The organism is Thiomonas sp. FB-6 (assembly GCF_000377645.1).
Classification (GTDB): domain Bacteria; phylum Pseudomonadota; class Gammaproteobacteria; order Burkholderiales; family Burkholderiaceae_C; genus Thiomonas_A.
Genome location: NZ_KB898472.1, coordinates 112,872 through 168,950 on the forward strand (window position 1 = coordinate 112,872; position 56,079 = coordinate 168,950).

The window sequence follows — 56,079 nt, forward strand, 5'->3', positions numbered from 1 at the left end:
ACCACGCCGCAGGGCGCGCTGGCCTTCGACCAGCGCCTGCGCAACCGCCTGGGGCTGGATGCGGACGCGCCGCCGCTGCCCTATCAGGCCGAGCTCAAGTTCGACGGCCTGGCGCTGAGCGTGCGCTACGAGCGCGGCGTGCTGGTGCAGGGCGCCACGCGCGGCGACGGCGAGACCGGCGAGGACGTGACCCTCAACGTGCGCACCATCCGCAATCTGCCGCTGCGCCTGGACGGCGGCGGTCGGGCGCTGCCCGAGGTGTTGGAGGTGCGCGGCGAGGTGCTGATGAAGCGCGCCGACTTCCTGCGCTACAACGAGTCGCAGCGCGCGAAGGGGCTGGCGGCTCTGGTCAATCCGCGCAACGGCGCGGCCGGCAGCATCCGCCAGCTCGATCCGCGCCTGGCCGCGCAGCGCCCGCTGTCCTTCTACGCCTACGGCTGGGGGGAGATCGCGGGCTGGCCGGAGCGCCCCGATTCGCAACACGCGATGCTCGACGCCTTCGCCGCGATGGGCCTGCCGGTGGCCTCGCAGCGGGTGCACGGGGCGGGGGCGCAACTGCTGGTGGACTTCCACGCGCGCGTGCTCGGCGAGCGGGATTCGCTTCCCTTCGACATCGACGGCGTGGTGTACAAGGTCGACAGCCTGGCCCTGCAGGCCGAACTGGGCTTCCGCAACCGCGAGCCGGTGTGGGCGGTGGCGCACAAGTACCCCGCGCAGGAGCGCAGCACGCGCCTGCTGGCCATCGAGGTGCAGGTGGGGCGCACGGGCAAGCTCACGCCGGTGGCCCGCCTGGAGCCGGTGTTCGTCGGCGGCGTGACCGTGACCAACGCCACGCTGCACAACGAGGACGAGGCGCGGCGCAAGGACGTGCGGGTGGGCGACACGGTGATCGTGCGCCGCGCCGGCGACGTGATTCCCGAGATCGTCGGCGTGGTGGCCGAGCGGCGACCGCCCGGCACCGAGGCCTTCGACCTGCAGGCCTTGCTGCACGGCGCCTGCCCGGTGTGCGGCTCGCAGATCGTGCGCGAGCCGGACGAGGTGGACTGGCGCTGCAGCGGCGGGCTGTACTGCTCGGCGCAGCGCAAGCAGGCGCTGCTGCATTTCGCCAGCCGCCTGGCCATGGACATCGAGGGCCTGGGCGACAAGCTGGTGGAGCAACTGGTGGACGGCGGCCTGGTGCGCGCGCTGCCCGACGTGTACGCGCTGCGCGCCGAACAGCTGGCCGAGCTGCCGCGCATGGCCGACAAGAGCGCCGACAACCTGGTGCGCGCCATCCGCGCCAGCCTGCGCACCACGCTGGCGCGCTTCATCTACGCGCTGGGCATCCGCCACGTGGGCGAGGCCACGGCGAAGGAACTGGCGCGGCATTTCGGGGGTCTGCAGGCGCTGCTGGACGCCGACGTCGAGCGCCTGGAGCAGGTCAGCGACATCGGCCCCGTGGTGGCGGCCAGCATCCACACCTTTTTCGCGCAGCAGCACAACCGCGAGGTCGTGCAGCAACTGCTGGCTGCCGGCGTGCACTGGGACGAGAGCGCCGGCCAGCCGGTGTCGCGCCACCTTGCCGGCAGCACCTTCGTGCTCACCGGCACGCTGCCCACGCTCAGCCGCGAGCAGGCGCGCCAGCGCATCGAGGCCGCCGGCGGCAAGGTCAGCGGCTCGGTGTCGCGCAAGACCCGCTACGTGGTGGTCGGCGAGGAGGCCGGCAGCAAGCTGGAACAGGCCCGCCAGCTGGGCGTGGAACTGCTGGACGAGCAGGCGCTGCTGCGCCTGCTGGAGCCGCCGCCCGCGCAGGGGGATCCGGCATGAGCTCCAGGCTGCGCCTGGGGGTGGACCTGGGCGGCACCAAGATCGAGTGCGCCGCGCTGCGCGGCGACGGCACCATCGAGCTGCGCCGGCGCCGCGCCACGCCGCAGGGCGACTACGCCGGCACGCTGCGCACCATCGCCGAGTGCGTGGCCGACGTGGAGCGCGAGCTCGGTCCGGCGCGGCCCTGCGAGCGGGCGCTGGGCGTGGCCATTCCCGGCTCGGAGTCGCCGGTGGACCGGCGCATCCGCAACGCCAACTCGGTGGTGCTCAACGGGCGCGCGCTGCACGCCGATCTCGAGGCCTTGCTGCAGCGCCCGGTGCGCTTGCGCAACGACGCCAACGCGCTGGCGCTGAGCGAGATCGCCCCCGACGGCGCGGCGGCCGGCTGCGAGGTGGTGTTCGCGGTGATCCTGGGCACCGGCGTGGGCGGCGCGGTGGCCTGCGGTTCGCGGGTGCTGGACGGCCACAACGGCCTGGCCGGTGAATGGAGCCACAACTCGCTGCCCTGGCCGCGCATGGCGCCGGCCTGGGGCGAACTGCCGGGGCCGCGCTGCTGGTGCGGCCAGCGCGGCTGCATCGAGACCCTGCTGTGCGGGCCGGCGCTGGCCGCCGACGCCGGCGCGCCCGACGCCGCCGCGGCACTGCACGCCATGCGCGCGGGCGAGCCCGCCGCGCGCGCTGCCTTCGTGCGCTACTGCGACCGCCTGGCGCGCGCGCTGGCGCAGGTGATCAACCTGCTCGATCCCGACGCCATCGTGCTGGGCGGAGGACTGAGCAACGTGGAGGAGCTCTACACCGAGGTTCCGGCGCGCTGGGGGGGCTGGGTGTTCAGCCCGCAGGCGCCGCGCACGCGCCTGCTGCGCGCGCGCCACGGCGATTCCTCCGGGGTGCGGGGCGCCGCCTGGCTGTGGGGGCGCGAGTAGCGGGCGCCGGGCTCAGACCGCGCCCAGGCGCTCCACGTAGCTGCGCACGCCCCGCGCCACGTCGGCGAAGGCGTGCTCGCAGCCCACCGAGCGCAGGCTGTGCAGTTCGGCCTGGGTGAAGCACTGGTACTTGCCGTGCAGCGCGGTGGGGAAGTCGATGTAGGCCACCAGTTTCTCGTCGACCATCTGGCGCAGCGTGAGCGCGTCCTGGCCTGCGCGCGCGCGCAGGGAGTTGACCACCGCGTGGGCGATGTCGTTGAAGGGTTGCGCGCGTCCGCTGCCCAGGTTGAACACGCCGCTATGCCGCGGGTTGTCGAAGAACCACAGATTCACCGCCACCACGTCGTCGACGAACACGAAGTCGCGCATCTGCTCGCCGGGCCCGTAGCCGCCGTAGGCGCCGAACAGTTCCACGCGCCCGTGCTCGCGGAACTGGTTGTAGTGGTGCCAGGCCACCGAGGCCATGCGGCCCTTGTGCTGCTCGCCGGGGCCGTAGACGTTGAAATAGCGGAAGCCCGCGACCTGGCTGCGCGCGCCGTGCAGGCGACGGCGCACCAGCTGGTCGAACAGCAGCTTGGAGTAGCCGTACACGTTCAGCGGCCGCTCGTATTCCGGCAGTTCCACGAAGCGCTCGCTGGCGCCGTAGGTGGCGGCGCTGGAGGCGTAGAGCAGGCGTGCGCCGCGCTCCAGGCAGGCTTCCAGCAGCATGCGGCTGGCGGCGTAGTTGTTGTCCATCATGTAGCGGCCGTCGTGCTGCATGGTGTCGGAGCACGCGCCTTCGTGGAACACCGCCTCGACGGTGCCGAAGCGGCCTTGCGCGAAGGCCTCGTAGAAGGCCGTCTTGTCCAGGTAGTCGCTGATGCGCAGATCCACCAGGTTGCGGAACTTGTCGGCCTGGGTCAGGTTGTCCACCGCGATGATGTCGGTGATGCCGCGGGCGTTGAGCCCGCGCACGATGTTGCTGCCGATGAAGCCGGCCGCGCCGGTGACGATGATGCGATGCGACATGATGGAATGCTTCCTCGATGCTTCGCGCGCCTGGCGCGCCTCAGGCCCCTTCGGGCCATAGTTCGGCCGGGCTGACCGCGGCGGTGCCCAGCTTGCCGACCACGATTCCCGCGGCGCGGTTGGCGGTGCGCACGGCCTCGTCGAGCCCGGCGCCGGCGCCGAGCATCACGGCCAGCGTGGCGATCACCGTGTCGCCCGCGCCGGACACGTCGTACACCTCCTTGGCCTGCGCCGGCACGTGCAGGTGACCGTGCTCGCCGAACAGGCTCATGCCCTCGTCGGCGCGGGTGACCAGCAGGGCTTCGAGATTCAGTTTCGCGCGCAGGGCCTGCGCTCGTTGTTCCAGCTCGGCCTCGTCGCGCCATTCGCCGCCGGTGGCCAGCGCGAATTCGGCGCGGTTGGGGGTGATCAGCGTGGCGCCGGCGTAGCGCGAATAGTCTCGCCCCTTGGGGTCGATCAGCACGCGGCGCCCCTGCGCGCGGGCGAGCTGCACCATGCGCTCGACGTGGCTGAGCCCGCCCTTGCCGTAGTCGGACAGCAGCACCACGTCGTGGAAGGCCAGTTCCTGCGCGTAGCGGTCCATCAGGTCCAGCAGCACCTCATGGTCGGGCGTGGACTCGAAGTCCAGGCGCAGCAGCTGTTGCTGGCGCGAGACCACGCGCAGTTTCATGGTGGTGCGCAGGCCGGGCACCTGGCGCAGCGCGCTGCGGATCGGGGTATCGGCCACGAGGTGGGCCAGCCTGCGCCCGGCGTCGTCGCTGCCCACCACGCTGAGCAGGGTGGTCTGCGCGCCCAGCATGGCGGCGTTCAGCGCCACGTTGGCGGCGCCGCCCAGGCGGTCCTGCTCGCGCTGCACCAGCGCCACCGGCACCGGGGCCTCGGGGGAAATGCGCTCCACGCTGCTGAACCAGTAGCGGTCCAGCATCACGTCGCCGACCACCAGCACGCGCGCCTGGCGCAGTCGTTCGGGACTCATCGATGGCATGCTCAAGCGCCTGTGAGGGAAAGTTCTTCGCTGCGCCGCGGCGGATAGGTGTCCCAGCCCATGCAGGCCGGGCAATGCCAGGCGTAGCTGCGCGCCTCGAAGCCGCAGGCGGCGCAGCGGTAGCGCTGGCGGTTGGCCAGCGCGCGGTCCAGCGCCTGTTCGAGGGCGCCGCGCAGGGTCTCGTTGTCGGGCGAGGCCTGTGCCTGCTCGACCGCGCGGCGCGCCGCCAGCAGGCTGCCGTGCGCCTGCAGGTACTGCAGGCTGACGCGGCGCCGCTGCTCGGCGTCCGGCTCCAGCGAAAGCAGCGCGTCCAGCAGCTCGATGGCGGGGCTCTCCTGCAATTGCGTACGCAGCCACTCCAGGCCGGCCTGATGCTGTTGCGTGTCGCGAAACAGGCGTGCCACGTCGGCCGCCAGCACCGAGGCGAATTCCGGGCGCAACGTGGCGGCGCGGCGCAGGTGGGCCAAGGCCTGCGCGGAGTCGCCCTGCTGCTCGGCGATGACCGCGCGCAACTGCCAGGGGCGTACGGCCTGCGGGTCGGCGGCTCCGGCCCTGTCCAGCGAATCCTGCGCCGCCGAGTAGTCGGCGTCGCGGCGCTGGCGCAATGCGATCTCGCACCAGTAATGGGCGATCTGGCGCCCCCAGCTGCCGCCGCCCAGGCGCTCCAGGCGCTGCGCGATGTCGATGGCCGAGTTCCATTCGCGCGTGCGCTCGTGGATCTGCAGCAGCGCCGCCAGGGCTTCGGACTGGTAGGCCGTGCCGGTCAGCGCCGTGTACACCGCCTCGGCGCGATCGAGCAGGCCAGCCTTGAAAAAGTCCTGCGCCAGGGCGATCTGCGCGCGCTGGCGCTCCGCCGCCGGCAGGTCGGCGCGCGACAAGAGGTTCTGGTGCACGCGCACCGCGCGCTCGTATTCGCCGCGGCGGCGGAACAGGTTGCCCAGCGCGAAATGCAGGTCGACGGTGTCGGGGTCGGCGGTCACCGCCTCGATGAAGGCGTCGATCGCCTTGTCCTGCTGTTCGCTCAGCAGGAAGTTCAGGCCGCGGAAATAGGCCAGCGAGGCGTCGCGCCGGTGCTTGCCGTCATGGCGCAGCTGCAGCAGGTCCAGCCGCGAGGCGAGCCAGCCCAGGCCGAAGGTGGCCGGCAGCGCGAGCAGCCACCACAGTTCAAACTCCATCGGGTGTCCCATCGATCACCCCCGCGGCCAGCGGACTCGGCGCCGCGGCTTGCGCGGGGCGCGCGGGCTCGGCCTGCGGCAGCGGCGAGCTCGCGGCCAGATGGCGCTGCAGGCGCCGCGCGCGCAGCCAGCCGGGCAGCATGACCGCGATGCCCAGCAGCACGCCCAGCGCGAAGGCGGCCAGCAGCAGCACGAACAGAGGCGCGCGCCACTGCGTGCCGAACAACAAGTGGAGCACGGTGGGCTCCAGGTTGTTCAGCGCCAGGCCGAACAGCAGCAGGAACAGGATCAGGCGGACGAACCAGTTGAAGGCGCGCATCGGATGAGGGACGTCGAACGGCGATCGACCCGGAGGCTCCGGGACATGCTGGAGGATTCTAGGCCCCTCGGTGGGGGCAGGACGCGCTTGGCGCAGCCCTCAATCTTGCGAATTCTCGTGGTCGACGAGCTGGCGCAGGGTCTTGCCGGGCTTGAAGTGGGGCATGCGCTTCTCGGGCACGACCACACGCTCGCCGGAACGCGGATTGCGGCCGATGCGGGCCGGACGGTGGCTCACGGAAAAACTGCCGAAACCCCGGATTTCCACCCGGTGGCTGTTCTCCAGCGCATCCGACAGGGCGTCGAGGATGGTCTTGACCGCCAGTTCGGCATCGCGATGGGTGAGCTGGGCGAAACGCGCCGCGAGCTGGTCGACGAGGTCGGATCGGGTCATGGTCGCTGGGACAATGGGGCTGGCGCCCGGGCGGGCCGGGCAGAAAATCGGCGCCGCGGGCTCGAGGCCCCGGCGCCGTGTCGCTGCACCGCGGGAGCGGCCGCCTGCGCGGCCGCTCCCGCGGGTCCTGCTTACTCCTGGCCCTGGTTGTCCAGCTTGGCGCGCAGCAGGGCACCCAGGCTGGTGGTGCCGGTGGCCTCACGCTGTTCGCCGGCCAGACGGGTCAGCGCTTCCTGCTGGTCCACGTTGTCCTTCGCCTTCACCGACAGCTGGATGCTGCGGTTCTTGCGATCGATGTTGATCACCAGCGCGGAGACCTCATCGCCGTCCTTCAGCAGGTTGCGGGCGTCTTCCACGCGGTCGCGCGAGATCTCCGAGGCGCGCAGGTAGCCCTCGACGTCGTTGCCCAGATCGATCACCGCACCCTTGGCATCGACCGACTTGACCGTGCCGCTGACGATCTTGCCCTTGTCGTTGATGGCGGCGAAGTTCATGAACGGATCGCCTTCCATCTGCTTGATGCCCAGGGAGATGCGCTCGCGCTCGATGTCGATGCCCAGCACCACGGCCTCGACTTCCTGGCCCTTCTTGTAGTTGCGTACCGAGGCTTCACCGGCTTCGTTCCACGACAGGTCGGACATGTGCACCAGGCCGTCGATGCCGCCGGGCAGGCCGATGAACACGCCGAAGTCGGTGATCGACTTCACCGGGCCGCTGACGCGGTCGCCGCGGTTGTGGTTCGACGCGAACTCCTCCCAGGGGTTCGGACGGCACTGCTTCATGCCCAGGCTGATGCGGCGGCGATCCTCGTCGATCTCCAGCACCTGCACCTCGACCTCGTCGCCCAGCTGCACGACCTTGCTCGGGGCCACGTTCTTGTTGGTCCAGTCCATCTCGGACACGTGGACCAGGCCCTCGATGCCCGGCTCGATCTCGACGAAGGCGCCGTAGTCGGTGAGGTTGGTGACCTTGCCGAACAGGCGGGTGCCCGAGGGGTAGCGGCGCGACACGCCGACCCAGGGATCGTCGCCCATCTGCTTCAGGCCCAGGGAGACGCGGTTCTTCTCGGCGTCGTACTTGAGCACCTTGGCGTCGAGCTCCTGGCCCGGGGTGACCACCTCGCTGGGGTGGCGCACGCGGCGCCAGGCCAGGTCGGTGATGTGCAGCAGGCCGTCGATGCCGCCCAGGTCCACGAAGGCGCCGTAGTCGGTGATGTTCTTGACCACGCCGTGCACGATCTGGCCTTCCTTCAGGCTCTCGAGCAGCTTGGCGCGTTCCTCGCCCTGGCTGGCCTCGACCACCGCGCGGCGCGACAGCACCACGTTGTTGCGCTTGCGGTCGAGCTTGATGACCTTGAATTCCAGGGTCTTGCCCTCGAAGGGCGTGGTGTCCTTGACCGGACGCGTGTCGAGCAGCGAACCGGGCAGGAAGGCGCGGATGCCGTTGATCATCACGGTCAGGCCGCCCTTGACCTTGCCGGTCACGGTGCCGGTGGCGAACTCGCCGGACTCCAGGGCCTTCTCCAGGGACATCCACGACGCCAGGCGCTTGGCCTTGTCGCGCGACAGCATGGTGTCGCCGTAGCCGTTTTCCAGCGCGTCGATGGCCACCGAGACGAAGTCGCCCACCTGGACCTCGACCTCGCCGTGGTCGTTCTTGAATTCCTCGATCGGGATGTACGCGTCGGACTTCAGTCCGGCGTTGACGATCACGAAATTGGGGTCGACACCGACGACCTCGGCGGTGATCACCTCACCGGTGCGCATGTCGCGCGTCTTGAGCGATTCCTCGAACAGGGCGGCGAAGGATTCGCCAGACGTGCTGGCGCTGGGGTTGACAGACATGGATGACTTTCTCGTCCGCGGGAGGCCCCGCGGGGTTCGTGGCAAGGCCTGGGCACGCGCCTTGCGCGCCGTGCTCAGGTACGTTCGCGCCACCACTGCAACACGCGGGCCACCGTCGCATCGACGTCCAGCTCCGCGTTGTCCAGCGGCAACGCGTCCTGCGCGGCCGCCATCGCCGCGACGCTGCGCGAGGCATCGCGCGCGTCGCGCGACTCAAGATCGCGCAAAACATCCTGTAGTCTAGTCGAAATGCCCTGGGAAATCAATTGCTTAACCCGGCGCTCAGCGCGCGTGCGCGCGCTGGCCACCAGGAACACCTTCAGGCGGGCGTCCGGAAACACCACCGTGCCCATGTCCCGGCCGTCGGCAACCAGGCCCGGGGCGCGGCGCTGCGCGCGCTGCAGGCCCAGCAGGGCCTCGCGCAGCCGGGGCAGGGGGGCGATGGCCGAGGCGGCGTTGCCCACCTGCTCGCTGCGCAGTTCGCGGCTGACGTCGGCGCCGTCGAGCAGCACGGCGCCGTCGCGCCAGGCCACCGGCAGGCGTCGCGCCAGTTCGGTCAGGCGCGGCTCGTCGTCCAGCGCCACGCCCAGCCGCAGGGCACGCAGCGCGGTGGCGCGGTACAGGCTGCCGGAATCCAGCACGTGCCAGCCCAGGCGCTCGGCCAGCCGCGCCGCCAGCGTGCCCTTGCCGGAGGCGGTGGGGCCGTCGATGGCCAGCACCGGCACCGGGCGGGCCACCCGCGCGAAGGCCTCGAAATAGCCGGGGAAGGTCTTGCCCACGCAGCCGGGGTCCTCGATGCGCACGTCGGCGGGGCCGAAGCTGGCCAGCGAGAAGCACATGGCCATGCGGTGGTCGTCGTAGGTGGCGATGCTGGCGCCGTGCCAATCGGCCTCGGCCAGCGGCCACACGCGCATCCAGTCCTCGCCCGCCTCGACGCGCGCGCCCAGCTTGCCCAGTTCCGTGCGCATGGCGTGGATACGGTCGGTTTCCTTCACCCGCCAGCTGCCGATGCCCCGCAACAAGGTGGGGGAGTCGGCGAACAGCGCGGTCACCGCCAGGGTCATCGCCGCGTCCGGAATGGCCACGCAGTCGATGTCGCCGCCGGCCAGGCGTTCGCGTCCGGCGCGCAGGCCGCGGGCCTCGATCCAGCCCTCGCCCCAGGCGATGTCGGCGCCCAGGCTGTCGAGCACGCGGGCGAATTGCACGTCGCCCTGCAGGCTGGTGGCGTCCACGCCCAGCACTCGCACCGGCCCGCCCTGGCCGTGCAGGCCGCCGAGGGCGCCGGCAGCCAGGAAATAGGAGGCGGAGGAGGCATCGCCCTCGACCTGCAGGCGGCGCGGGCTGCGCAGCCGGCTGCCGGCGGGCACCACGAAGCGCTGCCAGTCGTGATTGCGCACCTGCACCCCGAAGCGCTCGAGCAGCGCCAGCGTGAGCGCCACGTAGGGGCGCGAGATCAGCGTGCCCTCGACCTGCACCTCGATGTCGGCCTCGGCCGACAGCAGCGGCAGCGCCAGCAGCAGCGCGGTGAGGAACTGGCTGGACACGTCGCCGCGCACGCGCAGCGGTGCATCGATGCGCGGGTGCCCGCTGCCGATGCGCAGCGGCGGATAGCCCGCCTGAGCCAGATAGTCGACGGCGCAGCCCATGGCGCGCAGCGCGTCCACCAGGTCGCCGATCGGGCGCTCGTGCATGCGCGGCACGCCGCGCAGCACGTAGTCGCCGCCCAGCACGGCCAGCGCCGCGGTCAGCGGGCGCACCGCGGTGCCCGCGTTGCCGAGGAACAACTCGGCGGGGCCGCGAGCCAGGCGCGCGCCGCAGCCATGAACCACCACGGGCGCGTCGGCCGAGCCCGCGCGGCCCTCCACGCGCACGCCCAGCAGGCGCAGCGCGTCCAGCATCACCCGGGTGTCGTCCGAATCCAGCAGGCCGGGCAATTCGACCGGGCCTTCGGCCAGCGCGGCCAGCAGCAGCACGCGGTTGGAAATGCTCTTCGAGCCGGGCAGTTGCACGCTGCCGGCGGCGCCGATCAGCGGCGGGAGGTCGAGGTGTTCAGGTCGCGTCATCGGCGGGAGAGGGGGAGGCCCAGTCCCGGCGCGACTGACTGGCCTGTCGGATGAGGGATTCGAGCACGGTCCAGTTGCCCTGGCGCAATTGCGCCTCGAAGCCGGCGACGGCCTGCTTGAACATTTGCAGTTGCTGCAGCACTTCGGCCGAGTTGGCCTGGAATACGTCCCGCCACATCGTCGGGTCGCTGCCGGCGATGCGGGTGAAGTCCCGGAATCCGGGGCCCGCCAGTTGCAGGAAGCTCGAGCCCTGCGGCTGGCGCGCGATGGCGTAGACGAAGGCGAAGGCCAACAGGTGGGGCAGGTGGCTGACCGCGGCGAAGGCCGCGTCGTGCTCGCGCGGGTCCATCACCGAGACCACGCCGCCCAGCGCCTCCCAGACCTGCGTGGCGGCGTCCACGAAGCGCGCGGGGTTGGCCTCCAGCGGCGTGACCACCACCCGTCGGCCGTCGAACAGATCGACCTGGGCGTGCTGCACGCCGCTGCGATCGCTGCCGGCGATGGGGTGGCAGGGCACGAACTGGCGCGCCGCCTCGCCCAGCGCCTGTTGCGCCGCCTCGGCCACGTCGGCCTTGGTGCTGCCCACGTCCAGCAGCAGCGCGCTGTCGTTCAGGCCGAGCCGGATCTGGCGCAGCAGCGGCCCGATCGCCGCCACCGGTACGGCCAGCAGCACCAGGTCGGCACCGGTCGCGGCCTGCAGCGCCGAGTCGGCCCCGCGGTCGATGACGCCGGCCTTGATCGCCGCCTGGATGGTCGACGGCGACTTGCTGTAGCCCACCACCTCCTGCGCCAGCGCGGCTCGCTTGGCCGCCAGCGCGAAGGAGCCGCCGAGCAGGCCCACGCCGAGCACCGCCAGGCGGCGGAACTGCGGCCGCAGCGCGCCCGGCGCGGGCGGCGCCGGGCGCTGGGCGGGGGTTCGCGAAACCACGGCCGGGCTCAGGCCAGCGCCTTGCGCAGCGCGGCGAGGCAGCGCTGGTTCTCCGCCTCGGTGCCCACGGAGATGCGCAGCCAGGGGCCGAGCCCGTAGTTGTCCACCGGGCGTGCGATCACGCCCTGCGCCAGCATGGCGCGTGCCACGCGGGCGCCGGCCTTGTCGTCGTCGCCGACCCGCACGAGCAGGAAATTGCCATGCGACGGCACGCGCTGCAGGCCCAGTTCGTCGATGCCCGCTTCGAGCTGGCGCATGCCGGCCTGGTTGAGTTCGGAGGAACGGCGCACGAATTCCTGGTCGCGCAGCGCGGCCAGCGCCGCGGCCTGCGCCAGGTTGCTGGTGTTGAAGGCCGAGCGCACGCGGTTGAGCACGTCGCCCAGCGCCGGCTGCACGGCGCAGTAGCCGATGCGCAGCCCGGCCAGGCCGTAGGCCTTGGAGAAGGTGCGCGAGACCACCAGGTTGGGGTGGCGGCGCAGCAACTCCAGGCTGGCGCCGTGCAGCGAGGGATCCAGGTACTCGACATAGGCCTCGTCCAGCACGATCACCACGCGCTCGGGCACGCTGCGCACGAAGGCCTCGATCTGCTCCGGGCTGGCCAGGGTGCCGGTGGGGTTGTTCGGATTGGCCACGTAGACCAGCCGGGTCGTGGGCTCGATGGCCGCCGCCATGGCCGGCAGGTCGTGCCCGAAATCCCGCGCCGGCACGACGATGTGCCGCGCGCCGCGCTGCTGCACCGCCGAGGCGTAGACCACGAAGCCGTACTGGGAGTACACGCAGGAGTCGCCCTCGGCCAGCAGCGCGCGCGCGGCCATTTCCAGGATGTCGCTGGAGCCGTGGCCGAGCACGATCCACGAGGCATCCACGCCCAGGTGCCGGGCCAGCGCGGCGCGCAGCTCGAAGGCGTCGTTGTCGGGGTAGCGCGGGGCCTCCAGCGCGGCGTCCAGCATGGCCTGGCGCGCGGCCGCGGACATGCCCAGCGGGTTTTCGTTGGAGGCCAGCTTGACGATGGAACCGGGGTCGAGCCCGAACTCGCGGGCGACCTCGGAAATCGGGCGGCCGCCGACGTAAGGGTTGATGCTGCGCACCGATTCGGTGCCCCAGTCGGTGGTGGAACGGGCGACGTTGGACATGGCGGAAGTTCGAAAACGGCTGTGCAGGATCGGGGGTTCAGTCCTGGCGGATCGGGTAGGAACCCAGGTTCTTGAAAAAGGCGCAGTGCGCGCGCAGCGCCTGCAGGGCGGCGGCCACCGCAGCGTCCTGCGCGTGGCCCTCCAGGTCGACGTAGAACATGTACTCCCAGTCCCCCGAGCGCGCCGGACGCGACTCGAAGCGGGTCATGCTCACGCCGTGCTCGGCCAGCGGGCGCAGCATGGCCACGACCGCGCCGGCCACGTTGGGCACGGCCAGGATCAGGCTGGTGCGGTCGTGGCCGCTGGGCGCGGGAGTCTCGGCGCCCAGCACCACGAAGCGCGTGCGGTTGCCGACCTCGTCCTGGATATGGGAGGCGGCCACGCGCAGCCCGTACAGGCCGGCCGCGTGCTCGCCGGCGATGGCCGCCAGGCTCTCGTCCTGCGCGGCCAGGCGCGCGGCCTCGGCGTTGCTGGCCACGGCGCGGCGCTCCACGCCGGCGAGATTGGCGTCCAGCCACTGGCGGCATTGCGACAGCGCCTGCGGATGCGCCAGCACCGCGCGCAGGCCTTGCGGGTCCTCGCGCAGGCGCAGCAGGTTGTGGTGGATGGGCAGGCTGATCTCGCCGCACAGGTGCGCCGGCTGCGACAGCAGCAGGTCCAGCGTGCGCGCCACGGCTCCTTCGGTGGAATTCTCCACCGGCACCACCGCGTGGCTGGCGGCGCCGCCGAGCTGGCTGCGGAACACCTCGTCGAGGTCGGCGCAGGGCAGCAGTTCGCAGCTGGAGCCGAAGAAGCGCCGCGCCGCCAGCTCGGTATAGGTGCCTTCCGGGCCGAGGTAGGCGATGCGCTGCGCGCCTTCCAGGGCGCGGCAGGCGGACATGATCTCGGTCCACACCGCCGCCAGGCTGGCGTCCAGCAGGGGGCCGGGGTTGGCTTGCTGCACCTTGCGCACCACCGCCAGCTCGCGCTCGGGGCGGAAAACGGGCAGGCCCAGCTTGTGCTTGTGCGTGCCGATTTCCTGCGCCAGGCGCGCGCGGCGGCTGAGCAATTCGAGGATTTCGCGATCAATCGCGTCGATCTGGTCGCGCAGCGGGTGGAGAACGGTGTCGGAGCTCATGCTGGGGCGTGTCGGCGCGGGCCCGCGCCGCGGGTTCAGTGGCTGCGCTCGAAGTCGCGCAGGTAATCGACCAGCGCGCGCACGCCGGCCTCGGGCATCGCGTTGTAGATGCTCGCGCGCATGCCGCCCACCGACTTGTGGCCCTTGAGCTGCAGCAGTCCGCGCTGGCGCGCGCCTTCCAGGAACGCCGCGTCCAGCTTCGGATCGCGCAGCTGGAAGGGCACGTTCATGCGCGAGCGTACCGCCGGCGCCACGCGGTTGACGTACAGCGAGGAGGCGTCGATGCACTCGTACAGCATGGCCGCCTTGCGGCGGTTGCGCTCGGTCACCGCCGCCAGGCCGCGCAAATCGCCCTCGCGCTGGCGCGCGATCCACTGCAGCACCAGCCCGGCCATGTAGATCGCGTAGGTCGGCGGGGTGTTGTACATGGAGCCGTTGGCATCGGCCACGGCGTAGTCGAAGGCGCTCGGGCAGGAGGGCAGCGCACGGCCTAGCAGTTCGCGGCGCACCATCACCAGCGTGACCCCGGCGGGGCCGATGTTCTTCTGCGCCCCGGCATACACGCAGCCGTGGGCCGCCACGTCCAGCGGGCGCGACAGGATGCTGGAGGACATGTCGGCCACCAGAGGCGGCGCGAAGCCCGCGGGCACCTCGGGAAACTCCACGCCGTCGATGGTCTCGTTGCCGCAGTAGTGCAGGTAGGCCGCATCCTCGCGCACCTGCCACGAGGCCAGCGGAGGAATGTCCAGGAAGCCACCCTCCGGCCGGGCGGCCACCTGCACGTCGCAGAACTTGCGCGCCTCGCGCTCGCTCTTGGCCGACCAGGAGCCCGTGACCACGTAGTCGGCACGCGCGCCGCGCGACAGGTTCAGCGGGATCAGCGCGTTCTGTGCCAGCGCGCCGCCCTGCATGAACAGCACCGCGTAGTCGGAGGGCACGCCCAGCAGCTCGCGCAGGTCCGATTCGGCCTGGTGGATGATGCGGCCGAAGGCTTCGCCGCGATGGCTCATCTCCATCACGCTCATGCCGGTACCCTGCCAGTCCAGCATTTCCCCGGCGGCCTGGCGCAGCACTTCCTCCGGCATGGCGGCGGGGCCGGCGGAGAAGTTGTAGGGGCGGCGGTCAGGCATCGGCGCCTCCGTCCGCCTCCGGCGTGGAGTCGGCGTCGCCGGAGGGGCTCGTTTGCGCGGACTCGTCCGCGCCGTCCGCCTGGGCATCCACCTGCGCGTCCACCTGCGCGTCCGATTCGGCCACGCGCTGCACCCCGATCAGCAGGGCGCCCTGGTCCAGCGCGATCAGCGTGACGCCCTGCGTGGCGCGCCCCAGTTCGCGGATCTCCGCCACGCGGGTGCGCACCAGCACCCCCGTGTCGGTGATCAGCATGATCTCGTCGTCGCCGCGCACCAGGCAGGCCGCCACCACCTTGCCGTTGCGTTCGCTGGTCTGGATCGCGATCATGCCCTTGGTGCCGCGCCCGTGGCGCGTGTACTCGGTGATCGGCGTGCGCTTGCCGAAGCCGTTCTCGGTGGCGGTGAGCACGCTTTGCGTCTCGTCCTCGGCCACCAGCATGGCGATCACGCTCTGCCCGCCTTCCAGGTTCATGCCGCGCACGCCGCGCGCCTCGCGGCCCATCGGGCGCACGTCCTCCTCGTCGAAGCGCACCGCCTTGCCGGAGTCGGAGAACAGCATCACGTCGTGCTTGCCGTCGGTGATCGCCACGCCGACCAGGTAGTCGTCGTCGTCCAGCGCGCAGGCGATGATGCCGGCGCTGCGCCGGTTGGCGAAGGCCGACAGCGGCGTCTTCTTCACCGTGCCCTGCGCGGTGGCCATGAACACGAAGTGTTCCTCGTCGAAGGTCTTCACCGGCAGCACCGCGGTGATCTTCTCCCCCTCGGCCAGCGGGAACAGGTTCACCAGCGGGCGCCCGCGCGAGCCGCGCCCGCCCTGCGGCGCCTCGTAGACCTTCATCCAGTACACGCGGCCGCGGTTGGAGAAGCACAGCAGCATGTCGTGGGTGTTGGCCACGAACAGCTGGTCGATCCAGTCGTCCTCCTTGGTGCCGCTGGCCAGCTTGCCGCGGCCGCCGCGTCGCTGCGCGCGGTATTCCAGCACCGGCTGGCTCTTCACGTAGCCCACGTGGGAGATCGTGACCACCATCTCCTGCGGGGCGATCAGGTCCTCGACGTCGAGTTCGGTGGCGTTGGGCTCGATGCTGGATCGCCGCCCGTCGGAGAACTCGGTCTTCAGCGCGGTCAGCTCGTCGGCGATGATGCGGGTGATGCGCTCGGGCTTGGCCAGGATGTCGAGCAGGTCGGCGATCTGGCCCATGACCTCCTTGTACTCCTGCACGATCTTGTCCTGCTCCAGCCCGGTCAGGCGCTGCAGGCGCATCTGCAGGATCTCCTGCGCCTGGTTCTCGGAGAGGTGGTAGCCGTCCTCCTTCAGGCCGAAGCGCGGATCCAGGTCGGCGGGCTGGAAATCCTTCGCCGAGCCCTCGACCCGCGCCAGCATGGCGCGCGCCTCGCCCGGCGCCCACACCTCGGCCAGCAGCTGCTCGCGCGCCACCGGAGGCGTGGGGGCGGCCTTGATCAATTCGATCATGCGGTCCAGGTTGGCCAGCGCCACGGCCAGGCCCTCGAGCACGTGGCCGCGCTCGCGCGCCTTGCGCAGCTCGAACACGCTGCGCCGGGTGATCACCTCGCGGCGGTGCTGCAGGAAGGCCTGCAGCATCTGTCGCAGGTTCAGCAGGCGCGGCTGGCCGTCGACCAGGCACACCATGTTGACCCCGAAGGTGTCCTGCAGCTGGGTCTGCTTGTACAGCTTGTTGAGCACCACCTCGGCCATCTCGCCGCGCTTGAGCTCGATGACCACGCGCATGCCGGACTTGTCCGACTCGTCCTGGATGTGGCTGATGCCCTCGATCTTCTTTTCCCGCACCAGCTCGGCGATGCGCTCGAGCAGCGTGCGTTTGTTGACCTGGTAGGGCAGCTCGTCGACGATGATGGACTGGCGCTGGCCGCGGTCGATGTCCTCGAAATGGCAGCGCGCGCGCATCACCACGCGCCCGCGCCCGGTGCGGTAGGCCTCGCGCACGCCGCCCAGGCCGTAGATGATGCCGGCGGTGGGGAAATCGGGCGCCGGGACGAACTGCATCAAAGTCTCGACGTCGGCGTCGGGGTGGCGCAGCAGGTGCTGGCAACCGTCGATCAACTCGCCCAGGTTGTGCGGGGGAATGTTGGTGGCCATGCCCACCGCGATGCCGGCCGAGCCGTTGAGCAGCAGGTTGGGGATGCGCGCCGGCAGTACCAGCGGTTCCTGCTCGGAGCCGTCGTAGTTGGGGCCGAAGTCGACGGTTTCCTTGTCGATGTCGGCCAGCATCTCGTGGGCGATCTTGGCCAGGCGGATTTCCGTGTAGCGCATCGCCGCGGCGTTATCGCCGTCGACCGAGCCGAAATTGCCCTGGCCGTCGACCAGCATGTAGCGCAGCGAGAAATCCTGCGCCATGCGCACGATGGTGTCGTACACCGACTGGTCGCCGTGCGGGTGATATTTACCGATCACGTCGCCGACGATACGCGCCGATTTCTTGTAAGGCCGGTTCCAGGAGTTGGACAGCTCGTGCATCGCGAACAGCACGCGCCGGTGCACCGGCTTGAGGCCGTCGCGCACATCCGGGAGGGCACGGCCGACGATCACGCTCATCGCGTAATCGAGGTAGGAACGACGCATCTCTTCTTCCAGGCTCACTGGAAGGGTTTCTTTGGCGTAGACGGACATGCTGTACCTGGATGGAGCGCCGGGCCGGCGCCCGCAGGAGGCGTGCCCCGGGCGGGCGCTTCGAAAATCAAGCATTCCATGGTAACAGCGCGCTCGAGCCGCTCCCCGGGGCGCGCAACCCCCGGCGATTTGGCCGCAGGGGCTGCATTTGCCGGGGACGCTGTGGCAGAATAGCGACGCAGATGTGGCCGTGGACCCGGAGCGGGGTGGGGTAATCCCTCGCACATGGAGGTGTCGCCGGGTACGATAGGCAGGTGGTCCCAACTTTGGAGAGAAAGAACATGATCAAGACCCAAAAACTCGGAAAACTCCTGGTCGTCGCTGCCCTGGCCGCTTCCAGCAGCGCCGCTTTCGCCCAAGGCACGCCCGACGTGAACAACTGGGTCAGCCCTTTCGGCCAGACCTGGCGTGACGGTACCGGCGGCCTGTGCTGGCGCGACAATTTCTGGACCCCCGCCACCGCCGCCACCGGCTGCGACGGCGCCATCGTGGCCAAGGCCGCCGCCCCGGCTCCTGTCGCGGAACCGGCTCCCGCCCCGGCCCCGGCGCCGGCGCCCGTGCCCGTGCCGACCAGCGAGAAGGTCACCTACTCGGCCGACGCCTTCTTCAACTTCGACAAGGCCGTGCTGCTGCCCGCCGGCAAGCAGGCTCTGGACGAACTGGCCCAGAAGATCAAGGAAGTGAACCTGGAAACCGTGATCTCCACCGGCTACACGGACAGCTTCGGCAGCGTCAAGTACAACCTGAAGCTGTCGCAGCGCCGCGCGATGGCCGTCAAGGAGTACCTGGTGAGCCAGGGCATCCCGGCCGACAAGGTCTACATCGAAGGCAAGGGCAAGACCGACTTCCGCGTGGATCCGAAGAGCTGCCACGGCACCTTCAAGTCGCGCGTGGCCTGCCAGGCTCCGAACCGCCGCACGGTGGTCGAGATCGTCGGCACCCACACCGTGATGACGCAACCGGGCGCGCAACAGTAAGATCCCGGGCACGACCACACGGCCGCGCCGAGCGCGGCCAGTACGACCCCGCCTTGGCGGGGTTTTTTTTCGGCCCGGCGCGCGAGGGCCGCCGCGCCGGGCGCGGCCTCGGGCACGGCCGATCGATGCCACAATGCGCACAGCGAAAACAGGCCAGCGGGAGCAGCACGCCATGACGGCGACGACCATGCACACGAATTCGGATGCGGCGGAACTGAACAAGTTCTCCGACGCCGCCCACCGCTGGTGGGACCTGGAAGGGGAGTTCAAGCCCCTGCACGACATCAACCCGTTGCGGGCCGACTGGATCGCCTCGCACGCGCAGCTGCAGGGGGCGCGCGCGCTGGACATCGGCTGCGGCGGCGGCATCCTGTCGGAGGCGCTGGCCGAGCGCGGTGCGCAGGTCACCGGCATCGACCTGGCGGAGCGCGCGCTGAAAGTCGCGCGCATGCACGCGCTGGAGCGCTCGCTGGAACTGAACTACGAGCTCATCAGCGCCGAACAGCTGGCCGCCGAGCGCCCCGGCAGCTTCGATCTGGTGTGCTGCATGGAAATGCTCGAACACGTGCCGCGCCCCGACTCGGTGGTGCGCGCCGCGGCGCAGCTGGTGCGCCCCGGAGGCTGGGTGTTCTTCTCCACCATCAACCGAAACCTCAAGTCCTTCGCGCTGGCCATCGTCGGCGCCGAGTACCTGCTGCGCCTGCTGCCGCGCGGAACCCATGAATACGCGCGCTTCCTGCGCCCCAGCGAACTGGCCGGCTGGGCGCTGGAGGCGGGGCTGGACGCCGTGGAATTCCGCGGCCTGGAGCCGGACCTGCTGCGCGGGGGCTGGCGCATGGGCTCGCGCGTGGACGTGAACTATTTCCTGGCCTGCCGGCGCCCGCAGGCGGCGCGGGGCCCGGGCGCATGAACACGCTGGCGCGCAATCTGGCGGGCGCGTCGCGCGCTCCCTACCGCAGCGTGCTGTTCGACCTGGACGGCACCCTGGCCGACAGCGCACCCGACCTGGCCGAGGCGCTCAACCGCATGCGCCGCCGGCGCGGACTGGTCGATCTGCCGCTGGAGCAGCTGCGTCCGATGGCCTCGCACGGGGCGCGCGGCCTGCTGCAGACAGGGCTGGGCGCGCAGCCGCAAGACCCCGGCTGGGGCGCGCTGCGCGAGGAGTTCCTGGCCAACTACGAGGCCTCCATCTGCGTGCTCACGCGGCCCTTCGAGGGCATCGAGCCCCTGCTGCGGGAGTTGCAGCGCCGCGCCATCCCCTGGGGCATCGTGACCAACAAGCTGGCGCGCTACACCGACGCGCTGCTGCGGCGCCTGGATCTCGGCGCGGCTCCCGGCTGCGTGGTCAGCGGCGACACCGCGGCGCGGGCCAAGCCGGCGCCGGATCCGCTGCTGCACGCGGCGGCCGCGCTGCGCATCGACCCCGCCGGATGCCTGTACGTGGGCGACGACCTGCGCGACGTGCAGGCGGCGCTGGCCGCCGGCATGGACGCGGCGGCCGCCGCCTACGGCTACGGCGGCCCCCAGGCCTCGCGCAATTGGGGTGCGCAGCACGTGCTGGATCACCCCGCCGAACTGCTGGCGCTGCTTTGAGCGGCGGCAACTCGCCTCAGGCCCGCGGCGGGCGCTGCGCGGACTTCGGCCGGAAGGCCTTGCAGACCCCGGGATCGGTTTCCAGGTAGGGGCCGCCGATCAGGTCCACGCAATAGGGCACCGCGGCGAACACGCCCTGCACCTGCAAGCCGCCCTCGGCGTCGCGCAGGCCCTCCAGGGTCTCGCGGATGGACTTGGGCTGCCCCGGCAGGTTGAGGATCAGCGCCTTGCCGCGGATCACGCCGAGCTGGCGCGACAGGATCGCGGTGGGTACGAAGTGCAGGCTGATGCGACGCATTTCCTCGCCGAAGCCCGGCAGCACCCGGTCGGCCACGTCGGCCGTGGCCTCGGGCGTCACGTCGCGCGGCGCCGGACCGGTGCCGCCGGTGGTCAGCACGATGTCGCAGCCGGCCACGTCCACCAGTTCGCGCAGCGCGGCGGCGATGCCCTCGCGCTCGTCGGGAATCAGGCGTTCGCTGAAACGCAGCGGATTGCGCAGCGCGCGCTGCAGCCATTCGCGCAACGAGGGCAGGCCCTGGTCGGCATACACGCCGCTGGAGGCACGGTCGCTGATGGACACCAGCCCGATGTGCACCGGCTCGGGGGGGGGCTGCGGGGCTTCAGTCGGGGAGGAGGGTGTCGTCATCGGGCTCGGCGGGGTCGTGGGCGGGGGCGTCGGGAAGCAGCAAGGCCTTGAGATGCTGGTACAGCAGGCGGTACTGGCGCGGCGGCCTGGCGCCGGCGCGCTCGGCGCGTGCCGCGCGTATGCACTGGCGCAGCTCCTGCACGGCGGCGCCGGGGTGCTCGCGCACCAGTTCAGCCAGCGAGGAGTCGTCGGCCAGGAGGCGCTCGCGCCAATCCTCCAGCTGGTGCAGCCGGGCCACCGAGGCGCGGCTCTCGCCGGTGGCCTCGAGCAGCGCCTGGCGCAGCGGCTCCGGGTCGACCTTGCGCATGAGCTTGCCGATGTACTGGGCATGCCGGCGCCGGCCCTCGAAACTGCGCAGCCGCGACCATTCGCGCAGCGCGTCGCGCAAGGTCTCGGGAACGTCCAGTACGTCGATGCGCGCGCGCGCAAGCTGCGCCAGACTCTCGCCCAGTTGCTGCAGTTCCAGCATGTCGCGCTTGCGCTGGCTCTTGCTCGGGGCCTCGTCCGCGTCGTGGTCGGCAGGCTCGCCGGCGGCAGGCGCGACGCCGCGGAGGTATGTGTGCGATTTCATGGGCTCGTATTATCGGGCGGGTCGCAGGACGCGGCGAGCCGAGATGGCTCGGGCGCGTTTTCCGCCGCTTTTTCCCACCCCTTCAAACGTCAGGTCTTCCGTGGGTCATTTCGCATACTCCAAATCCGATTTCCAGGAACTCGCGGCGCTGGCCCTGCGCGAAGCGCGCGAGGCAGGCGCCAGCGACGCAGCGGTCGAGGTCTCCGAAGGCCAGGGGCTGAGCGTCAACGTGCGCATCGGGCGTGTCGAGCAGGTCGAGCACAACACCGACAAGGGCCTGGACATCACCGTCTACGCCGGCCAGCGCCGCGGCCACGCGAGCACCTCGGACTTTTCCCCCCAGGCCATCCGCAGCACCGTGCGCGCCGCCTTCGACATCGCGCGTTACACGGCCGAGGACGACTGCGCCGGGCTGCCCGAGGATGCGCTGCTGGCCGGGCGCACGCGCGACCCGGGTCTGTACCACCCCTGGGACCCCAGCGTCGAGCAGGCCGTGGAACTGGCGCGCCGCGCCGAAGATGCCGCCTTCGCCACCGACCGGCGCATCCGCAACAGCGAGGGCGCTTCGGTCTCGGCGCAGCACATGCATTTCCTGCTGGCCACCAGCCGCGGCTTCAGCAACGGCTACGCCAGCAGCCGGCACAGCCTGTCCTGCGTGCCCATTGCCGGGCGCGGCGACGACATGCAGCGCGACTACTGGTGGAGCAGCCATCGCGACGCCGCGCGGCTGTCCGACCCCGAGGCGCTCGGGCGCTACTCCGCCGAGCGGGCGCTGTCGCGCCTGCGCGCTCGCAAGATTCCCACCGGCCAGTACCCGGTGCTGTTCGAGGCGCCGCTGGCCGCCGGCCTGATCGGCTCGTTGGTGCACGCGACCAGCGGCGGCACGCTGTACCGCAAGGCCTCGTTCCTGGTCGAGCAGCTCGGCAAGCCGGTGCTGGCCCCGCACCTGGATCTGCTGGAGGACCCGGGCGTGGCCGACGGCATGGGCAGCGCGCCCTTCGACGACGAGGGCGTGCGCACGCGCAAGCGCCGCGTCGTGCGCGGCGGCGTGCTCGAGGGCTATTTCCTGTCCACCTACTCCGGACGCAAGCTGGGCCTGCCCACCACCGGCAACGCCGGCGGCTCGCACAACCTCAGCCTGAGCAGCCGGCTCACGCGGCCCGGTGACGACCTCGAGGCGATGCTGCGCAAGCTCGACCGCGGGCTGTTCGTCATCGAGCTCATCGGCCACGGCATCAACTACGTCACGGGCGACTACTCGCGCGGGGCGATGGGCTTCTGGGTGGAAGGCGGGCGCATCCAGCACCCGGTGCACGAGATCACGGTGGCGGGCAACCTGCGCGACATGCTGCTGGGCATCCGCGCGGTGGGCGCCGACGTGCAGGTCAGCGGCAGCCGCAGCACCGGCTCCATCCTGCTGGAGTCGATGACGGTTGCCGGCAGCTGAGCCGGCCGGGGGGCCGCGCCCGGCGCCTCAGGCGCCGGCGCGGCGCTCGTAGAGCACGAAATCGAAGGCGGGAATGCCGTCCTGCGCGGCGTGATGCTCGCGGCTGATCTGCTCGAACTGCTCGCGCGGCCACGGCGGGAACCAGGCGTTTGCCTGCGCCTCGGCGTCGATCTCCGTCAGCCACAGGCGCCGCGCCAGAGGCAGCGCCTGCTCGTAGATCTGCGCGCCGCCGATCACGAACACCTCGGGAGCCTCCACGCACAGGCGCAGCGCCTCCTGCAGCGAGGCCACGGCTTCCGCCCCCTGCGCGCTCCAGGCCTCCTGGCGCGTGACCACCAGGTTGCGGCGCCCGGGAAGCGGGCGGCCGATGGAGTCCCAGGTCTTGCGCCCCATGACGATGGGATGGCCGTGGGTGACCTTCTTGAAATGCGCCAGGTCGGCCGGGATGCGCCAGATCAGCGCGTTGTCGCGCCCGATGGCCCGGTTGCGCGCGAGGGCCGCGATCAGGCTGACGCGTGTGGCTGGAGTGGAAGTGGACATGGCGGCCTCGCGGGGATTCAGACGGCCACCGGCGCCTTGATGGCCGGATGGTGCTGGTAGTCGACGAGTTCGAAATCGTCGAGCCGGTAGTCGAACAGGCTTTCCGGGCGGCGGCGCAGGCGCAGGCGCGGCGGCGCGAAGGGTGGGCGCGACAACTGCAGGCGCACCTGTTCGAAATGGTTGTGGTAGATGTGGCAGTCGCCGCCGGTCCAGATGAACTCGCCCACGTCGAAGCCGCACTGCTCGGCCACCATGTGGGTGAGCAGCGCGTAGCTGGCGATGTTGAAGGGCACGCCCAGGAACAGGTCGGCGCTGCGCTGGTAGAGCTGGCAGCTCAGCCGAGGGGCCTCGCCCTGCCTGGCCGGGGCGACGTAGAACTGGAACATCACGTGGCAGGGCGGCAGCGCCATGCGCGCGATCTCGCCCACGTTCCAGGCGCTGACCAGGTGGCGGCGCGAATCCGGCTGGCTGCGCAGCCCCTGGATCAGCTGCGTGATCTGGTCCACGTGGCGGCCGTCGGCGGCCGGCCAGGAACGCCACTGCACGCCGTACACCGGCCCCAGTTCGCCCTGCGCGTCGGCCCATTCGTCCCAGATGCTCACGCCGTGCTCGTGCAGGAAGGCGATGTTGCTGTCGCCGCGCAGGAACCAGAGCAGTTCCACGGCGATGCTCTTGAAATGCACCCGCTTGGTGGTCACCAGCGGAAAGCCTTCGCGCAGGTCGAAGCGCAACTGGGCCCCGAAATGGCTGCGGGTGCCCGTGCCGGTGCGGTCGGACTTGTCGGCGCCATCGCGCAGCACCGTGCGCAACAGGTCCTCGTAGGGAGTGCGAAGCATGAACGCGGATCTCGTGGGGGCTCGCGCAGGCTCGTGCATGCCCCCGCGCGGGCCTAAACTGCAACGCTCGCATCGTACCTGCAGCCGCCACGCCGGCGCCCAAGCCATGGCCGATCCACGCCAACCCCGCCTCGAATCCGTTTCCTGCCTGCACCCCGGCGGCCTGCACCGCATGGCCTACTGGGAATGGGGCGAGCCGGACCATCCCGACGTGGTGGTGTGCGTGCACGGGCTTTCGCGCCAGGGGCGCGACTTCGACAGCCTGGCCGCCGCGCTGAGCCCTCGGCTGCGCGTGGTGTGCCCCGACGTGGCGGGGCGCGGGCGCTCGCAGTGGCTTTCGCCCGAGTTGTATCAGGTGCCGCAGTACGCGGCCGACATGGTCACGCTGCTGGCGCGCCTGCGGGCGCGCCGCCTGGGCTGGGTGGGCACGTCCATGGGCGGGCTCATCGGCATCGCGGTCGGCGGGCTGCAGGACAGTCCGCTGCAGGCCCTGGTGCTCAACGACATCGGGCCGGCCATCGCCGAACCGGGGCTGCGGCGCATCGCCGGCGGCCTGGCCCAGCGCATGCGCTTCGCCAGCCTGGACGAGGCGGCCGACTACCTCTGGTCCGTCTCGGAGGGATTCGGGCCGCACAGCCGCGCGGACTGGCTGGATCTGTGCCGCCCCATGCTGGTGCAGCAGCCCGACGGCAGCCTGCAGTTGCACTACGACCCGGGCATCCTGCGCTCCTTCGCCCAGCTCGCGGGGCCGGACGCCGCGGCGGCGCTGGCCGCCGGGGAACAGGCCATGTGGGCGCTGTACGACGCGGTGCGCGCACCCACGCTGGTGCTGCGCGGCGAGCGCTCGGACATCCTCAGCGCCGGCACGCTGCAGGCCATGCAGGCGCGCGGGCCGCGCGCCCAGGCGCTGGAGATCGCCGGCGTCGGCCATGCCCCCACGCTGATCAGCCCGGAGCAGATCCAGCCCGTGCAGGAATTCCTGCTCGCCCGGCTGGCCGGCGCCTGAATCCCCTGCGCGGCCGCCACCGGAGCCCTTGCTGCCCGCGATGAACCAGCCCCATCCATCCCCCTCGGCGCGGGGCGTGCCGCCCCCGCCGGATGCCCAGGCCGACGCCGGATCCGACGCCCGAGCCGCAACCGGTGCGTTGCCGCAACGCGCACGCGGCTTCAGCGCGCCCCTGCTGGCCGAGGTGCTTCTCGACAGCGGCGAGCCGGCCCTGCTGCACGCCGACGCGGTGCAGGCCATCCTGGCCGCCATCGGTGCCGACGAGGCCACGCGCGCCGCCGCATGGCTGAGCCTGGCCGCCGGCCAGTTGTCCAAGCCCGAGGAGCAACTGGCCAAGGTGTTCGGGCGCGACAGCGCGCGCCTGGCCATGGAAAGCCGCAAGCTCATGGGCGTGTTCACGCTGGCGCGCCAGGCCGGCGCCGGCGGCACGGCCGACAGCTCCACGCGCCACCGCGAAATGCTGCGCAGGCTGCTGCTGGCCATGTCCGAGGACCTGCGCGTAATTCCGCTGCGCCTGGCCTCCAGGCTGCAGTCCCTGCGGTTTTTCACCGCCGCGGGCAAGGGCGCGCCCGAGGACTTCGTGCAGACCTCGCTGCAGATCTGGGCGCCGCTGGCCAACCGGCTCGGCCTGTGGCAGGTGAAGTGGGAGATCGAGGACCTGGCCTTCCGGCTGGAGCGCCCCGAGGAGTACGCGCGCATCGCCGAGTGGATGCGCCGACGCGGCGCGGAGCACGAGGCGCTGATCGCGCAGGCCAGCTCGCGCGTGCGCGAGGCGCTGGCCGCCCAGGGCATCGAGGCCTCGATCAGCGGGCGGCGCAAGCATGCCTACAGCATCTGGCGCAAGATGCAGGGCAAGTCGCTGGAGCTCGATCAGGTGATGGACCTGCTGGCGCTGCGCATCGTCGTGGGCAGCGTCGACCAGTGCTACGCCGCGCTGGGCCTGGTGCACGAGCTGTGGAGCCCGCTGGAGGCCGAGTACGACGATTACATCGCCCGCCCCAAGGCCAACGGCTACCAGTCGCTGCACACCGTGGTGCGGGGCCCGCGCGAGCTTCCGCTGGAAATCCAGATCCGCACCCAGGCCATGCACGAGCACGCGGAGCAGGGCGTGGCCGCGCACTGGGCCTACAAGGAAGCGGGCGTGCAGGGCTACAAGGGCGTGGCCGCCGCGTCCAGCTTCGACGCCAAGGTGGCGCTGGCGCGCCAGCTGCTGGCCTGGCGCGGCGAACTGGCCGGCGAGGTGGGGGGGGAGGCGAGGGGTGAGGCGCAGGGCAGGGGCGTCGCCGCGGCGGCTCCCGCGGCCGGCAACCCCTTCGACGACCGTGTCTACGTGCTCACGCCGCAGGCGCGCATTCTCGAGCTGGAAAGCGGCAGCACCGCGGTGGACTTCGCCTACGCCGTGCACACCGACCTGGGACACCGCTGCCGTGGCGCGCGCGTGGACGGCGCGCTGCTGCCGCTGAACACGCCGCTGCGCAGCGGGCAGACCGTGGAAATCGTCGCCGCCAAGCAGGGCGGACCTTCGCGCGACTGGTTGAACCCCGAGCTGGGCTTCCTGCGCTCGGCACGCGCGCGCGCCAAAGTGCGCGCCTGGTTCAACGCCCAGGCCCTGGAACAGACCATCGCCAACGGCCGCGCGCTGGTGGAAAAGCTGCTGCAGCGCGAGGGGCGCACCGGCATGAGCCTGCAGGAGCTGGCCGGCGGCCTGGGCCTGCGCGGGCCGGAGCAGCTGTTCGAGCGCGTGGGCAGCGAGAACCTGCCGCTGCGCCAGGTGGAGACCTTCCTGCGCGGCGCGGACGCTGCGCAAGCCGGCGGCGAGGAGATGGAACTGCGCAGCGCGAAGGCCCAGCCCGGCGGCGTGCTGGTGGTGGGGGTGGACGCGCTGCTGACCCAGCTGGCGGGTTGCTGCAAGCCGGCGCCGCCGGATGCCATCTGCGGCTTCGTCACGCGCGGACGCGGCGTGTCCGTGCACCGGGCCGACTGCAGCAACGCGCGGCACCTGAGCCAGCGCCATCCGGAGCGCGTGATCCCGGTGACCTGGGGCGCGCGCGACGCCGGGGTCTACGCGGTGGACCTGATGGTCGAGGCCGCCGACCGCCACGGCCTGCTGCGCGACATCTCGGAGGTGTTCTCCAAGCAGAAGCTCAACGTCATCGGGGTGCGCACGCAAAGCCGCGGCGACACCGCCCACATGATGTTCACGGTCGAGCTGCCGGGCCTGGAGGCGCTGTCCCCGGCGCTGGGGCAGTTGCGCGAGGTGCAGGGCGTGCGCCTGGCGCGCAGGCGCTGAGCGCCGAGGCTTTTGCGTGGGTCTTTCGCGCAGGCCTTGCACGACCCCGACACTTGCCTTGGCAGCCCCATGTCGTGCTACCATTGACGGTTTCCAGGCGGTTAGCTCAGATGGTTAGAGCGCTTGCTTGACATGCAAGAGGTCGTTGGTTCGATTCCAATACCGCCTACCAGGATTTCCCGCCGGCATGAATGCCGGCGACAACGCCGGCCACGCGTCCATGAAAGCCCTGCCACGTTTGCCGCTGCCCGCGCGAACTCGTCGCGAGCCCTGAACTCCCGACCAGGCTGTGCGGATCGTCGCGCGCGGACACCCCGACGCGTAGCAAGGACAGAAGTGCGGCTTGTCCGCACTTTTTTGTTGCCCGGCCCCCGGGCCCTGTTCCAGCGCACCATGCCCAACATCACGCTTCCCGACGGATCGCGACGCAGTTACGAACAGCCGCTGAGCCTGGCCGAGGTGGCCGCCAGCATCGGCCCCGGCCTGGCCAAGGCGGCGCTGGCCGCCAAGGTGGACGGCCGCCTGGTCGACCTCAGCCACCGGCTGGAGGACGGGCAGGACGTGCGCGTGAGCATCGTCACCGCCAAGGATCCCGAGGGGCTGGAGGTGCTGCGCCACTCCACCGCGCACCTGCTGGCCTACGCGGTCAAGGAACTGTTCCCCGAGGCCCAGGTCACCATCGGGCCGGTGATCGAGGACGGCTTCTACTACGACTTCGCCTACAAGCGCCCGTTCACGCCCGAGGACCTGGCGGCCATCGAACAGCGCATGGCGCAGATCGCCGCGCGCGACGAGCCCGTGCAGCGGCGCGTGCTGCCGCGCGACGAGGCCGTAGCCTTCTTCGAGGCGCAGGGCGAGCGCTACAAGGCCGAGATCATCCGCGACATTCCCGCCGGCGAGGACGTGTCGCTGTACACGGAAGGCTCCTTCACCGACCTGTGCCGCGGCCCCCACGTGCCGTCCACGGGGCGCCTGCAGGTGTTCAAGCTGATGAAGGTGGCCGGCGCCTACTGGCGTGGCGACCACCGCAACGAGCAGCTGCAGCGCATCTACGGCACCGCCTGGACGCGCAAGGAGGACCAGGCCGCCTACCTGCACCGCCTGGAAGAGGCCGAGAAGCGCGACCACCGGCGCCTGGGGCGCGAGCTCGACCTGTTCCACTTCCAGGACGAGGCTCCGGGCCTGGCCTTCTGGCACCCCAAGGGCTGGCAGATCTGGCAGGCCGTGGAACAGTACATGCGCCGCGTATACCGTGACAGCGGCTACCAGGAGGTGCGCGGGCCCCAGGTGCTCGACGTGAGCCTGTGGAAGCGCTCGGGCCACTGGGACAACTACGCGGAGAACATGTTCTTCACCGAGTCGGAAAAGCGCCAGTACGCGCTCAAGCCGATGAACTGCCCGGGGCACGTGCAGATTTTCAACGCCGGGCTGCGCAGCTACCGCGACCTGCCGCTGCGCTACGGTGAATTCGGCGGCTGCCACCGCAACGAGCCCTCCGGCGCGCTGCACGGGCTGCTTCGGGTGCGCGGCTTCACGCAGGACGACGGGCACATCTTCTGCACCGAGCAGCAGATCGAGCCCGAGGTGGCGGCCTTCCACGGCCAGGCCATGAAGACCTACGCGGACTTCGGCTTTTCCGACATCGCGCTGAAGATCGCGCTGCGCCCCGAGAAGCGCATCGGCAGCGACGAGGTCTGGGACAAGGCCGAGCAGGCCCTGCGCGACGCGCTGCGCGGCAGCGGCGTGGACAGCTGGACCGAGCTGCCGGGCGAGGGCGCCTTCTACGGCCCGAAGATCGAGTACCACATGAAGGACTCCATCGGCCGCGCCTGGCAGGTGGGCACCATGCAGGTGGACTTCATGATGCCCGAGCGCCTGGACGCCAGCTACGTGGACGAGCAGTCGACCCGGCGCCGCCCCGTCATGCTGCATCGTGCCATCGTCGGCTCGATGGAACGCTTCATCGGCGTGCTCATCGAACACCATGCCGGCGCCATGCCGCTTTGGCTCGCGCCGGTGCAGGCGGTGGTGATGAGCATCACCGACGATTCAGCCGCTTACGCGGCGCAAGTGGCGCAAAGACTGCAAAAACAAGGCCTTAGAGTCGAGTCTGATTTGCGCAGCGATAAGATCGGTTATAAAATCCGGGAACATTCGTTGCAAAAGATTCCTTACCTACTCGTGGTCGGGGACAAGGAACGTTCCAGTGAGTCGGTTGCGGTGCGCGCGCGCGGCAACCAGGATCTGGGGGTTCTGAGCCTGTCCGCGTTCGAGCAGCGCCTTCGTGCGGAGCTCGCCGCGGTGCAGGGAGGCTGAGGCGGCCGGATCCGGCCGCGGGCCTGCCGTCCCATGTCCATGAATTCATTGAAAGGCTGAACCATCGCTACGCTACAGAGCCGCAACGCCCCGGAGAAAAGGGCCCATCGCCTGAACCGTGAGATCAACGTGCCCGAGGTCCGCCTGAGCGGCGAGGAAAACGAGGCGCTGGGGATCGTGTCCATCGGCGAGGCCTTGCGCCTGGCCGAGGAACGCGGGGTCGACCTGGTTGAAATTTCCGCCACTGCCATACCGCCGGTATGCCGGCTGATGGACTACGGCAAGTTCAAGTACCAGGAACAGAAGCGCTCCCACGAGGCGAAGCTCAAGCAGAAGCAGATCCAGATCAAGGAGGTCAAGTTCCGGCCTGCCACCGACGAGGGCGACTACCAGATCAAGTTGCGCAATCTCAAGCGCTTCCTGGACGACGGTGACAAGGCCAAGATCTCGCTGCGCTTCCGAGGCCGCGAGATCACCCACCAGGAAATCGGCATGCGCCTGCTCGAGCGGGTGCGCGACGACCTCGAGGCGCATGCCCTGGTCGAGCAGATGCCGCGCCTGGAGGGACGGCAGATGATCATGGTGCTGGCACCGCGCAAGAAGAAGTAGCACGGTGCGGCACCGCCGCGGCGGGTATGCCCCGCCGGCCGCGGCGAACCCATCCGCAGCCATGGCGCAAGCCGTGGCGCGGGCCCCGGCGGCGGCCCGGTTCATCCGGGCCGTTGTCGATTCCAAGTGCGCACAGGCTCAAGTTCCGCACCGCGCGGGCGCCTGTGATCATGTTCAAACCAACGGAGCGATTCATGCCCAAGATGAAAACCAAGAAAAGCGCCGCCAAGCGCTTTCGCGTTCGGCCGGGTGGCACGGTCAAGCGCGGCCAGGCCTTCAAGCGTCACATCCTGACCAAGAAGACGACCAAGAACAAGCGTCATCTGCGAGGCAGTGCCGAAGTGCACGCCACGAACATGGGCCATATCGCCCAGATGATGCCCTTCGCCTGAGCCTGCGCTCTCGCGACGTTGTCCCTATTCGGTAAAGGAGTGTTCAGATGCCTCGCGTCAAACGTGGTGTAACGGCCCCCGCCCGCCACAAGAAGGTGCTCGACCAGGCCAAGGGTTTCCGCGGCCGCCGCAAGAACGTATTCCGCATCGCCAAGCAGGCGGTGATGAAGGCCGGCCAGTACGCCTACCGCGACCGCCGTGCCAAGAAGCGCGAGTTCCGCGCGCTGTGGATCACGCGTATCAATGCCGCCGTGCGCGAGCTCGGCATGAACTACAGCGTGTTCATGAACGGCATGAAGAAGGCCTCGATCGACATCGACCGCAAGGTTCTGGCCGACATGGCGGTGCATGACAGCGCCGCCTTCGGCAAGATCGTCGAGGCCGTGCGGGCGAAGCTGGCCTGATCCGGGCCCCAGGGGGCACGCCGGCGGCGTGCTCCCCGCCATGAGCCGCAGGCCTGGGATGTTCCCGGGCCTTTTTTCACGCCGGCGCCGCGTCGCGACGCCGGCCTGAAGGTTTCGCGATGACCATGAACACGCAACTGCAGGATCTGGTGAACCAGGCGCGCGAACAGTTCGCCGCCAGCCCGAGCGCGGCCGAGCTGGAGAACGCCAAGGCCCGGTTCCTGGGCAAGTCCGGCGCGATCACCGCGCTGATGAAGGACCTCGCGAAACTCTCCGCCGAGGACAAGCGCGCGCAAGGCGCCGAGATCAACCTGGCCAAGCAGGCCATCGAGCAGGCGCTGCAGGCGCGGCGCGACGCGCTGGCCGAGGCCGAACTGCAGGCGCGCCTGGCCGAGCAGGCCATCGACGTCACGCTGGACGGGCGCGGGCAGCGCCGCGGCGGGGTGCACCCGGTGATGCGCTCGTGGATGCGCATCGAATCCATTTTCCGCTCCATCGGCTTCGAGGTCGCCGAGGGGCCCGAGATCGAGGACGACTGGAGCAACTTCACCGCGTTGAACTCGCCGCAGGACCACCCGGCGCGCTCGATGCAGGACACCTTCTACGTCGACCTCGACGACGCGCGCGGCCAGCCGCTGCTGCTGCGCACCCACACCTCGCCCATGCAGGTACGCCACGCGCGCGCCCACGTGCAGCGCCACCAGGGCTCGGCGGCCATGCCCGACATCCGGGTCATCGCCCCCGGGCGCACCTACCGCGTGGACAGCGACGCCACGCACTCGCCGATGTTCCACCAGTTCGAAGGGCTGTGGATCGGCGAGAACGTTTCCATGGCCGACCTGAAGGGCGTGTACACGGCCTTCCTGCACGCCTTCTTCGAGCGCGACGACATCGAGCTGCGCTTCCGCCCCTCGTATTTCCCCTTCACCGAACCCTCGGCCGAGATCGACATGATGTTCGACAGCGGCCCGCTGCGCGGGCGCTGGCTGGAGATCTCCGGCGCCGGCCAGGTGCATCCGGTGGTGGTGCGCAACTTCGGGCTGGACCCGGAGCGCCACATCGGATTCGCCTTCGGCTCCGGCATCGAGCGCCTGACCATGCTGCGCTACGGAATCGGCGACCTGCGCCAGTTCTACGGCTCGGACCTGCGCTTTCTCGAACAGTTCGACGCCGCCTGAGCCGCCGCGCCCGCCGATCCCCCGAATCCAGATTTCGTCTTCCGCCGATCCATGCAAGTACCCGAATCCTGGCTGCGCAGTTTCTGCAACCCGAAACCCGGTATCGAGGAGCTCGCCGAAAGCCTCACCATGGCCGGCCTCGAAGTCGAGGAGCTGCGCGCCGCCGCGCCGGATTTCCGCGGCGTGGTGGTGGCCCGGGTGCTGGAGGTGACGCCGCACCCGGATGCCGACCGCCTGCGCGTGTGCCGGGTCGACGCCGGAGGCCCGGCGCCGCTGCAGATCGTCTGCGGTGCCCCCAACGTGGCCGCCGGCATGACCGTGCCCTGCGCCACCATCGGCGCCGAGCTGCCCCCGGCGGAGCCCGGCGGCAAGGCCTTTCGCATCGGCGCCGCGCGCATGCGCGGTGTGGACTCGCAGGGCATGCTGTGCTCGGCGCGCGAACTCGGCCTGTCCGTCGACCACTCCGGGCTGCTGGCGCTGGACGGGCAACTGCCGGTGGGCCAGGACCTGCGCGAGGCGCTGCGCCTGGACGAACGCATCCTGGAGATCAAGCTCACGCCCAACCTCGGCCACTGCATGAGCGTGTACGGCGTGGCGCGCGAACTCGCGGCCATCACCGGCGCCGAACTGCAGCGCCCGCGCTTCGAGCCGGTGGCGCCGCAGTTGCAGGAGACCCTGCCGGTGCGCGTGCTGGCCGAGGACCTGTGCGGGCGATTCTCCGGGCGCGTGATCCGCGGCGTCGACGCGCGCGCGCCCACCCCGGCCTGGCTGCGCCAGCGCCTGGAGCGCGCCGGCCAGCGCAGCATCTCCGCGCTGGTGGACATTTCCAACTACGTGATGCTCGAACTCGGGCGTCCCACCCACGTGTTCGACCTCGACCGCATCGAGGGCGGCCTGGAGGTGCGCTGGGGGCGGGCCGGCGAATCGCTGGAGCTGCTCAACGGCCAGACCATCGAGGTGGACGAGCGCGTGGGCGTGATCGCCGCCGGCAAGGGCATCGAGTCCCTGGCCGGCATCATGGGCGGCGAGGCCACCGCGGTGAGCCTGGACACGCGCAACGTGTACGTCGAGGCCGCGTTCTGGTGGCCCCAGGCCATCCGCGGGCGCGCGCGGCGCTACAACTTCAGCACCGATGCCGGCGCGCGCTTCGAGCGCGGCGTCGACCCCGCCACCACGGTCGAGCACCTGGAATACATCACCCGCCTGATCCTCGACGTCTGCGGCGGCCAGGCCGGCCCGGTGGACGACCAGCGCCTGCGCCTTCCCGAGCGCAAGCCGGTGGCCATGCGCGTGGCGCGCTGCGAACGCATCATCGGCACCCCGGTGGGTGCCGAGAGCATGGCGCGCATCTTCGAGCGCCTGGGCCTGCCGGCCGTGCGCGAAGGGCAGGGCGCCGACGAGCGTTTCGTCGTCACTCCGCCCAGCCACCGCTTCGACCTCGAGATCGAGGAAGACCTGGTGGAGGAAATCGCCCGCATCCACGGCTACGCCAACATCCCGGTGCGCCCGCCGCTGGCGCGCCTGTCCATGCTGGCCGAGCCCGAGGGACGGCGCAGCCAGCACGCGCTGCGCCTGGCCCTGGTCGAGCGTGGCTACCAGGAGACCATCCAGTTCAGTTTCGCCGAGCCGGAATGGGAAGCCGACCTGGCCGGCAACACGCAGCCCATCGCGCTGCGCAACCCCATCAGCGCGCAAGCCGGCGTGATGCGTTCGAGCCTGCTCGGCGGCCTGCTGCAGACCCTGCGCGCCAACCTCAACCAGCGTGCGCGGCGCGCGCGCATGTTCGAGGTGGGCCGGGTGTTCCTGCGCGCCCCCGGGCGCGAGGACCTGCAACCCGCCGGCGTGGAGCAGCCCGTGCGCGTGGGCGGGCTGGCCTACGGGCCGGTCATGCCCACCGGCTGGGCCGCGCCCGAGCGCCCGGTGGACTTCTACGACGTCAAGGCCGACGTGCAGCAACTGTGCGCAGGCTGCGGCGAGCTGCGCTTCGAGCCGGTGCAGCATCCGGCGCTGCACCCGGGCCGTGCCGCCGCCGTGCTGATCGGCGGCCGGCATGCCGGCGTGGTGGGCGAGCTGCACCCGCGCTGGGCCCAGAAATACGCGCTGCCCCTGGCCCCGATCGTGTTCGAGCTCGACGCCGCCCTGTTGCAGCAGCAGCTGCTGCCCCAGCCCCATGCGCTGCCGCGCACCCCCGCGGTGCTGCGCGACCTGGCCTTCGTGCTCGAGGCCGCCGTGCCCGCGGCCGGCGTGCTGGATCGGGTCCGCGAACTGCGCGGCGGCGATGCGCGCTGCGCCATCCTGGCCGATGCCGTGATCTTCGACGTGTTCCCGCTGCCGGGCACCAGCACCCGCAGCCTCGCGCTGCGCCTGAGCCTGCAGGCCGAGGAAACCCTCACCGACGCCCAGGCCGACGCCGCCTGCGCGGCGGTGGTGGAAGCCCTGCACGGCGCCTTCGGCGCGCGGCTGCGCGCCTGAATCCGCCCATCCGACGACCGTCTTTCGCGAAGGACCCATCCCATCATGGAAAAACTGGTCACCAGCCTGCAGACCCCGAGCCTGACCAAGGCCGAGTTGTCGGAACTGCTCTACGAGCGCATCGGGCTGAACAAGCGCGAGTCCAAGGACATGGTGGACGCCTTCTTCGACCTGATCCGCGACGCGCTGGCCAGCGGGCAGGACGTGAAGCTGTCCAATTTCGGGAACTTCCAGTTGCGCGACAAGGCGCAGCGTCCGGGGCGCAACCCGCGCACCGGCGAGATCATCCCCATCCGCGCGCGGCGCGTGGTCACCTTCCACCCCAGCCAGAAGTTCAAGGAGCAGCTGCAAGGCCCCCAGGAAGCGGCCCTGCCGCTGACCATCACCGGTACCGCACCCCGCGCCTGAGCGCCGGGCCCGCTCCCCTCGCACGCCCGCTGAGCCGCGCCCGCCATGACCGCCTCCTCGGATCTGCCGCCGATTCCCGCCAAGCGCTACTTCACCATCGGTGAGGTCAGCGAGCTGTGCGGCGTGAAGGCCCATGTGCTGCGCTACTGGGAGCAGGAATTCAGCCAGCTGCGCCCGATGAAGCGCCGCGGCAACCGGCGCTACTACCAGCACCACGAGGTGCTGCTGATCCGGCGCATCCGCGAGCTGCTGTACGACCAGGGCTTCACCATCCACGGCGCCCGCGCCAAGCTCAGCCAGGCCCAGGGCGCCGAAGCGCTGCGCGGCGCCGAGACCGCCGCGCCGGTGGTGCTGCCCGGAGTGCCAGCGGTGCCGCTTCCCGCCGGCGACCCCGCTTCCTGGACACCGGCCGGGCGCGAGGAGCTGCTGCGCGAACTTTTCCTGCTGCGGGAGCTTCTGCGCGGCGACTGAAGCTGCTACACTTTTCGTTTTCGGTCAGTCGGGGCGTAGCGCAGCCTGGTAGCGCACCTGCATGGGGTGCAGGGGGTCGGAAGTTCGAATCTTCTCGCCCCGACCATCAAGACCGAAAGAGAATCAAGGACTTGCCCCAGGTCCTGAGAAGCCCGCCCTGACATGTCATGCGCGGGCTTTTTCGTGGGCGTTGCTTGCGCGGCAGATCGCCGCTCAGTGCGCGGGCCGTGCGGGCTGCAAAGTCCGTCGGCACCCCTTGGGGTCGTTCCGGCATCCCCGGAACGGCCGCGTGCCGTTCCACGGGACGTTATGCCACAGGTCGACGGGCTTCGGGGCAGCGATGACCGTCCGCCGTTTCGCCGCCCATTCCTGCAGCAGTCCCACGAGACAGAGCAGGGCGAACAGGGCGAACAGGGCAAGCGCGAAACCGCTGAGGTCGCGGATGCGTGCCGACGAAAAGCACCAGGCCGGGGAGAGCGCGACCCCACCATGGCAGTGCCATCGCCGGTCGAGCAGTCAACCTGGGTCGCTGCGCGGTGAGCTCCCTCAACACCCGGCGGGCCGATCCTGCCGGCCTCCACGTCCGCCATCCTATCCCCCTTGCCGGTAATTCGTGCAAATCGAGGCTATGATGAGCATCAATTTGGACGCCACGACCATGACAGACCTGAGCGAAAAGACCGCCCCCGCAAAGCCATCGGCCAAGCGCCGTGCAGCGCAGCCAGCAACTGCCTCTGCAGTCGCAAGGAAGTCGGGGCGGGCCGCGGAGGCCGGCGTCATGGTTCATGAGCCGGGCGGCGCGGTCTCGAAGACTTTGGAAGGGTCGGTCGTAAAGCGAGCCAAGGTGAACATGGCGCCCGGCAAGCACCGGTTGATCACTTATATCCACAGCAAGGGCGTCGAGGCATTTGTGACCAGCGTCGCCAAAGCGACCCCGATGGAGATCGTCGAGGTCGAGCGGCACGGGATCGACAGCATCTTCCTGAAGGACTTGTCCAAGTTTATGGACATCCCGGCCGTGCGCATCTTCGACATCGTTGGCATCCCCAAGGCGACGGCAGAGAAGAAGGTTGCGGCCAAGGAACGGATTTCGGGTGCCGGCGGCCAGGCGGCCCTCGGCCTCGCACGGCTACTGGCTATCGCCAAGAGCATCATCGAGAACTCGACGGCCGCTGAGGCGAAGGACTTTGATGTTGCCAAGTGGCTGGGCCAATGGATCGAGCGCCCGCAGCCTGTGTTGGGCGGCCGCAAGCCAGCTGATCTCATCGGCACGCCGACCGGACTCGACATGGTCGCCAGGGTCCTGGGTGCCATCGAGAGCGGGGCTTACCAGTGATCCTCTGGCGAATCGCTGCCGACACGAGGAGTCATGGCGCCGACGACCTCAGTGGCGCTGGCGCGGCAAAGAGTCCGGGTCGCTGGAACGATGTTGGACAACCCGTCCTGTACACGGCACCCACGATCGCGATCGCGGTGCTGGAGACCGCTGCGCACATCGACGACGGCGGACTGCCGCTGAATCGCTATCTGGTCGAGATCACGGTACCCGACAAGACATGGTCGGCCAGAGAGACCTTGGACATAGGCAGGCTCGACATTACGTGGTCGGCCATTCCTGCAGGACGCGGTAGCGTGAAGCGGGGTTCCGACTGGATAAGGGGAGGTACGGCAGCACTTCTCGTTGTTCCATCGGTCATCGTGCCGGAGGAGCCGGCTGTGATCGTCAACACGGGTCATCCTGACGCCGCTGGCCTCAAGGCACGCATCGTCCGCCTATTCGAGTACAACCGCCTGTTCCGCGCAGCTTAGAAGCAGCAGGGGAGACGTTTTCCGGCAAGATACGACGCCGTAAGTTCCACCGCGGCGAACGCCTGTGAGCGTCGCGACGTGGCCCGCGCTGGCTCCACGCCATGCACCTTGCGCTTCCTCAGCGGCGGTTGCCGCAAAGTGCGCTGGTCTCGGGCGGGCATGGGCAAGCGCCGCGGAGCGCGCGCGATCTATTTCGTCTCGCGCCCCTGTGGCGAAATCTGGCTGTTGCTGCTTTACGCCAGGTCCGTTGTCGAGCCGAACGAGGTGCTACAGGCTCGGCAAGGCACGGGCCTGTCCCAGGCTCAGTTCGCCCAGCCCCTAAGCATTTCCAAGCGGACTCTGCAAGAGTGGGAACAGGGGCGACGCTCGCCCTCGGGGGCGGCCCAGGCGCTGATCCGCATCGCGCGCAAGCACCCCGAGGTGGTCGGCGAAGCGCTCGCCTGAGCGCCGGGGCGGAGGACCCCGGGAATTGACGCATGGCCCAACGAATGCCAAGGAGGCGCCGACATGGCGGAACAGCACGAATTCATCAGCCGGGTCGAGTGGACCGGCAACCGGGGCGAGGGCACGCGCAGCTATCGCGGCTATGACCGCAGCTGGGACATCGCGATTCCGGGCAAGCCGGTGGTGCACTGCTCGAACGATCCGCGCCTGGGCGGCGATCCGGGGCTTGCGAACCCCGAGGACCTGCTGATTTCCTCGCTGTCGGCCTGCCACATGCTCTGGTACCTGCACCTGGCCAGTGTCGCGGGCATCGTGGTGCTGGGCTACCGCGACCACGCGGTCGGCGTGGGCGAGAGCACCCCCGACGGCGCCGGGCGCTTCGTGAAGGCGGTGCTCAGACCCCACATCGTGGTCCGCCGCGGTGCCGACCTGGCCCGCGCCGAAGCCATCCACGGCGAAATCGGCAAGGTCTGCTTCATCGCCCGTTCCGTGAACTTCCCGGTGCACCACGAGCCGAGCTTCGAAGTGGTGGACTGAGCTCCCGAGCGAGTTCCGGGCAGGTAGGCTGTCAAGTGGTGCAAACACGCGTAACAAGATGCGACGGAGGACCCGTTTGTCCCGGAAAGTGGATAAATTGACCTCGTCGTTGTTCCCATCAACTGCGGACGAAACGTCGTTCGCGCGCGCAGGGAGCGACGATCCACCACAGCCAGAACAAGAACTCGAGGGAACGCATGCGACAAGCCGCGGTGCCGAAACCCGCCGAGCTGCCGGCGGACGAGCGGGCGGCGACGGACGACGCGGGCCTGTCCTGCCTGGTCCTGATCGCGCGCCTGCACGACCTGCCGGCCGACGGGCCTTCGCTGCGCGACCACCTCGTGCGTCCCAGCGGGGCGCTCAGTCCCATCGACCTGCTGCTGGGCGCGAAGGCCCTGGGCCTGAGCGCGCGCGCCGTGAAACTGCATCCGTCGGCGCTGGAGCCGGCGCAGCTTCCCTGCATGGCCCTGGTGCCCGACGGCCGGCATTTCGTGCTGGCCCGGCTGGAGTCGGGCAAGGCCCTGGTGCTGGACCCGGCCAACGGCCGCGACGACCTGCTGGACGGCGCCCAGCTCACGCTGCGCTGGGATGGCGAGTCCATCGTGTTCGGCACCTTCGACGAAACTCCGGAGCCGCGGCTGCGCGGCCCTCGCGCCTGGCTGAGCGACTTCGGGCGGGTGTTGGGCTTCCTGTTCGGCGCCTGAGCCTTGCCGCGTCCGGCCGGCGCCGCGGCGCCGCCTGCAGGATCCCGGCGCGCTTCGTATAGTTTGCGGCGGTACTTTCCACGCCACGCGCCGCGCGCCGCATCCCATGTCCAGCCTCCTGTTCTCCCCGATCGAACTCGGTCGCCTGCGGCTGTCCAACCGCATCATCGTCAGCCCCATGTGCCAGTACAGCGCCGAGGACGGCAACGCGGGGGACTGGCACCGCGTGCACCTGGGGCAGATGGCGCAAAGCGCCGCCGGCATGCTGCTGCTGGAAGCCACCGCGGTGGAGGACATCGGGCGCATCACCCACGGCTGCCTGGGCCTGTATTCGGATGCCAACGAGGCAGCGCTGGGCGCGGTGCTGGAGTCCGTTCGCAAGATGGGCTCGCTGCCCATCGGCGTGCAACTGGCGCATGCCGGGCGCAAGGGCTCCAGCGCCCGGCCCTGGGACGGCGGCGGGCTGATCGGCACGAGCGACGGCGGCTGGACCCCGGTGGCGCCTTCGGCGCTGCCCCACGCGGACGGCGAAGCGGCGCCGGCCGAACTCGACTCCGCGGGCCTGGCGCGCATCCGCCAGGCCTTCGTGCGCAGCGCACAGCGCGCGGTGCGCATCGGCCTGCAGTCCATCGAGTTGCACGTGGCCCACGGCTACCTGCTGCACCAGTTCCTGTCGCCGCTGGCCAACCAGCGCGGCGACGCCTACGGCGGCAGCGCGCAGGCGCGCATGCGCTTTCCGCTGGAGGTGTTCGACGCCGTGCGCCAGGCCGTGCCCGACAGCGTTCCGGTCGGGGTGCGCGTGTCGGCCACCGACTGGGTGGAAGGCGGACTCGACGTGGAACAGACCAGCGCCTTCGCGCTGGAACTCAAGGCCCACGGCTGCGCGTGGATCGACGTGTCCTCGGGCGGGGTGTCGCCGCGCCAGCGCATTCCGGTGGGGCCCGGCTATCAGGTGCATCTGGCCCAGGCCGTGCGCGAGGCCTGCGGCCTGCCGACCATGACGGTGGGCCTGATCACCGAGCCGAGGCAGGCCGAGGACATCGTGCGCGAGGGCCGCGCCGACATGGTCGCGCTGGCCCGCGCCATGCTGTGGGACCCGCGCTGGCCCTGGCATGCCGCGGCCGCGCTGGGCGCCAGCGTCGAGGTGCCGCCGCAGTACTGGCGCAGCGAGCCGCGCGATGCGCGCGGCGTGTTCGCGCACGCCAGCATCGGCCAGCGCTGAGAGCGCGGTGCGCGCGCAATCCCGGGTCGGCGAGCGGGGTGGCGCGTGCGTGGGATAGTGGGGCTTATCGGATGACTCCGGACCACCTCGGGAGACCCCTCATGCACAAACTCGCCTTCGCCGCGCTGCTCGCCGGCGCGCAGCTTCCTGCCGGTGCCGCCGCGCTCCAGGTGCGGATGATGAACAACACCCCCTACGGCATCGATTTCAGCCTGCAGATGGCCCATCTGAATGGCGCCCGCGTGAGCGAGCCCACCTTCCTGGGCAAGGCGCTGAGCACGCACATCGGCTACGTGCCCATCCTGGACGGGCAGGGCACGAGCACGTCCGACGTGCCCTACGTCACCACCGATCCCGGGAACGGCGACGACGCCATCAGCCTGAACATGCGCATGCGCGTCACCTGGAACGAGGGCTACAACTGGGATTACGTGGAACTGGGCATGCTGCGCAAGATCTTCGGCGGGCCCCATGTGTGCGACGTGCACGCCGGCGGTCCGGTGCACGACGGCGAAATCGTGCTGCTGGACCTGCAGCCCTCGACCCTGCGCCCCTACGTGCTCAGCGAGGTCCTGCCCAACGGCGATTCGTGCAGCTTCTACATCAGCCGCGGCTTCGGGCCGGTGGTCTGGGGGCCCGAGCATGGGGCGGAGCAGGCCGCGGAGCCCGAAGCCGGGGCGCAGGACCTTCCCGGTGTCACGCGGGCGATGCACGGAGCCGAGCTCGCCCGCATCGAGCCGGCGCTGCACGCGCGCCTGGACGAGGACTACCTGCGCGCGACCGGCGTCGACCTGCGTGCGGTGCGCGCGCGCAACGCCCGCCTCGCGCCTCAGTGAGCGGGCGCGGGCCCCGGGTTCCACAGCGCGTGCAGCAGCAGCGCGGCGGCGGCGAAGGCCGCTCCGGCGCCCGCCACCGCGGGCCAGCCGCCCAGCGCCCAGGCCTGCCCGGCCACTAGCAGGCCGCTCATCACCAGGCCCACCGCGCGCCCGCGGCGCTGCGGCGCGGCCAGGTGCGCGACCAGCGGAATGATCTGCTGCGCGAGCGAGGCGCTCAGGCCCATTCCCAGGCAGGCCGCCGCCATCAACGGCACGTTCGGGGCCAGCGCCGCGCAGACCAGCATCAGGACCAGTGCGGTGCCCATGCACAGGCCATGGCCATCAGCAGCAGGAAGGCGCGGGGCAGCTGCGGGGCATGGCCGGATGAGCCGGACCGGGTGTTCGGGCGAGCGAGGAAAGACATGCGGGGGAAGGAGGGCGGGGCCGCGCGAATCCCGCGGCGGCCCGGCCCGGGCATCGGCGACAATGCGGGCTTTGCCCAGCGCCGCCATGCCCGAGTCCTCGCGATCCAGCCCCGCAGATGCCTGCGACCTCGTGGTGGTCGGAGCCGGCGCGGCGGGCATGATGTGCGCGGCGGTGGCGGCGCAGCGCGGGCGCCGCGTGGTGCTGATCGAGCATGCCCGGCGCATCGGCGAGAAGATCCGCATCTCCGGCGGCGGGCGCTGCAATTTCACGAACGTGTCGACGGGGCCGCGCCACTACGTCGGGCGCGACCCCGAGTTCGCCGCGCAGGCGCTGGGCGCCTACACGCCGCGCGACTTCGTCGCACTGGTGCGGCGCCACCGCATCGCCTTTCACGAGAAGCACCGCGGGCAGTTGTTCTGCGACCATGCGAGCAGCGCCATCGTGGACATGCTGCGCGCCGAATGCGAGCGCGGCGGCGTGCGCTGGCTGCACCCTTGCCGGGTGCATGCGCTGCGCCCGGGCCCGCGCGGTTTCGAACTCGACACCGACGCTGGAGCGCTGCGCAGCGCTCGCGTCGTGGTGGCCACCGGCGGCCTGCCGGTGGCGGCCATCGGCGCCACCGATTGGGCGCTGCGCCTGGCGCGTTCCCTGGGCCTGGACGTGGAGCCTCCGCGCCCAGCGCTCGTGCCGCTGCGTTTCGTGGCGGAGGATTTCGCGCCCTTCGCCCAACTGGCCGGCGTGGCGTTGCAGGTGCGCGCGAGCTGCGAAGGCGCCAGTTTCGACGAGGACCTGCTGTTCACCCACCGCGGCCTGTCGGGTCCCGCCGTTCTGCAGGTGTCCAGCTACTGGGAGCCGGGGCGCGCCCTGGGGCTCGACCTGGGTTGCGGCACGGACCTGGCCGGCCTGCTGCGCCAGGCCCAGCAGGGCTCGCGCCAGTCGCTGCTCGGCGTCCTGGCGCAGGTGCTGCCGCGCCGCCTGGCCCAGGCCTGGCTGGATCAGCAGGGGCTGGACGGCGCCCGACGCGTGGCGGAGACCGGGCGCGCCGCGCTGGAGCGCCTGGCCGGGGCGCTGTCGGCGTGGTCGCCGCGCGTGGCCGGCACCGAGGGCTGGAACAAGGCCGAGGTCATGCGCGGCGGCGTGGCCACGCACGAGCTCGACCCGCGCAGCCTGGAGGCCCGCCGCGTGCCGGGGCTGCATTTCATCGGGGAGGCGGTGGACATCACCGGCTGGCTGGGAGGCTACAACTTCCAGTGGGCCTGGGCCAGCGCCCACGCGGCCGCGCGCTCGGTCTGACGGGCTCTCAAGCTTCCTGCCAGTTCCAGCGGTACTCGCGGCGCAGCCCGCCCTGGGGCTGGCGCTGCAGCTCGAGCACGTGCATGCTGCCGTCGGCGTCGGCGCGCAGCAGGGTGGAGCAGCGTGTGCCGTAGTCGGGCAACTGGATGAAGGGCGCCGACAGCCCGCGGCTCCACGGCTCGGAAAGTTGCATGCCCTCGGGCGGCGCCGGGATGTCCGCGTCGGGCGCGGGGCGGGCGTCGGCCAGTCGCTCCAGCAGGAATTCGAACTCGGAGCCCGGCGCGGGCGACGCGCAGCCGGCTTCCACGCATTGCGCCACGCCCTGCTTGAGCCGCAGCACCTTCGGCCACGGCGTGTCCAGCGCGGCATTCGACAGGCCGTGCACACCGGGCTGCACCTCGGCGAAGCCGCCGCGGTTGGACACCCAGGCCATGCGGCCGCGGCGCAGGTCGGCCAGCAGCAGGTTGAAGCCGGCGTAATCGGCCATGCCCTGCTGCAGTTCGCGTGCCCAGGCCTGCGGGTCGGGGGCCTCGCGGCGGCCGGGGTCCAGCGGATGCCGGCCGCGCAGGAAGCGCAGCGGCAAGTCTCCGCGCGAGGGCCTGGCCGGATCGCGCGGCCCGGGTTCGCGCACGTTGGTCAGTGCCGCCAGCAGGCCGTCGCGCCGCACGCCCAGCCAGGTGCCGCCTCCCTGCAGGTCGCGCCCGGCCAGCAGCGCCGGCAGCTCGTCGTCCTGCGCTTCCCACCAGTGCATGGGGCTGGCCGCGCGCTGCAGCCATTCGTCGCGGTTGGCGGCCAGCAGCAGGGTGCGCGGCCCGCGCGGCTGCCAGGACCAGGCGATCAGGCACATGGAGCTTCAGCCCGCGGCGGGCAGCTCGTAGGGCAGCGTGGCCAGGCGCAGCTGCGGGCCAGCGGCCGCGCCCAGGTGCAGCTCGGCCTGAGCGGCGGCGTCGAGCTTGAGTTCGGCCAGCGCCTCCCAGCCGCCGTCCGGCGACGGCGCCGCGGAGACCACCATGCCGCAGGGCTGGCCGGGGTCGGCCGCGCTGAACACCTCGTCGCCGGCGCGCATGGCCTGCGCGCCCTGCACGCGGAAGGTGCGGCGCTTGATGCTGCCGCGGTACTGGGTGCGGGCGACGATTTCCTGGCCGGGGTAGCAGCCTTTGTGGAAATCCACCGCGCCGAGGACCTCGTAGTTGAGCATCTGGGGCACGAATTGCTGGGCCGTGGCGGCGCCCACATGGCCGATGCCGGCGCGCAGCTCGGCCAGGCGCCAGGCCTCCTCGGAGCCCCGCGGCAGCGCGGACAGGGCTTCGCGGGATTCCAGCGCCTGCCCCGTCACCAGCAGCGTGCGCCGCTGGCCCGGCGCATCGGGCAGGCGGATGGCGGTGAGCTCGCCCTCCTGGCGCGTACCCCACACCGGCAGCGCCTCGCCGGGCAGCACCGGGTCGTCCGCGGCGTCCTCCAGCAGGCCGTACACGTGGCGCTGCGCGCGTGCGTCGTCCAGCGTGCACTTCAGACGCAGGATGTACATGCGCAGGCGCTTGAGCGTGGGCTCCAGCAGTTCGGCGTCGAGCAGCAGGGCGATGGAGCCGTCGGCTTCGCGCCAGAGCAGGAAATCGGCCAGCATGCGGCCCTGCGGCGTGCACAGCGCGGCCATGCGAGCGGTGGATTCGGGCCAGTCGCGCAACTCTTGCGTGAGCTGGGCGTGCAGCAGGTCCACGGCCTGCGGACCGCGCGCGAGCATCAGGCCCGCGCCGGGCAATTCAATGAGGGAACTAGGCATCGGCTGGACGGCGCGGGGGCCGGGTCGCTGGCATCGGGATCGGGTCGGCTAGTATAGGAATCTGATCCGAACCCTGCGCGCCGCCCTTCGGCGCGCGCATCGCGGCCCGTGCCGCATCGCGCCGCGGCGCGCCTCCTGGAATCGAGTGAAAGGCTTGAAAACGCGTTGGCCGGCGCGCCTGTTCGCGCTGGTGTTCCTGTGCGCCGTGGGCGCTGCGGCCGGCTTCGTCGGCTGGGCGCTGGCGCCCATCCGCCTGTCCACCTCCCCGCTGGACTTCACGGTGCGCCTGGGCAGCCCGGCGCGCAGCGCGGCCGCGCAGATCCGCGCCCAGGGGGCCGACCTGTCGCCGCGCCTGTTCTACTGGCTGGCGCGCATCACCGGCGAGGGCACGCAGCTCAAGGCCGGCAGCTACGAGGTGGAGCAGGGCATCACTCCCTGGGACCTGTTGCGCAAGATGGCGCGCGGCGACCAGTCGCTGCTGGTCTTGACGGTGCCCGAGGGCTGGACCTTCTCCCAGTTCCTGGCCACGGCCGACCAGGCGCCCGGCCTGGTGCACGACGCGGCAGGGCTGAGCCCGAGCCAGATCCTGCAGCGCATCGGCGCGCCCGAAGGCCTGGACCCCGAGGGCGAATTCTTCCCCGACACCTACCTGTACGGGCGCGGCAGCTCGGAGCTGGCCCTGCTGCAGCGAGCCTACCGGCTGATGCAGCGCGAGCTGGCGCGGGCCTGGGCCGGGCGCGAGCAGGGCCTGCCGCTGCGCGACCCGCACCAGGCGCTGACCCTGGCCTCGATGGTGGAAAAGGAGACCGGCAACCCGGGCGACCGCGCGCGCATCGCCAGCGTGTTCGTCAACCGCCTGCGCGCCGGCATGCCGCTGCAGAGCGACCCGACGGTGATCTACGGGCTGGGCAGCGCCTACCGCGGCCGCCTGAGCCACAAGGACATGCAGCTGGCCTCGCCCTACAACACCTACCTGCACGCGGGGCTGCCGCCCGGGCCGATCGCGCTTCCCGGTGCGGCCGCGCTGCAGGCGGCGCTGCACCCGGCCGACGGCCGAGCGCTGTATTTCGTGGCGCGCGGCGACGGCAGCAGCGTGTTCTCCGACACCCTGGCGCAGCACGACGCGGCGGTGACCCGCTACCTGTTGCAGGCGCACCGCGCATCCGGAGCCTCGGGTGCATCCGGTGCCGCGGCGGACGCGGCCGCGTCGCAAGCGCGGCGGCTGCCCGGCGCGGCGCCGGCGTCCGCCGGCTCCGCCGCGCCCAAGACCTCCGATGCGCGCCAGCGCCAACTCTCCCGTTGAGGCCCCTGTCTTGAAAACTCCCCAGTCCCGCGGTTGGTTCATCACCCTGGAAGGCATCGATGGAGCCGGCAAGAGCAGCCAGTTCAGCGCCGTGGTCGAGACCCTGCGGGGCCTGGGACGCGCGGTGGTGGCCACGCGCGAGCCGGGCGGCACGCCCCTGGGCGAGCGCCTGCGCGAACTGCTGCTCAGCGAGCCGATGAGCACCTCCGCGGAAGCCCTGCTGGTGTTCGCCGCGCGCCAGGAGCATGTGCTGCACGTGATCGAGCCGGCGCTGCTGCGCGGGCAGGACGTGGTCTGCGACCGCTTCACCGACGCCACGCTGGCCTACCAGGGCGCCGGCAAGGGCATTCCGCGCGACCGCCTGGAGGCGCTGGCGCAATGGGTGCACCCGGGGCTGGAGCCGGACCTGACCCTGCTGCTCGACCTGCCCGCAGAAGTCGCCGCGCAACGCATGCAAGCCCAGGGACGCACGGCCGACCGCTTCGAGCGCGAGCCGCAGGAGTTTTTCGCACGGGTACGCCGGGAGTACCTGGAACTGGCGCGCGAGCAACCGCGGCGCTGGCGGGTGATCGACGCCAACCGCGACCTGGAGGACGTCCGCGAGGACGTGTTGCAAAGTCTCAAGAGTTTTCTGGAAGCCTAGGAAAAACATGGATTTTCCGGCGACGCTACTGCATGGGGCCCGGGGCACCGGGCTGTGGGAATCCCTGCTCGAGGCCGCGTCGGGCCTGCTGTGCGAGGCGCCGGGCCGGGTGCTGGCGCCCTGGCAGTCGCGCGCCTGCGGCACGTGCGCCGGCTGCCACCTTGTGCGGGCCGGAACCCATCCGGACCTGCGCGTGGTGCTTCCGGCCGCGCTGGCGGCCGAACTCGGCTGGGGCGCCGAGGAGGGCGCGGAAGCCGGGCAAGGCGAGGCCAAGGGAGCCGCGGCGGGGCGCGAGATCGGCATCGAGCAAGTGCGCGGGCTGATCGACTGGGCGCAGGGCACCAGCCATCGCGGCGGCCCGAAGGTGGCGCTGGTGCATCCGCTGGATGCGATGGCCGCGCCGGCCGCCAATGCACTTCTGAAAGTGCTTGAAGAACCTCCGGCTTCTTTATGTTTTCTCACGGGAACTCATCAACTGGACCGGGTGCTTCCGACCCTGCGCAGCCGCTGCAGCCTGCGCGCCTGGAAACGGCCCGGGGCGGAGGCGGCGCTGGCGGAACTGCAGCGCCGCGGCCAGGCCGACGCCGAGGCGGTGCTGCACTGGAGCCGGCGCGCCGTGTTCGAGGCGGACCCGGCGCGCGGCCTGGATTGGACCCGCCGCCTGGTGCGCCAGCTGGCCGAGGGCAGGGTGACCCAGCTGGACGGCGTGACGCCGGCGCAGGCCCTCGAATCCCTGCAGAAACTCACCCTGGACCTGGTGCGCGTGCGCTCGGGCCTGGCTCCCAGCTACCTCGCGGAACTGGACGCCCCGCTGCGCCGTCTCGCCGGGCGCGGCGACACCGGAGCCTGGCTGCAGTGGTGGCAGCGCCTGGCGCAGGCCGCGCGCACGCCGGACTTCCCCGTGCACGCGGGGCTCGCGGTGCAGGCCTGGGTCGTAGAATTGCAGCAACTTTGCACCTCGGGGACCAACTGACATGGCGACTTCCCACGCAGCCGGCGGCAGCGCCGCGACCTCGACGTCGCGGCCCAGCGTCATCCAGCTCGCGATCAAGGAGAAGCCGGCCCTGTACGCGGCCTACATTCCCTATTTCCCGGACGGGGGAATCTTCATTCCCACGCCTCGCGAACACAAGCTGGGCGACGACGTCTACCTGCTGCTGACGGTGATGGACAACCCGCAGCGTTTTCCGATCGCCGGCAAGGTGGCGTGGATCACTCCGGCGAACGCCGCGGGCAACCGCACGCAGGGCATCGGGGTGCAGTTTCCCGCGGACGAGAAGGCCAAGCAGCTGCGGCGCCTGATCGAGGAAATCCTCGGCCCCGCGGCCGAGGCGAACAACCGCCCCACCCATACGCTGTGAGCCGCGCGCGCCCAGGGCGCGCGCTCTGCCCGGCGGCGCGGCTCGCGCGGCCGCGCCATGCAGCCAATCTGCTTCGCGACATGCCCCTGACCGATTCGCATTGCCACCTGAACTTCCCCGGCCTGCGCGAGCGCGAGGAGGAGATCCTCGCCGCCATGCGCGAGCACGGCGTGCTGCGCGCGCTGAACATCAGCACCCAGGTCGCCGAGTTCGACCAGGTGCTGGGCTTCGCCGAGCGCCACGCCCACATCTGGGCCACCGTGGGCGTGCACCCGGACACGGAGCACGAGCCCGAGGTGGACCAGGCCACGCTGGTGGCGCGCGCGCGCCATCCGAAGGTGCTGGCGCTGGGCGAGACCGGGCTGGACTACTACCGCCTGGAAGGGCGCAGCCATGCCGACATGCAGTGGCAGCGAGACCGCTTCGCGGTGCACATCCAGGCCGCGCGCGAGGTCGGCAAGCCGCTGGTCATCCACACCCGCGCGGCGGCCGAGGACACGCTGGCCATGCTGCGGGAGCAGGGCGCCGCCGACTGCGGCGGGGTGTTCCACTGTTTCACCGAATCGTGGGAGGTGGCCCGCGCCGCGCTGGACCTCGGTTTCTACATCTCCCTGTCGGGCATCCTGACCTTCAAGAACGCGAAGGACCTGCAGGAAGTCGCGAAAAAGCTGCCCGAGGACCGCATCCTGGTGGAGACCGACAGCCCCTACCTGGCGCCGGTGCCGCACCGGGGACAGACCAACCAGCCTGGCTACACGCGTTTCGTGGCGCGTTTCCTGGCCCAGTTGCGAGGCTGCGAGGAGGCCCGGGTGGAAGCATTCACTGAGGCCAATTTCGATAGGCTTTTCAAACCGGTAGCACATTAAATTCAAGTAAGGTGTTAGCGTGGAACATACCCTCTCCAGGCGCCGCTGGCTGCTCGGCGCGGGGCTCGGTGCCTGCCTGATGGGCCTCGGTGCGGGCTTGCCGGCGGCGGCCGGCTCCTTCACCGATTTCTTCCGCGCGCTGCAGACCGACGACGTCGGCGAGGTACGCGAGCTGCTGCGCCAGGGCTTCGACCCCAATGCCGTGGACCCGCACGGCAACAGCGCGCTGTACCTGGCGCTGCAGAACCACGCGCTGAAGGTGGCGCGGCTGCTGATCGAGCAGCCGGGCCTGCGCCTGGACCAGCGCAATCCGCAGGGCGAGACGGCGTTGATGATCGCCTGCCTGCGCGGAGACGCGGAGTTGGCCGAGGAACTGGTGAAGCGCGGCGCGCAGGTCAATCCGCCGGGCCAGGCACCGGCCTGGTCAGCCTTGTCCTACGCCGCCACGAACGGCCACGACGATCTGGTGAAGTTCCTGCTGGCCCACGGCGCCCGGGTGAACCAGCAGGCGTCCAACGGCACCACGCCGCTGATGATGGCCGCGTACTTCGGCCACGCGTCGACGGTGCGCCTGTTGCTGGCGGCGGGCGCCGACCCGAAGCAGCGCAACGCCATGGGCTTCACGGCCATGGATCTGGCGATGAAGCAATCGCACAAGGACACCGCGGAACTGCTGGGCCGCGCGCTGGACGGCTCGCGCAAGCCGGGCCAGTGGTGAGGCCCAGGACCTGAGGGTCCGGGCGGAGCCCGGCCCCTGGGGAGCCTGAAACGGCGCATATTTGCATTATGTTAAATGCAGCTGGCTTGCGTACATTCGCTGCTTCGTTAGAATGTTCGCATGACATCCCGAGCCCTCAAGAATCAGCTCTACGCCCAGGTCGCGCGCGTCGGCGCCGCCCTGTCCAGCCCCAAGCGCCTGGAGTTGCTGGAACTGCTGGCGCAGGGAGAAAAATCGGTCGAGGCGCTGGCGCAGGCCGCCGACATCGACGTCAAGCTGGCCAGCGCCCACCTGCGTGTGCTGCGCGAGGCGCAGTTGGTCCATGCGCGGCGTGAGGGCAAGCACCGCATCCACCGGCTCAGCGCCTCCGACGTATCGGACTTGTGGGTGAGCCTGCGGGAACTGGCCCAGGCCCATCTGGCCGAACTGCAACTCGCCATGGCCGGCCTGGCGGCCGAGCCCGGAAGCCTGAGGCCCGAGAGCGCCCGCTCGCTGCTCGACAAGGTGCGCGCCGGAGACGTCGTGTTGCTCGACGTTCGCCCCGAGGCCGAGTTCCGCACGGCCCACCTCCCCGGGGCGCGCTCGGTCCCGCTGGACGAACTGGAAGCGCGCATTCGCGAACTGCCGAGCGACAAGGAGATCGTCGCGTACTGCCGCGGACCGTTCTGCCTGATGTCGGACGCGGCGGTGACGCTGATGCGGCATCACGGGCTGCGGGCGCGCAAGTGCGCCGACGGCGTGCCCGAATGGCGTGCCGCAGGGCTGCCCCTGGAACTCGAGACCCCCTGATCGAGGCGACACCATGTTCTTCAAGCAACTCCCCACACGCGATGCCAGCCTGTCCTACCTGTTCGGCTGCGCCGGCCTCGGCAAGGCCGTCGCCGTCGACGTGGTCGCCGGCGACGAGGACTGGTTCGTCGAACATGCGGACCAGGCCGGGGCGCGGATCACCCATGTGATCGACACCCACGTCCACGCAGTTGTCCGACAACAATCCCCTCCGTGAGACGTGAATTCGGCGACAACATTTCCCTACTTCCGGCCTCGGCGAAGTGTGAAGGTCTTTTGTGTCGCACATTGAGCACGATGAGATTTCGAGTTCCACGATCAACGCCCAGCAGCGCCATTTGTAGCTTCTCTCACGGGCTCGACCGGTGCCCACAGTGATTCGCATCTGGCCCAGCGATGGGCCAGATTGCGGGCCCGGTTGGAGACATCTGTCAAGCTTAAAACGGCTGCACCCTTGCGGCCGCCGAGCAGGATTTGCTCATGCAACGAGAATGCCTTCTTGAGCGCTCGCGCCGATCGATGTGCAAGGCGCGCGGCGATTGCGTGATGCCCTGCTGCTTCTGCATGCGCGGCTGCGTCAGTCATAAGCGCGCGAATGTATCGAGTGGGCGGAGCAAGGTCGATTGGCAGGAGCGGCTGCGATAACAGCAAGTGCAAATCCATGCCGCGATGGGAAAGCAGCCATGTGCGCAACGTGCGCGCGAGAGGCGGCGGTGCAGCGACTGGGTACACGCCGTCATCGGTCTTCCCGCGGAGAATCCAAACACGCCAATCGTCATCGTTTGTGGCGGGCCCGACACTGGAAAACGTCAGTTTTGAGATCTGTTCCCAACTCAGGCTGGCGTAATACATCAACTCCACGAGGAGTCGAATGGGGAGGCCGGTACCGTTGCGCTCGAAATCATCCAAGGCGCGACGAATCCACTGCCACTCATCGATCTCAAGGGGTTCTGACTGGGAGATCTGTCGATGGTGGTATGTCGTGGGAACATCCGAGATACCGTCCCTCTCGAAATTTTGCCTGCTGGCTTGCACCCGAAGCTCGGCGTAGCGCTGCTCGGCAAGCCAGTGCAGCAGAGCCTTGACGCAGGCCATCATGAAGACGCACGTCGACGGGCTCGGCGGCTGCGTGAACGGGCGCCACCGTTGTGTGTCCCGAGAGGCACGGGGCCCGATCCAACGATCGACTGGCGTGGGATGGGCCAGAAACCTTGCGAATTCAGCGAAATCTTCTCGATCCAGGGATGACAGAGCTTTGCCCTTTTCAATGCAACACCAATTGAGCAAGCGTTCGCCTGCCAACCGATACAAGGTTGCAGTCGATGCCGCAACTCCGCTGGCGAGAATCCACGCCTGGACGGCGTCGCGATCATTGGTGGCGGTGATGCGACAGGGTTCGTCGCGGACGCGGTATCGGCCTTCGCTGCCATCAAGATTTGCGGGAAGCACGAGGCGCTCCAAGGGCATCACATGACACGGTAAGCGACGAGACGGGGAATGCGCGTCGTCCTCAGCGTGCAGCAGTTCCCCGCCGTGATCAACATGCACGACGAGGCCGGCGTCGCCGCGCACCGGGGCGACGAAGAGAAATGTTCCTTCCGCCCTCGTTCCATTCAGCATGAGATGGGTCAACGACATCGGCCAGGGAAAGAGCTCTGCGCTCATACGGTGTTTCCACAAGTTGAGTCGCGCAAACTCCCCCGTGGATCGCGCGATCTTGGGAACATCCGTCCGTTCGACCGTGGACGCCGCCAACCACTGCTGCGCAGTCCATAGGTCCTCGTGCAGGCACTCCAGCGCGAAGCGCGCCCAAAGACCGTGCGAGACCTCACGGACAACCGGCCAATGCGCCATAGGCGGACGAAGCCTCAGTGGGTTCGCCCATGGCGCACCGACTGACTCCTGTCCACCGCGAAAGCCTTCCTCGAAGCGCTGCCGCCAAAGCAGGAAGCCGTGCAGCGAGCTATTGCGTAACGTGGGCGGCGGAATCAGTGCCTGAGCCGAGCCTTCATGCGCGAAATCACGCATGTTGATTGCGCGCTGCGCGGTGTCGATCGCTAGGGATCTTCGGAAATGGCGACGCATACTTTTGTAGACAGCGCGCCGCGCTCTGGATACGGGGTCATCCAACGTAAGTAGCTTCGGCTGAGGACTCGGGCACAGAGCATCTCGATACACCTGGAGCGAGAGTGCCGCCTGGGTTTGAATGCTTGACTCCAGGGGCACGATCTGACGCAGGACCGAGAAGACGCTGCAGCGCCGCTCGCGGCCCACGTTGCCGTGCGGATCGAGTTCCCAGGCGCCGACGTCGGGCCACTGCAACGGAGCGCATTGGATCGCGCGCAACCACGCGATCAAGGGCTGAAGGGCCTGAACACCACGTGGCGCCTGCCATGTGCGTTCCCAGCGTGCCGTATCAGCGTTGCATGCAAGTGGGCCCCCGCACGCGTGGCAATGAAACGGTCGATCGAACCCTTCGACGGTCACTGCGTAGGCCGCTGTCGGCGCGGCGCAATGCGGGCAGACCTCCAGCAGCGGCTGCCCATCATGGATCGGGCAGACCCGAAGTGCGTCAATCTGATAGACCGCACTTTGAAATCCGCCCCTGAGACACACAGGGCAATACCGCAGGTGCGCATCCGATGCGATGCTGGAGGCCCAAACTCCGCAGAGATGCTCAAGCGTTCGCCTGGCGATCTCAGTGGTCACTGGGCTGCGCAGCGGGGTCGCTCGCAACCAGGTGTCCGACAGAAGGCTGCGCCCGTGCCAGGGACGCCCATGGTGGTGCAGCAGCGATCGGCCGAATAGCATCTGACAGAGATCTCGGGCGGGAAGTGCGTTCAGCGTCGCAACCTTGGCCAAGTGCGTGAATGGTCCTTCGTACGCGGAACTCCACGGCTTGGCCGAGATCAGGCCGTCTTGCAAGCAGGAGAGCTTCTCGTGCATCGCGCTAGACCAAGCTCGCTTCGTAGCCGCTGTGCTCCACGGCGAGATCCCAGGCGTCTTGCGTCCCGACAAAGCCCAGTCCGTCCATCGGTGTTTGCGAGAAGAAGAAATTGCGGATCGCGCCCGTGATCCAGCTCATTCCGATATTGTTAGGCGTGCGCCCACAGCGTGCGGCGACCCGCGAGATGGCATTCCAGAATCTGGGGCCTTCTTCTGCCAGACGCCAACCACGGCCCCAAGCCTGGGGAAGAAAGAATGCGCTGTAGCAGATTCCGCTGCCTTGCGGGAATTCATGCTGCTTCGCTTCGTCATATGCCTGAAGACAGTGCGTCAGGTCATCGCGGTTGCGCATTCCGCGGAATTCGCACGGGGTCAACAGGAAGCGACCTATCAGATCCGTACGGCCACGTGCGAGCAGGCGGCTGCGGATGTGGTGCATTTCCGGGTGCCCGAACATCACGGTGACCATATCGACTCCCTGACGCTGCAGATCGTTGCTCAGATCGCGCAGCACCTGGAGCTCGCTTTCTCCCCAGTTCTGTCCCTCATCGACGAGGAGCAAGTACCGATTGCTGGAGCGTTGGGCGGCATGCGCGCGCAGGAGGTTCAAGACGCGCGTACGCCGATCGCTGGTCGTGCCCGTGCGTGCGCCACCGTGGTTGTAGTCGGTGAGGATGTCGGTGTAGAACACTTTCTCGGAGGGCTTGTCGTGGCCCTTCGCATTCACGCGGCCGACGGGCAGTCCCGGGAAAGTCTGTTCCAGCGTTTCCGCGATCTTGACAAGCGTGGTGGTTTTGCCCAAGCGAAACTCCCCGATCAGGCAGGTCCCCGGATCATGATGAACAATGGCGCGCGTGACAACGTCGTAGGCCTCCCGCACGGGCCTTGTCGCGATCATCGCGGTGTTGCGGACCACCGGATGATCCTCATACAGCCTCGCGCGGTCCAGTTCGGGAACGGGATCGGGTCGGCTTGGGGGGGGGCCAAGGGAGCGCGGCAGGGTGGCGTCACTTGGGCTTGCTCCCTGCTCGATCGCGCTGACAGGATTTGCGGCGGCGGGCTGTGTGCGCGTTGGATCAGCTTTGGAGCGCATGGTGGTCTACCTAGGCCAACGGATTACGCCCAAGGTGGCGGTGGGATGTGCCCGGGCAATAATGGCCGCAGTGGCGCGACCGTTCCCGCGCCATTCGCTGCAAGCGACACATGAGGGATCGGAGCTCCCGAGACTCGAGCCGCATTGGCAAGTTGTGTCGCGGTCGGGCTCACGGCCGGGTGTGGTCCACGCACTTCCAGAAGAGTTTTTTTGGCAAGGTAGTCCAGATAGGACAAGACGAAATCGTCGGCCTGCGCGTCAATCGCCCCGTTGCGCACCAAGGCGTTGATCTGCTTGCGCATCGCCCGCGAGTGCGCGGTCGATGCCCACGCCTTGTCCAGGGGAACGAGTTCGCCCAGCGCGTCACCCGTGGGAGAGAACGCGAGTACCCTGCGACAGTCTGCATCGTAGATGTGTGTGACGAGCGTCGAACCCACCCAGTCGAAGCGCGTGCAAAGGACGGAATTGGTGTAGCGAACCCGGTCGATCTGGATGTACGGGCGGACAACGCGGCCGCGATCGCAGCGGCCGGCGATGTACCTACGCTCCACGCTCCAGCCCAGGCGGGGCGTGTTGACCGTGATCGGTACGGACAGACGCGGCAGGAATCCACTTTGTGACTGGAGGTGGTTTTGAAGCACCATCAGCGGCGTCTGTCCGCCGAGCGCACTATGCGGCGTAGCGTTGTAGTTGGCCAGCAGTACGTCGACGAGGTCCACCAACTCCTCCCAGCGGATGCTTCGTCGCATCGCCTGCGCAACGAACTCTCCGCGCAAGCGGTCCGCTGGGTGCGATCCTGTCGATGATGGCAGGCACTGGAACCCATGCTGCTCCAAGGTGCGAAAAAGTCGTTCGACGATCGGGTTGTGCCACCAGGCACCGACGGGGCCGAAGGAGAGCGCGCAGCCGAACGACCTGCGGACACCCTGCGTGATGCGCTCGGCCCAGTGCTGGCTGGCGTTGTCCAGCACAATGACCGCTGGGCGGCACGGAGGAAACCCGGGTATGGCCCCTACCGGAAATCCAGCGCCCGGCGCATAACCCGGCCCCGGGATGGTGAGTTCACGAGGCCTCCATTCCCGAGTGCAAAAGACCAGGGCCTCCTCGACGTCAGCGGCAGAAATCTCCTTGGCGATGGAGACCGAATAGCCGAGAATCGCCCGAGCGCGCTTGTCAATTACTGCATCGATCCAAAGCCGCTCGATCGGGACGTCTTGCGGCCCGGCGGGGCCGGTAATCACGACCGTGCCCACGCAGTGCAGTTTGTGGGCATCCATCGCGGTCACATCCAGAGGGGCGGCCGCGAACTCGAAAGTGCTCTTGCCCGATCCGAGCAAAAGCTCCGTGCCCGCCTGAGCGCCGTACCACGTGGACATCGATGGCGCATCGCGCATGATGAACGCGCGAGCGTAACGCTCAATGGAGCGTCGCCCCTCACTCTTCGAATTCAACGGATAGTCACGGTCGCTCAATCCGAAGGTTCGACAGGCTTTGACAAAGCGCGCGGCTACGCCGTGGAGACTGGGCCGGGCCGAAGCGACCGCGCCTTGCCCTCCACCCTTTCGCACGATGGAGTGGAGCAAATCGCGCAGCATCTCGTGGTCTGCGAGGAATTGCTCGAAGGCGCCCGCTCCGCCCTGGCTCGCTTGACCCTTGCCACTCGGAAGTTGTTGGCGACGGCTATAGCGGGTGACACGTTGATA

General features: G+C 69.9%; 54 protein-coding genes and 2 tRNA genes (2 of these 56 running past the window's edge). 34 read left to right on the top strand and 22 right to left on the bottom strand.

Annotated features, from left to right (window positions below):
• Positions 1-1,806: the 3' portion of an NAD-dependent DNA ligase LigA gene (ligA, locus tag D466_RS0104290; RefSeq protein ID WP_026284870.1), read on the top strand. It extends 288 nt beyond the left edge of the window; 1,806 of the gene's 2,094 nt are visible here — the last part of the coding sequence; its start codon lies beyond the left edge, outside the window; the stop codon is at positions 1,804-1,806.
• A complete protein-coding gene (locus D466_RS0104295) occupies positions 1,803-2,729 on the top strand; it encodes an ROK family protein (protein ID WP_018912476.1) in 927 nt (308 codons plus the stop codon). The genes ligA and D466_RS0104295 overlap by 4 nt, the downstream gene beginning before the upstream one ends.
• Before the next feature lie 12 nt (positions 2,730-2,741).
• On the opposite strand, the gene rfaD is transcribed toward D466_RS0104295, so the two are convergent.
• From rfaD to gyrA, 12 genes are all read right to left on the bottom strand, one after another.
• A complete protein-coding gene (gene rfaD, locus D466_RS0104300; protein ID WP_018912477.1) occupies positions 2,742-3,737 on the bottom strand; it encodes an ADP-glyceromanno-heptose 6-epimerase in 996 nt (331 codons plus the stop codon).
• 40 nt (positions 3,738-3,777) lie between these two features.
• A complete protein-coding gene (gene rfaE1, locus D466_RS20515) occupies positions 3,778-4,713 on the bottom strand; it encodes a D-glycero-beta-D-manno-heptose-7-phosphate kinase (RefSeq protein ID WP_018912478.1) in 936 nt (311 codons plus the stop codon).
• A gap of 11 nt (positions 4,714-4,724) precedes the next feature.
• Positions 4,725-5,897, bottom strand: a complete 1,173-nt coding sequence (gene lapB / locus D466_RS0104310; RefSeq protein ID WP_018912479.1) for a lipopolysaccharide assembly protein LapB — start codon at positions 5,895-5,897, stop codon at positions 4,725-4,727.
• Positions 5,887-6,216 (bottom strand): LapA family protein, encoded by a 330-nt coding sequence (locus D466_RS0104315; RefSeq protein ID WP_018912480.1) that lies wholly within the window; start codon positions 6,214-6,216, stop codon positions 5,887-5,889. Before D466_RS0104315 ends, lapB begins: the two co-directional genes overlap by 11 nt.
• A 99-nt stretch (positions 6,217-6,315) precedes the next feature.
• The gene (locus tag D466_RS0104320) at positions 6,316-6,609 is read right to left on the bottom strand and encodes an integration host factor subunit beta (RefSeq protein ID WP_018912481.1); all 294 of its coding nucleotides are present in this window, start codon (positions 6,607-6,609) and stop codon (positions 6,316-6,318) included.
• A 131-nt stretch (positions 6,610-6,740) separates the two neighbouring features.
• Positions 6,741-8,453 (bottom strand): 30S ribosomal protein S1, encoded by a 1,713-nt coding sequence (gene rpsA / locus D466_RS0104325; protein WP_018912482.1) that lies wholly within the window; start codon positions 8,451-8,453, stop codon positions 6,741-6,743.
• A gap of 74 nt (positions 8,454-8,527) precedes the next feature.
• Positions 8,528-10,516, bottom strand: coding sequence for a bifunctional 3-phosphoshikimate 1-carboxyvinyltransferase/cytidylate kinase (locus D466_RS0104330; protein ID WP_018912483.1), 1,989 nt, complete (start codon positions 10,514-10,516; stop codon positions 8,528-8,530).
• Positions 10,503-11,444 (bottom strand): prephenate dehydrogenase/arogenate dehydrogenase family protein, encoded by a 942-nt coding sequence (locus D466_RS0104335; protein WP_018912484.1) that lies wholly within the window; start codon positions 11,442-11,444, stop codon positions 10,503-10,505. Before D466_RS0104335 ends, D466_RS0104330 begins: the two co-directional genes overlap by 14 nt.
• An 8-nt stretch (positions 11,445-11,452) precedes the next feature.
• The gene (gene hisC / locus D466_RS0104340; protein ID WP_018912485.1) at positions 11,453-12,577 is read right to left on the bottom strand and encodes a histidinol-phosphate transaminase; all 1,125 of its coding nucleotides are present in this window, start codon (positions 12,575-12,577) and stop codon (positions 11,453-11,455) included.
• Positions 12,578-12,614: 37 nt separating this feature from the next.
• Positions 12,615-13,694 (bottom strand): prephenate dehydratase, encoded by a 1,080-nt coding sequence (pheA, locus tag D466_RS0104345; RefSeq protein WP_018912486.1) that lies wholly within the window; start codon positions 13,692-13,694, stop codon positions 12,615-12,617.
• A gap of 35 nt (positions 13,695-13,729) precedes the next feature.
• Complete coding sequence (gene serC, locus D466_RS0104350; protein WP_018912487.1) at positions 13,730-14,824, bottom strand: 3-phosphoserine/phosphohydroxythreonine transaminase; 1,095 nt, start codon at positions 14,822-14,824, stop codon at positions 13,730-13,732.
• A complete protein-coding gene (gene gyrA / locus D466_RS0104355; RefSeq protein WP_026284872.1) occupies positions 14,817-17,471 on the bottom strand; it encodes a DNA gyrase subunit A in 2,655 nt (884 codons plus the stop codon). The genes serC and gyrA overlap by 8 nt, the downstream gene beginning before the upstream one ends.
• Positions 17,472-17,752: 281 nt before the next feature.
• On the opposite strand from gyrA, the gene ompA reads away from it, so the two are divergent.
• From ompA to D466_RS0104370, 3 genes are all read left to right on the top strand, one after another.
• A complete protein-coding gene (gene ompA / locus D466_RS0104360) occupies positions 17,753-18,448 on the top strand; it encodes an outer membrane protein OmpA (RefSeq protein ID WP_018912489.1) in 696 nt (231 codons plus the stop codon).
• A gap of 172 nt (positions 18,449-18,620) precedes the next feature.
• Entirely contained in the window at positions 18,621-19,358 is a 738-nt protein-coding gene (ubiG, locus tag D466_RS0104365; RefSeq protein ID WP_018912490.1) for a bifunctional 2-polyprenyl-6-hydroxyphenol methylase/3-demethylubiquinol 3-O-methyltransferase UbiG, read from the top strand.
• Positions 19,355-20,041 (top strand): HAD family hydrolase, encoded by a 687-nt coding sequence (locus D466_RS0104370; protein ID WP_018912491.1) that lies wholly within the window; start codon positions 19,355-19,357, stop codon positions 20,039-20,041. Before ubiG ends, D466_RS0104370 begins: the two co-directional genes overlap by 4 nt.
• A gap of 16 nt (positions 20,042-20,057) precedes the next feature.
• On the opposite strand, the gene mog is transcribed toward D466_RS0104370, so the two are convergent.
• Both mog and yjgA read right to left on the bottom strand, forming a co-directional pair.
• Positions 20,058-20,687, bottom strand: coding sequence for a molybdopterin adenylyltransferase (gene mog / locus D466_RS0104375; protein WP_051083674.1), 630 nt, complete (start codon positions 20,685-20,687; stop codon positions 20,058-20,060).
• Complete coding sequence (gene yjgA, locus D466_RS20520) at positions 20,662-21,258, bottom strand: ribosome biogenesis factor YjgA (protein ID WP_018912493.1); 597 nt, start codon at positions 21,256-21,258, stop codon at positions 20,662-20,664. Before yjgA ends, mog begins: the two co-directional genes overlap by 26 nt.
• Before the next feature lie 100 nt (positions 21,259-21,358).
• Between yjgA and pmbA the strand changes: the two genes are divergently transcribed.
• Positions 21,359-22,705, top strand: coding sequence for a metalloprotease PmbA (gene pmbA / locus D466_RS0104385; protein ID WP_018912494.1), 1,347 nt, complete (start codon positions 21,359-21,361; stop codon positions 22,703-22,705).
• Between the two features lie 27 nt (positions 22,706-22,732).
• Here pmbA and D466_RS0104390 read toward each other — a convergent pair whose 3' ends face one another.
• Positions 22,733-23,245, bottom strand: a complete 513-nt coding sequence (locus D466_RS0104390) for a dihydrofolate reductase (RefSeq protein ID WP_018912495.1) — start codon at positions 23,243-23,245, stop codon at positions 22,733-22,735.
• 17 nt (positions 23,246-23,262) lie between these two features.
• Positions 23,263-24,081, bottom strand: coding sequence for a thymidylate synthase (locus D466_RS0104395; RefSeq protein WP_018912496.1), 819 nt, complete (start codon positions 24,079-24,081; stop codon positions 23,263-23,265).
• Between the two features lie 106 nt (positions 24,082-24,187).
• Between D466_RS0104395 and D466_RS0104400 the strand changes: the two genes are divergently transcribed.
• The 19 genes from D466_RS0104400 (at position 24,188) to D466_RS0104485 (ending at position 41,179) form a co-directional block, all read left to right on the top strand.
• A complete protein-coding gene (locus tag D466_RS0104400) occupies positions 24,188-25,087 on the top strand; it encodes an alpha/beta fold hydrolase (RefSeq protein WP_018912497.1) in 900 nt (299 codons plus the stop codon).
• A 40-nt stretch (positions 25,088-25,127) separates the two neighbouring features.
• A complete protein-coding gene (locus D466_RS0104405; protein ID WP_156003996.1) occupies positions 25,128-27,377 on the top strand; it encodes a bifunctional (p)ppGpp synthetase/guanosine-3',5'-bis(diphosphate) 3'-pyrophosphohydrolase in 2,250 nt (749 codons plus the stop codon).
• A 95-nt stretch (positions 27,378-27,472) separates the two neighbouring features.
• Positions 27,473-27,549: transfer RNA gene (locus tag D466_RS0104410), tRNA-Val, on the top strand.
• Positions 27,550-27,770: 221 nt separating this feature from the next.
• Positions 27,771-29,693, top strand: a complete 1,923-nt coding sequence (thrS, locus tag D466_RS0104415; RefSeq protein WP_026284874.1) for a threonine--tRNA ligase — start codon at positions 27,771-27,773, stop codon at positions 29,691-29,693.
• Positions 29,694-29,756: 63 nt separating this feature from the next.
• Positions 29,757-30,302: a translation initiation factor IF-3 gene (infC, locus tag D466_RS0104420; RefSeq protein ID WP_026284875.1), complete on the top strand. Its 546-nt coding sequence runs from the start codon at positions 29,757-29,759 to the stop codon at positions 30,300-30,302.
• A 194-nt stretch (positions 30,303-30,496) separates the two neighbouring features.
• Positions 30,497-30,694, top strand: coding sequence for a 50S ribosomal protein L35 (gene rpmI, locus D466_RS0104425; RefSeq protein WP_018912501.1), 198 nt, complete (start codon positions 30,497-30,499; stop codon positions 30,692-30,694).
• Between the two features lie 47 nt (positions 30,695-30,741).
• Positions 30,742-31,098, top strand: coding sequence for a 50S ribosomal protein L20 (gene rplT / locus D466_RS0104430; protein ID WP_018912502.1), 357 nt, complete (start codon positions 30,742-30,744; stop codon positions 31,096-31,098).
• Positions 31,099-31,223: 125 nt separating this feature from the next.
• On the top strand, positions 31,224-32,276 hold the full coding sequence (pheS, locus tag D466_RS0104435) for a phenylalanine--tRNA ligase subunit alpha (RefSeq protein ID WP_026284876.1): 1,053 nt from the start codon (positions 31,224-31,226) through the stop codon (positions 32,274-32,276).
• 51 nt (positions 32,277-32,327) lie between these two features.
• A complete protein-coding gene (pheT, locus tag D466_RS0104440; RefSeq protein WP_018912504.1) occupies positions 32,328-34,748 on the top strand; it encodes a phenylalanine--tRNA ligase subunit beta in 2,421 nt (806 codons plus the stop codon).
• A 45-nt stretch (positions 34,749-34,793) separates the two neighbouring features.
• Complete coding sequence (locus D466_RS20525; RefSeq protein WP_018912505.1) at positions 34,794-35,156, top strand: integration host factor subunit alpha; 363 nt, start codon at positions 34,794-34,796, stop codon at positions 35,154-35,156.
• Between the two features lie 45 nt (positions 35,157-35,201).
• On the top strand, positions 35,202-35,627 hold the full coding sequence (locus D466_RS0104450) for a MerR family transcriptional regulator (protein WP_018912506.1): 426 nt from the start codon (positions 35,202-35,204) through the stop codon (positions 35,625-35,627).
• A gap of 29 nt (positions 35,628-35,656) precedes the next feature.
• Positions 35,657-35,733, top strand: a tRNA-Pro gene (locus D466_RS0104455).
• A 525-nt stretch (positions 35,734-36,258) separates the two neighbouring features.
• Entirely contained in the window at positions 36,259-36,963 is a 705-nt protein-coding gene (locus tag D466_RS0104460; protein WP_231385656.1) for an antitoxin Xre/MbcA/ParS toxin-binding domain-containing protein, read from the top strand.
• Positions 36,960-37,436, top strand: a complete 477-nt coding sequence (locus tag D466_RS23125; protein WP_081629808.1) for an RES family NAD+ phosphorylase — start codon at positions 36,960-36,962, stop codon at positions 37,434-37,436. Before D466_RS0104460 ends, D466_RS23125 begins: the two co-directional genes overlap by 4 nt.
• A gap of 108 nt (positions 37,437-37,544) precedes the next feature.
• The gene (locus D466_RS25085; RefSeq protein ID WP_369759392.1) at positions 37,545-37,880 is read left to right on the top strand and encodes a helix-turn-helix domain-containing protein; all 336 of its coding nucleotides are present in this window, start codon (positions 37,545-37,547) and stop codon (positions 37,878-37,880) included.
• Between the two features lie 63 nt (positions 37,881-37,943).
• Positions 37,944-38,417, top strand: a complete 474-nt coding sequence (locus tag D466_RS0104470) for an OsmC family protein (protein ID WP_018912509.1) — start codon at positions 37,944-37,946, stop codon at positions 38,415-38,417.
• Positions 38,418-38,614: 197 nt separating this feature from the next.
• Positions 38,615-39,121, top strand: coding sequence for a cysteine peptidase family C39 domain-containing protein (locus D466_RS0104475; RefSeq protein WP_018912510.1), 507 nt, complete (start codon positions 38,615-38,617; stop codon positions 39,119-39,121).
• 106 nt (positions 39,122-39,227) lie between these two features.
• Positions 39,228-40,343, top strand: a complete 1,116-nt coding sequence (locus tag D466_RS0104480; RefSeq protein ID WP_018912511.1) for an NADH:flavin oxidoreductase/NADH oxidase — start codon at positions 39,228-39,230, stop codon at positions 40,341-40,343.
• A gap of 101 nt (positions 40,344-40,444) precedes the next feature.
• Complete coding sequence (locus D466_RS0104485) at positions 40,445-41,179, top strand: hypothetical protein (protein ID WP_018912512.1); 735 nt, start codon at positions 40,445-40,447, stop codon at positions 41,177-41,179.
• On the opposite strand, the gene D466_RS0104490 is transcribed toward D466_RS0104485, so the two are convergent.
• On the bottom strand, positions 41,173-41,484 hold the full coding sequence (locus D466_RS0104490; protein WP_018912513.1) for a hypothetical protein: 312 nt from the start codon (positions 41,482-41,484) through the stop codon (positions 41,173-41,175). The genes D466_RS0104485 and D466_RS0104490 overlap by 7 nt on opposite strands.
• 184 nt (positions 41,485-41,668) lie before the next feature.
• Here D466_RS0104490 and D466_RS0104495 point away from each other — a divergent pair, with 184 nt between their 5' ends.
• The gene (locus D466_RS0104495) at positions 41,669-42,877 is read left to right on the top strand and encodes an aminoacetone oxidase family FAD-binding enzyme (protein ID WP_018912514.1); all 1,209 of its coding nucleotides are present in this window, start codon (positions 41,669-41,671) and stop codon (positions 42,875-42,877) included.
• 7 nt (positions 42,878-42,884) lie between these two features.
• On the opposite strand, the gene D466_RS0104500 is transcribed toward D466_RS0104495, so the two are convergent.
• Positions 42,885-43,724 (bottom strand): NRDE family protein, encoded by an 840-nt coding sequence (locus D466_RS0104500; RefSeq protein WP_018912515.1) that lies wholly within the window; start codon positions 43,722-43,724, stop codon positions 42,885-42,887.
• Between the two features lie 6 nt (positions 43,725-43,730).
• Complete coding sequence (locus D466_RS0104505) at positions 43,731-44,657, bottom strand: folate-binding protein YgfZ (protein WP_156003998.1); 927 nt, start codon at positions 44,655-44,657, stop codon at positions 43,731-43,733.
• 154 nt (positions 44,658-44,811) lie between these two features.
• On the opposite strand from D466_RS0104505, the gene mltG reads away from it, so the two are divergent.
• From mltG to D466_RS0104545, 8 genes are all read left to right on the top strand, one after another.
• A complete protein-coding gene (gene mltG / locus D466_RS20535) occupies positions 44,812-45,960 on the top strand; it encodes an endolytic transglycosylase MltG (RefSeq protein WP_018912517.1) in 1,149 nt (382 codons plus the stop codon).
• Positions 45,932-46,603 carry a dTMP kinase gene (tmk, locus tag D466_RS0104515; protein ID WP_051083676.1) on the top strand — a complete coding sequence of 224 codons (672 nt, stop codon included), beginning with the start codon at positions 45,932-45,934 and terminating at the stop codon, positions 46,601-46,603. Before mltG ends, tmk begins: the two co-directional genes overlap by 29 nt.
• A gap of 7 nt (positions 46,604-46,610) precedes the next feature.
• Complete coding sequence (locus D466_RS0104520) at positions 46,611-47,576, top strand: hypothetical protein (RefSeq protein WP_018912519.1); 966 nt, start codon at positions 46,611-46,613, stop codon at positions 47,574-47,576.
• A gap of 1 nt (position 47,577) precedes the next feature.
• Positions 47,578-47,964, top strand: coding sequence for a PilZ domain-containing protein (locus D466_RS0104525; protein ID WP_018912520.1), 387 nt, complete (start codon positions 47,578-47,580; stop codon positions 47,962-47,964).
• An 80-nt stretch (positions 47,965-48,044) separates the two neighbouring features.
• Positions 48,045-48,830, top strand: coding sequence for a TatD family hydrolase (locus D466_RS0104530; protein WP_018912521.1), 786 nt, complete (start codon positions 48,045-48,047; stop codon positions 48,828-48,830).
• Positions 48,831-48,849: 19 nt separating this feature from the next.
• Positions 48,850-49,548: an ankyrin repeat domain-containing protein gene (locus D466_RS0104535; RefSeq protein WP_038165239.1), complete on the top strand. Its 699-nt coding sequence runs from the start codon at positions 48,850-48,852 to the stop codon at positions 49,546-49,548.
• A 120-nt stretch (positions 49,549-49,668) separates the two neighbouring features.
• Entirely contained in the window at positions 49,669-50,337 is a 669-nt protein-coding gene (locus D466_RS0104540) for a metalloregulator ArsR/SmtB family transcription factor (RefSeq protein ID WP_018912523.1), read from the top strand.
• Between the two features lie 13 nt (positions 50,338-50,350).
• Entirely contained in the window at positions 50,351-50,554 is a 204-nt protein-coding gene (locus tag D466_RS0104545; protein WP_018912524.1) for a hypothetical protein, read from the top strand.
• 101 nt (positions 50,555-50,655) lie between these two features.
• Here the strand turns inward: D466_RS0104545 and D466_RS23810 are convergent, their stop codons facing one another.
• The 3 genes in view from D466_RS23810 to D466_RS0104555 are tightly spaced (at most 23 nt apart) and all read right to left on the bottom strand, a layout consistent with a single transcriptional unit that may run on beyond the window.
• Entirely contained in the window at positions 50,656-53,283 is a 2,628-nt protein-coding gene (locus D466_RS23810) for a hypothetical protein (RefSeq protein ID WP_156004000.1), read from the bottom strand.
• A 4-nt stretch (positions 53,284-53,287) separates the two neighbouring features.
• The gene (locus D466_RS0104550) at positions 53,288-54,376 is read right to left on the bottom strand and encodes an ATP-binding protein (protein WP_081629809.1); all 1,089 of its coding nucleotides are present in this window, start codon (positions 54,374-54,376) and stop codon (positions 53,288-53,290) included.
• Between the two features lie 23 nt (positions 54,377-54,399).
• Positions 54,400-56,079: the 3' portion of a hypothetical protein gene (locus D466_RS0104555; RefSeq protein ID WP_156004002.1), read on the bottom strand. 273 nt of this gene lie beyond the right edge of the window; only the last 1,680 of its 1,953 coding nucleotides appear in the window; the start codon falls outside the window, past its right edge; the stop codon is at positions 54,400-54,402.

Coding starts and splice junctions, on each gene's coding strand:
- pheS (WP_026284876.1), top strand. CDS start 31,224: ATGAACACGCAACTGCAGGATCTGGTGAACCAGGCGCGCGAACAGTTC.
- D466_RS0104460 (WP_231385656.1), top strand. CDS start 36,259: ATGAGCATCAATTTGGACGCCACGACCATGACAGACCTGAGCGAAAAG.
- D466_RS0104530 (WP_018912521.1), top strand. CDS start 48,045: ATGCCCCTGACCGATTCGCATTGCCACCTGAACTTCCCCGGCCTGCGC.
- D466_RS0104485 (WP_018912512.1), top strand. CDS start 40,445: ATGCACAAACTCGCCTTCGCCGCGCTGCTCGCCGGCGCGCAGCTTCCT.
- serC (WP_018912487.1), bottom strand. CDS start 14,824: ATGCCTGACCGCCGCCCCTACAACTTCTCCGCCGGCCCCGCCGCCATG.
- D466_RS0104490 (WP_018912513.1), bottom strand. CDS start 41,484: ATGGGCACCGCACTGGTCCTGATGCTGGTCTGCGCGGCGCTGGCCCCG.
- thrS (WP_026284874.1), top strand. CDS start 27,771: ATGCCCAACATCACGCTTCCCGACGGATCGCGACGCAGTTACGAACAG.
- ubiG (WP_018912490.1), top strand. CDS start 18,621: ATGACGGCGACGACCATGCACACGAATTCGGATGCGGCGGAACTGAAC.
- D466_RS0104520 (WP_018912519.1), top strand. CDS start 46,611: ATGGATTTTCCGGCGACGCTACTGCATGGGGCCCGGGGCACCGGGCTG.
- D466_RS0104500 (WP_018912515.1), bottom strand. CDS start 43,724: ATGTGCCTGATCGCCTGGTCCTGGCAGCCGCGCGGGCCGCGCACCCTG.
- D466_RS0104370 (WP_018912491.1), top strand. CDS start 19,355: ATGAACACGCTGGCGCGCAATCTGGCGGGCGCGTCGCGCGCTCCCTAC.
- pheT (WP_018912504.1), top strand. CDS start 32,328: ATGCAAGTACCCGAATCCTGGCTGCGCAGTTTCTGCAACCCGAAACCC.
- D466_RS0104505 (WP_156003998.1), bottom strand. CDS start 44,657: ATGCCTAGTTCCCTCATTGAATTGCCCGGCGCGGGCCTGATGCTCGCG.
- D466_RS0104525 (WP_018912520.1), top strand. CDS start 47,578: ATGGCGACTTCCCACGCAGCCGGCGGCAGCGCCGCGACCTCGACGTCG.
- D466_RS0104315 (WP_018912480.1), bottom strand. CDS start 6,216: ATGCGCGCCTTCAACTGGTTCGTCCGCCTGATCCTGTTCCTGCTGCTG.
- gyrA (WP_026284872.1), bottom strand. CDS start 17,471: ATGTCCGTCTACGCCAAAGAAACCCTTCCAGTGAGCCTGGAAGAAGAG.
- rpsA (WP_018912482.1), bottom strand. CDS start 8,453: ATGTCTGTCAACCCCAGCGCCAGCACGTCTGGCGAATCCTTCGCCGCC.
- rfaD (WP_018912477.1), bottom strand. CDS start 3,737: ATGTCGCATCGCATCATCGTCACCGGCGCGGCCGGCTTCATCGGCAGC.
- D466_RS0104475 (WP_018912510.1), top strand. CDS start 38,615: ATGCGACAAGCCGCGGTGCCGAAACCCGCCGAGCTGCCGGCGGACGAG.
- D466_RS0104540 (WP_018912523.1), top strand. CDS start 49,669: ATGACATCCCGAGCCCTCAAGAATCAGCTCTACGCCCAGGTCGCGCGC.
- lapB (WP_018912479.1), bottom strand. CDS start 5,897: ATGGAGTTTGAACTGTGGTGGCTGCTCGCGCTGCCGGCCACCTTCGGC.
- D466_RS0104395 (WP_018912496.1), bottom strand. CDS start 24,081: ATGCTTCGCACTCCCTACGAGGACCTGTTGCGCACGGTGCTGCGCGAT.
- D466_RS0104400 (WP_018912497.1), top strand. CDS start 24,188: ATGGCCGATCCACGCCAACCCCGCCTCGAATCCGTTTCCTGCCTGCAC.
- hisC (WP_018912485.1), bottom strand. CDS start 12,577: ATGTCCAACGTCGCCCGTTCCACCACCGACTGGGGCACCGAATCGGTG.
- D466_RS20525 (WP_018912505.1), top strand. CDS start 34,794: ATGGAAAAACTGGTCACCAGCCTGCAGACCCCGAGCCTGACCAAGGCC.
- mog (WP_051083674.1), bottom strand. CDS start 20,687: ATGACGACACCCTCCTCCCCGACTGAAGCCCCGCAGCCCCCCCCCGAG.
- D466_RS23810 (WP_156004000.1), bottom strand. CDS start 53,283: ATGCACGAGAAGCTCTCCTGCTTGCAAGACGGCCTGATCTCGGCCAAG.
- D466_RS0104450 (WP_018912506.1), top strand. CDS start 35,202: ATGACCGCCTCCTCGGATCTGCCGCCGATTCCCGCCAAGCGCTACTTC.
- D466_RS0104320 (WP_018912481.1), bottom strand. CDS start 6,609: ATGACCCGATCCGACCTCGTCGACCAGCTCGCGGCGCGTTTCGCCCAG.
- rpmI (WP_018912501.1), top strand. CDS start 30,497: ATGCCCAAGATGAAAACCAAGAAAAGCGCCGCCAAGCGCTTTCGCGTT.
- rfaE1 (WP_018912478.1), bottom strand. CDS start 4,713: ATGAGTCCCGAACGACTGCGCCAGGCGCGCGTGCTGGTGGTCGGCGAC.
- ompA (WP_018912489.1), top strand. CDS start 17,753: ATGATCAAGACCCAAAAACTCGGAAAACTCCTGGTCGTCGCTGCCCTG.
- D466_RS0104390 (WP_018912495.1), bottom strand. CDS start 23,245: ATGTCCACTTCCACTCCAGCCACACGCGTCAGCCTGATCGCGGCCCTC.
- D466_RS0104550 (WP_081629809.1), bottom strand. CDS start 54,376: ATGCGCTCCAAAGCTGATCCAACGCGCACACAGCCCGCCGCCGCAAAT.
- D466_RS0104470 (WP_018912509.1), top strand. CDS start 37,944: ATGGCGGAACAGCACGAATTCATCAGCCGGGTCGAGTGGACCGGCAAC.
- pheA (WP_018912486.1), bottom strand. CDS start 13,694: ATGAGCTCCGACACCGTTCTCCACCCGCTGCGCGACCAGATCGACGCG.
- D466_RS0104330 (WP_018912483.1), bottom strand. CDS start 10,516: ATGACGCGACCTGAACACCTCGACCTCCCGCCGCTGATCGGCGCCGCC.
- tmk (WP_051083676.1), top strand. CDS start 45,932: ATGCGCGCCAGCGCCAACTCTCCCGTTGAGGCCCCTGTCTTGAAAACT.
- D466_RS0104480 (WP_018912511.1), top strand. CDS start 39,228: ATGTCCAGCCTCCTGTTCTCCCCGATCGAACTCGGTCGCCTGCGGCTG.
- rplT (WP_018912502.1), top strand. CDS start 30,742: ATGCCTCGCGTCAAACGTGGTGTAACGGCCCCCGCCCGCCACAAGAAG.
- D466_RS0104545 (WP_018912524.1), top strand. CDS start 50,351: ATGTTCTTCAAGCAACTCCCCACACGCGATGCCAGCCTGTCCTACCTG.
- D466_RS0104405 (WP_156003996.1), top strand. CDS start 25,128: ATGAACCAGCCCCATCCATCCCCCTCGGCGCGGGGCGTGCCGCCCCCG.
- D466_RS0104495 (WP_018912514.1), top strand. CDS start 41,669: ATGCCCGAGTCCTCGCGATCCAGCCCCGCAGATGCCTGCGACCTCGTG.
- D466_RS0104295 (WP_018912476.1), top strand. CDS start 1,803: ATGAGCTCCAGGCTGCGCCTGGGGGTGGACCTGGGCGGCACCAAGATC.
- yjgA (WP_018912493.1), bottom strand. CDS start 21,258: ATGAAATCGCACACATACCTCCGCGGCGTCGCGCCTGCCGCCGGCGAG.